This is a genomic window from Nocardia vinacea NBRC 16497, from assembly GCF_000308835.1.
Classification (GTDB): domain Bacteria; phylum Actinomycetota; class Actinomycetes; order Mycobacteriales; family Mycobacteriaceae; genus Nocardia; species Nocardia vinacea.
The window spans coordinates 1-56,262 of the sequence record NZ_BAGN01000416.1 but is presented as its reverse complement, the minus strand read 5'-3'; the positions used below and the strand labels follow the sequence as shown (position 1 = coordinate 56,262).

General features: G+C 66.4%; 60 protein-coding genes (1 of these 60 only partly in view). 32 read left to right on the top strand and 28 right to left on the bottom strand.

Going from position 1 to position 56,262, the window contains the following annotated elements; genetic code table 11:
* Positions 1-1,461: the 3' portion of an ArnT family glycosyltransferase gene (locus ON44_RS41320; RefSeq protein WP_040700346.1), read on the top strand. Its footprint begins 582 nt before the window's first position; 1,461 of the gene's 2,043 nt are visible here — the last part of the coding sequence; the start codon falls outside the window, past its left edge; its stop codon occupies positions 1,459-1,461.
* Between the two features lie 159 nt (positions 1,462-1,620).
* A complete protein-coding gene (locus ON44_RS41315; protein ID WP_040700345.1) occupies positions 1,621-2,079 on the top strand; it encodes a MarR family winged helix-turn-helix transcriptional regulator in 459 nt (152 codons plus the stop codon).
* Here the strand turns inward: ON44_RS41315 and ON44_RS41310 are convergent, their stop codons facing one another.
* Positions 2,080-3,612, bottom strand: a complete 1,533-nt coding sequence (locus tag ON44_RS41310) for an AMP-binding protein (RefSeq protein ID WP_040700344.1) — start codon at positions 3,610-3,612, stop codon at positions 2,080-2,082.
* A gap of 148 nt (positions 3,613-3,760) precedes the next feature.
* On the opposite strand from ON44_RS41310, the gene ON44_RS41305 reads away from it, so the two are divergent.
* Positions 3,761-4,477 (top strand): enoyl-CoA hydratase/isomerase family protein, encoded by a 717-nt coding sequence (locus ON44_RS41305; RefSeq protein WP_040700342.1) that lies wholly within the window; start codon positions 3,761-3,763, stop codon positions 4,475-4,477.
* 13 nt (positions 4,478-4,490) lie between these two features.
* On the opposite strand, the gene ON44_RS41300 is transcribed toward ON44_RS41305, so the two are convergent.
* Entirely contained in the window at positions 4,491-5,405 is a 915-nt protein-coding gene (locus tag ON44_RS41300; RefSeq protein WP_040700340.1) for an LLM class F420-dependent oxidoreductase, read from the bottom strand.
* Positions 5,406-5,477: 72 nt separating this feature from the next.
* On the opposite strand from ON44_RS41300, the gene ON44_RS41295 reads away from it, so the two are divergent.
* Complete coding sequence (locus ON44_RS41295) at positions 5,478-7,412, top strand: sensor histidine kinase (protein WP_085998723.1); 1,935 nt, start codon at positions 5,478-5,480, stop codon at positions 7,410-7,412.
* Between the two features lie 16 nt (positions 7,413-7,428).
* Here ON44_RS41295 and ON44_RS41290 read toward each other — a convergent pair whose 3' ends face one another.
* Genes ON44_RS41290 through ON44_RS41275 form a run of 4 tightly spaced genes read right to left on the bottom strand, consistent with a single transcriptional unit; the run spans position 7,429 to position 9,782 of the window.
* Positions 7,429-7,638: a hypothetical protein gene (locus ON44_RS41290; protein ID WP_040700338.1), complete on the bottom strand. Its 210-nt coding sequence runs from the start codon at positions 7,636-7,638 to the stop codon at positions 7,429-7,431.
* 10 nt (positions 7,639-7,648) lie between these two features.
* Positions 7,649-8,539 carry an NAD(P)-dependent oxidoreductase gene (locus ON44_RS41285; protein WP_040700336.1) on the bottom strand — a complete coding sequence of 297 codons (891 nt, stop codon included), beginning with the start codon at positions 8,537-8,539 and terminating at the stop codon, positions 7,649-7,651.
* Positions 8,532-8,927 (bottom strand): 4-carboxymuconolactone decarboxylase, encoded by a 396-nt coding sequence (gene pcaC, locus ON44_RS41280; RefSeq protein WP_040700335.1) that lies wholly within the window; start codon positions 8,925-8,927, stop codon positions 8,532-8,534. Before pcaC ends, ON44_RS41285 begins: the two co-directional genes overlap by 8 nt.
* 21 nt (positions 8,928-8,948) lie before the next feature.
* Positions 8,949-9,782, bottom strand: a complete 834-nt coding sequence (locus ON44_RS41275) for an SDR family oxidoreductase (RefSeq protein WP_040700334.1) — start codon at positions 9,780-9,782, stop codon at positions 8,949-8,951.
* Positions 9,783-9,868: 86 nt separating this feature from the next.
* Between ON44_RS41275 and ON44_RS41270 the strand changes: the two genes are divergently transcribed.
* From ON44_RS41270 to ON44_RS41245, 6 genes are all read left to right on the top strand, one after another.
* Positions 9,869-11,446, top strand: coding sequence for a methylmalonyl-CoA mutase family protein (locus tag ON44_RS41270; RefSeq protein ID WP_040700332.1), 1,578 nt, complete (start codon positions 9,869-9,871; stop codon positions 11,444-11,446).
* A complete protein-coding gene (locus tag ON44_RS41265) occupies positions 11,446-11,889 on the top strand; it encodes a cobalamin B12-binding domain-containing protein (RefSeq protein WP_051183180.1) in 444 nt (147 codons plus the stop codon). The genes ON44_RS41270 and ON44_RS41265 overlap by 1 nt, the downstream gene beginning before the upstream one ends.
* 49 nt (positions 11,890-11,938) lie before the next feature.
* Complete coding sequence (locus ON44_RS41260) at positions 11,939-12,895, top strand: LLM class F420-dependent oxidoreductase (RefSeq protein ID WP_040700330.1); 957 nt, start codon at positions 11,939-11,941, stop codon at positions 12,893-12,895.
* A 4-nt stretch (positions 12,896-12,899) separates the two neighbouring features.
* A complete protein-coding gene (locus ON44_RS41255; RefSeq protein ID WP_040700328.1) occupies positions 12,900-13,940 on the top strand; it encodes a CaiB/BaiF CoA transferase family protein in 1,041 nt (346 codons plus the stop codon).
* Between the two features lie 193 nt (positions 13,941-14,133).
* Positions 14,134-14,556, top strand: a complete 423-nt coding sequence (locus ON44_RS41250; RefSeq protein ID WP_040700327.1) for a group I truncated hemoglobin — start codon at positions 14,134-14,136, stop codon at positions 14,554-14,556.
* Positions 14,557-14,942: 386 nt separating this feature from the next.
* Positions 14,943-15,755, top strand: a complete 813-nt coding sequence (locus ON44_RS41245) for an alpha/beta fold hydrolase (protein ID WP_040700325.1) — start codon at positions 14,943-14,945, stop codon at positions 15,753-15,755.
* Between the two features lie 54 nt (positions 15,756-15,809).
* Here the strand turns inward: ON44_RS41245 and ON44_RS41240 are convergent, their stop codons facing one another.
* Together ON44_RS41240 and ON44_RS41235 are read right to left on the bottom strand one after the other, a co-directional pair.
* Positions 15,810-16,712: an aminoglycoside phosphotransferase family protein gene (locus tag ON44_RS41240; RefSeq protein WP_040700323.1), complete on the bottom strand. Its 903-nt coding sequence runs from the start codon at positions 16,710-16,712 to the stop codon at positions 15,810-15,812.
* Between the two features lie 107 nt (positions 16,713-16,819).
* Positions 16,820-17,515 carry a TioE family transcriptional regulator gene (locus tag ON44_RS41235; protein WP_040700322.1) on the bottom strand — a complete coding sequence of 232 codons (696 nt, stop codon included), beginning with the start codon at positions 17,513-17,515 and terminating at the stop codon, positions 16,820-16,822.
* Between the two features lie 112 nt (positions 17,516-17,627).
* Here ON44_RS41235 and ON44_RS41230 point away from each other — a divergent pair, with 112 nt between their 5' ends.
* From ON44_RS41230 to ON44_RS41220, 3 genes are all read left to right on the top strand, one after another.
* Complete coding sequence (locus ON44_RS41230) at positions 17,628-18,836, top strand: erythromycin esterase family protein (RefSeq protein WP_040700320.1); 1,209 nt, start codon at positions 17,628-17,630, stop codon at positions 18,834-18,836.
* Positions 18,837-19,227: 391 nt separating this feature from the next.
* On the top strand, positions 19,228-19,623 hold the full coding sequence (locus ON44_RS41225) for an ectoine synthase (protein WP_040700319.1): 396 nt from the start codon (positions 19,228-19,230) through the stop codon (positions 19,621-19,623).
* A complete protein-coding gene (locus ON44_RS41220; protein WP_051183178.1) occupies positions 19,620-20,687 on the top strand; it encodes a threonine aldolase family protein in 1,068 nt (355 codons plus the stop codon). The genes ON44_RS41225 and ON44_RS41220 overlap by 4 nt, the downstream gene beginning before the upstream one ends.
* Positions 20,688-20,708: 21 nt before the next feature.
* Here the strand turns inward: ON44_RS41220 and ON44_RS41215 are convergent, their stop codons facing one another.
* From ON44_RS41215 to ON44_RS41200, 4 genes are all read right to left on the bottom strand, one after another.
* Positions 20,709-21,473, bottom strand: coding sequence for an enoyl-CoA hydratase/isomerase family protein (locus tag ON44_RS41215; RefSeq protein ID WP_040700317.1), 765 nt, complete (start codon positions 21,471-21,473; stop codon positions 20,709-20,711).
* A 1-nt stretch (position 21,474) separates the two neighbouring features.
* Positions 21,475-22,563, bottom strand: a complete 1,089-nt coding sequence (locus ON44_RS41210) for an acyl-CoA dehydrogenase family protein (protein ID WP_040700316.1) — start codon at positions 22,561-22,563, stop codon at positions 21,475-21,477.
* On the bottom strand, positions 22,550-23,452 hold the full coding sequence (locus ON44_RS41205; protein WP_040700314.1) for an acyl-CoA dehydrogenase family protein: 903 nt from the start codon (positions 23,450-23,452) through the stop codon (positions 22,550-22,552). The genes ON44_RS41210 and ON44_RS41205 overlap by 14 nt, the downstream gene beginning before the upstream one ends.
* 128 nt (positions 23,453-23,580) lie before the next feature.
* Positions 23,581-24,762: an RNA-guided endonuclease InsQ/TnpB family protein gene (locus tag ON44_RS41200; protein ID WP_051183176.1), complete on the bottom strand. Its 1,182-nt coding sequence runs from the start codon at positions 24,760-24,762 to the stop codon at positions 23,581-23,583.
* 188 nt (positions 24,763-24,950) lie between these two features.
* Here ON44_RS41200 and ON44_RS41195 point away from each other — a divergent pair, with 188 nt between their 5' ends.
* The gene (locus tag ON44_RS41195) at positions 24,951-26,003 is read left to right on the top strand and encodes a ferredoxin--NADP reductase (protein ID WP_040700313.1); all 1,053 of its coding nucleotides are present in this window, start codon (positions 24,951-24,953) and stop codon (positions 26,001-26,003) included.
* Positions 26,004-26,513: 510 nt separating this feature from the next.
* On the opposite strand, the gene ON44_RS41190 is transcribed toward ON44_RS41195, so the two are convergent.
* The gene (locus tag ON44_RS41190; protein WP_174415257.1) at positions 26,514-27,242 is read right to left on the bottom strand and encodes a DNA alkylation repair protein; all 729 of its coding nucleotides are present in this window, start codon (positions 27,240-27,242) and stop codon (positions 26,514-26,516) included.
* A 112-nt stretch (positions 27,243-27,354) separates the two neighbouring features.
* Here ON44_RS41190 and ON44_RS41185 point away from each other — a divergent pair, with 112 nt between their 5' ends.
* From ON44_RS41185 to ON44_RS41175, 3 genes are all read left to right on the top strand, one after another.
* Positions 27,355-27,576, top strand: a complete 222-nt coding sequence (locus ON44_RS41185) for a hypothetical protein (protein WP_040700310.1) — start codon at positions 27,355-27,357, stop codon at positions 27,574-27,576.
* Between the two features lie 54 nt (positions 27,577-27,630).
* Positions 27,631-28,077: a hypothetical protein gene (locus ON44_RS41180; protein WP_051183173.1), complete on the top strand. Its 447-nt coding sequence runs from the start codon at positions 27,631-27,633 to the stop codon at positions 28,075-28,077.
* A 360-nt stretch (positions 28,078-28,437) separates the two neighbouring features.
* Positions 28,438-29,220, top strand: coding sequence for an AraC family transcriptional regulator (locus ON44_RS41175; RefSeq protein ID WP_051183191.1), 783 nt, complete (start codon positions 28,438-28,440; stop codon positions 29,218-29,220).
* Here the strand turns inward: ON44_RS41175 and ON44_RS41170 are convergent.
* The 3 genes from ON44_RS41170 to ON44_RS41160 form a co-directional block, all read right to left on the bottom strand.
* Positions 29,210-30,775, bottom strand: coding sequence for an MFS transporter (locus ON44_RS41170; protein WP_157187577.1), 1,566 nt, complete (start codon positions 30,773-30,775; stop codon positions 29,210-29,212). The genes ON44_RS41175 and ON44_RS41170 overlap by 11 nt on opposite strands.
* A gap of 234 nt (positions 30,776-31,009) precedes the next feature.
* Positions 31,010-31,759, bottom strand: a complete 750-nt coding sequence (locus tag ON44_RS41165) for an SDR family NAD(P)-dependent oxidoreductase (RefSeq protein WP_245567534.1) — start codon at positions 31,757-31,759, stop codon at positions 31,010-31,012.
* Positions 31,760-31,779: 20 nt separating this feature from the next.
* Positions 31,780-32,544 (bottom strand): SDR family NAD(P)-dependent oxidoreductase, encoded by a 765-nt coding sequence (locus ON44_RS41160; RefSeq protein WP_040700308.1) that lies wholly within the window; start codon positions 32,542-32,544, stop codon positions 31,780-31,782.
* 53 nt (positions 32,545-32,597) lie between these two features.
* On the opposite strand from ON44_RS41160, the gene ON44_RS41155 reads away from it, so the two are divergent.
* Genes ON44_RS41155 through ON44_RS41130 form a run of 6 tightly spaced genes read left to right on the top strand, consistent with a single transcriptional unit; the run spans position 32,598 to position 38,538 of the window.
* Positions 32,598-34,025: a class I adenylate-forming enzyme family protein gene (locus ON44_RS41155; RefSeq protein ID WP_040700306.1), complete on the top strand. Its 1,428-nt coding sequence runs from the start codon at positions 32,598-32,600 to the stop codon at positions 34,023-34,025.
* A complete protein-coding gene (locus ON44_RS41150) occupies positions 34,018-35,163 on the top strand; it encodes a thiolase family protein (RefSeq protein ID WP_040700305.1) in 1,146 nt (381 codons plus the stop codon). The genes ON44_RS41155 and ON44_RS41150 overlap by 8 nt, the downstream gene beginning before the upstream one ends.
* 3 nt (positions 35,164-35,166) lie before the next feature.
* Complete coding sequence (locus ON44_RS41145; RefSeq protein WP_051183169.1) at positions 35,167-36,081, top strand: ArgK/MeaB family GTPase; 915 nt, start codon at positions 35,167-35,169, stop codon at positions 36,079-36,081.
* 11 nt (positions 36,082-36,092) lie between these two features.
* The gene (locus tag ON44_RS41140; protein ID WP_040700360.1) at positions 36,093-36,509 is read left to right on the top strand and encodes a Zn-ribbon domain-containing OB-fold protein; all 417 of its coding nucleotides are present in this window, start codon (positions 36,093-36,095) and stop codon (positions 36,507-36,509) included.
* Between the two features lie 30 nt (positions 36,510-36,539).
* Positions 36,540-37,682: a thiolase family protein gene (locus ON44_RS41135; protein WP_040700303.1), complete on the top strand. Its 1,143-nt coding sequence runs from the start codon at positions 36,540-36,542 to the stop codon at positions 37,680-37,682.
* A 43-nt stretch (positions 37,683-37,725) separates the two neighbouring features.
* On the top strand, positions 37,726-38,538 hold the full coding sequence (locus ON44_RS41130; protein WP_040700302.1) for an SDR family NAD(P)-dependent oxidoreductase: 813 nt from the start codon (positions 37,726-37,728) through the stop codon (positions 38,536-38,538).
* Between the two features lie 257 nt (positions 38,539-38,795).
* Here the strand turns inward: ON44_RS41130 and ON44_RS41125 are convergent, their stop codons facing one another.
* Genes ON44_RS41125 through ON44_RS41115 form a run of 3 tightly spaced genes read right to left on the bottom strand, consistent with a single transcriptional unit; the run spans position 38,796 to position 41,397 of the window.
* On the bottom strand, positions 38,796-39,875 hold the full coding sequence (locus tag ON44_RS41125) for an NAD(P)H-dependent amine dehydrogenase family protein (protein WP_245567533.1): 1,080 nt from the start codon (positions 39,873-39,875) through the stop codon (positions 38,796-38,798).
* Positions 39,876-39,879: 4 nt separating this feature from the next.
* The gene (locus tag ON44_RS41120) at positions 39,880-40,698 is read right to left on the bottom strand and encodes an acyl-CoA thioesterase (protein WP_040700301.1); all 819 of its coding nucleotides are present in this window, start codon (positions 40,696-40,698) and stop codon (positions 39,880-39,882) included.
* Positions 40,699-40,743: 45 nt separating this feature from the next.
* The gene (locus ON44_RS41115; protein ID WP_040700300.1) at positions 40,744-41,397 is read right to left on the bottom strand and encodes a TetR/AcrR family transcriptional regulator; all 654 of its coding nucleotides are present in this window, start codon (positions 41,395-41,397) and stop codon (positions 40,744-40,746) included.
* 177 nt (positions 41,398-41,574) lie between these two features.
* Here ON44_RS41115 and ON44_RS41110 point away from each other — a divergent pair, with 177 nt between their 5' ends.
* Genes ON44_RS41110 through ON44_RS41100 form a run of 3 tightly spaced genes read left to right on the top strand, consistent with a single transcriptional unit; the run spans position 41,575 to position 44,526 of the window.
* Positions 41,575-42,573: an acyl-CoA dehydrogenase family protein gene (locus ON44_RS41110; protein WP_040700299.1), complete on the top strand. Its 999-nt coding sequence runs from the start codon at positions 41,575-41,577 to the stop codon at positions 42,571-42,573.
* Positions 42,557-43,732, top strand: a complete 1,176-nt coding sequence (locus ON44_RS41105) for an acyl-CoA dehydrogenase family protein (protein ID WP_040700297.1) — start codon at positions 42,557-42,559, stop codon at positions 43,730-43,732. Before ON44_RS41110 ends, ON44_RS41105 begins: the two co-directional genes overlap by 17 nt.
* An 11-nt stretch (positions 43,733-43,743) precedes the next feature.
* A complete protein-coding gene (locus ON44_RS41100) occupies positions 43,744-44,526 on the top strand; it encodes an enoyl-CoA hydratase (RefSeq protein WP_040700295.1) in 783 nt (260 codons plus the stop codon).
* Positions 44,527-44,542: 16 nt separating this feature from the next.
* On the opposite strand, the gene ON44_RS41095 is transcribed toward ON44_RS41100, so the two are convergent.
* The 9 genes from ON44_RS41095 to ON44_RS41055 form a co-directional block, all read right to left on the bottom strand.
* Complete coding sequence (locus ON44_RS41095) at positions 44,543-44,836, bottom strand: hypothetical protein (RefSeq protein WP_051183168.1); 294 nt, start codon at positions 44,834-44,836, stop codon at positions 44,543-44,545.
* A gap of 30 nt (positions 44,837-44,866) precedes the next feature.
* Positions 44,867-45,601: an acyl-CoA dehydrogenase family protein gene (locus ON44_RS41090; protein WP_083898489.1), complete on the bottom strand. Its 735-nt coding sequence runs from the start codon at positions 45,599-45,601 to the stop codon at positions 44,867-44,869.
* Between the two features lie 66 nt (positions 45,602-45,667).
* On the bottom strand, positions 45,668-46,756 hold the full coding sequence (locus ON44_RS41085; protein ID WP_040700293.1) for an acyl-CoA dehydrogenase family protein: 1,089 nt from the start codon (positions 46,754-46,756) through the stop codon (positions 45,668-45,670).
* Between the two features lie 2 nt (positions 46,757-46,758).
* The gene (locus ON44_RS41080; RefSeq protein ID WP_040700292.1) at positions 46,759-47,175 is read right to left on the bottom strand and encodes a nuclear transport factor 2 family protein; all 417 of its coding nucleotides are present in this window, start codon (positions 47,173-47,175) and stop codon (positions 46,759-46,761) included.
* Positions 47,162-48,379, bottom strand: a complete 1,218-nt coding sequence (locus ON44_RS41075; RefSeq protein ID WP_040700291.1) for a metal-dependent hydrolase family protein — start codon at positions 48,377-48,379, stop codon at positions 47,162-47,164. Before ON44_RS41075 ends, ON44_RS41080 begins: the two co-directional genes overlap by 14 nt.
* Before the next feature lie 3 nt (positions 48,380-48,382).
* The gene (locus ON44_RS41070; protein WP_040700290.1) at positions 48,383-48,724 is read right to left on the bottom strand and encodes a hypothetical protein; all 342 of its coding nucleotides are present in this window, start codon (positions 48,722-48,724) and stop codon (positions 48,383-48,385) included.
* Positions 48,708-49,976: an aromatic ring-hydroxylating oxygenase subunit alpha gene (locus ON44_RS41065; protein WP_040700289.1), complete on the bottom strand. Its 1,269-nt coding sequence runs from the start codon at positions 49,974-49,976 to the stop codon at positions 48,708-48,710. The genes ON44_RS41070 and ON44_RS41065 overlap by 17 nt, the downstream gene beginning before the upstream one ends.
* Positions 49,977-49,980: 4 nt before the next feature.
* Complete coding sequence (locus tag ON44_RS41060; RefSeq protein ID WP_040700288.1) at positions 49,981-50,511, bottom strand: carboxymuconolactone decarboxylase family protein; 531 nt, start codon at positions 50,509-50,511, stop codon at positions 49,981-49,983.
* 71 nt (positions 50,512-50,582) lie between these two features.
* A complete protein-coding gene (locus ON44_RS41055) occupies positions 50,583-51,053 on the bottom strand; it encodes a pyridoxamine 5'-phosphate oxidase family protein (RefSeq protein ID WP_040700357.1) in 471 nt (156 codons plus the stop codon).
* A 107-nt stretch (positions 51,054-51,160) separates the two neighbouring features.
* Between ON44_RS41055 and ON44_RS41050 the strand changes: the two genes are divergently transcribed.
* The 6 genes from ON44_RS41050 to ON44_RS41025 all read left to right on the top strand — a co-directional run.
* Positions 51,161-51,469, top strand: coding sequence for a hypothetical protein (locus ON44_RS41050; RefSeq protein WP_040700287.1), 309 nt, complete (start codon positions 51,161-51,163; stop codon positions 51,467-51,469).
* A 38-nt stretch (positions 51,470-51,507) separates the two neighbouring features.
* Positions 51,508-52,674: an acyl-CoA dehydrogenase family protein gene (locus ON44_RS41045; RefSeq protein WP_040700356.1), complete on the top strand. Its 1,167-nt coding sequence runs from the start codon at positions 51,508-51,510 to the stop codon at positions 52,672-52,674.
* A gap of 20 nt (positions 52,675-52,694) precedes the next feature.
* A complete protein-coding gene (locus tag ON44_RS41040) occupies positions 52,695-53,462 on the top strand; it encodes an SDR family NAD(P)-dependent oxidoreductase (protein WP_040700286.1) in 768 nt (255 codons plus the stop codon).
* Positions 53,462-54,700, top strand: a complete 1,239-nt coding sequence (locus ON44_RS41035) for a CaiB/BaiF CoA transferase family protein (RefSeq protein WP_040700284.1) — start codon at positions 53,462-53,464, stop codon at positions 54,698-54,700. Before ON44_RS41040 ends, ON44_RS41035 begins: the two co-directional genes overlap by 1 nt.
* Positions 54,694-55,527, top strand: coding sequence for an enoyl-CoA hydratase/isomerase family protein (locus ON44_RS41030; protein ID WP_040700283.1), 834 nt, complete (start codon positions 54,694-54,696; stop codon positions 55,525-55,527). The genes ON44_RS41035 and ON44_RS41030 overlap by 7 nt, the downstream gene beginning before the upstream one ends.
* The coding region (locus tag ON44_RS41025) for a thiolase family protein (protein WP_040700281.1) at positions 55,520-56,262 on the top strand (743 nt) is incomplete at its 3' end. The genes ON44_RS41030 and ON44_RS41025, both read left to right, overlap by 8 nt.

The window sequence follows — 56,262 nt, the reverse complement described above, 5'->3', positions numbered from 1 at the left end:
GGCCGCTGGCTCGCATTGGCCGGTGTGGCAGTGGGATTCGGTTTCCTCACCAAGATGATGCAGGCCTTCCTGGTTCTTCCCGCGCTCGGACTGGTGTTCCTGGTCGCCGCACCGATCGGTTTCTGGCGTCGTATCGCCAAGTTGCTCGGCGCTTTTGTCGCAATGGTGATTTCGGGTGGCTGGTTCGTCGCCCTGGTCAGCCTGTGGCCCGCTGATTCGCGCCCGTACATCGGTGGCTCGACCGACAACAGCCTGCTCGACCTCGCGCTCGGCTACAACGGTCTCGGCCGCGTGCTCGGCGGCGAAGGCAACGGCGGTGGTGGCGGCGGTGGCAACACCGGCTTCGGCGGCAGCACCGGGATCACCCGATTGTTCGGCGATTCGATGGGCACCGAAATCTCCTGGCTGCTGCCCGCCGCCTTGATCGGTCTGGTGGCTGGTCTGTGGTTCACCCGGCGCACGCCGCGGACCGGACGCACTCGCGCGGGCCTGATGCTGTGGGGCGGTTGGCTGCTCGTCACCGGTGTCGTATTCAGCTACATGCAGGGCACCATGCACCCGTACTACACCGTCGCGCTCGCCCCGGCGATCGCGGCGCTGGTCGGTATCGCGGTGGTCGAATTGTGGCGCGGCCGCCAATTCGTCACGGCGCGTATCGCACTCGCGGCCATGTCCGCCTCGACCGGTATCTGGAACTTCATCCTGCTCGATCGCACACCCGACTGGTACCCGGCACTGCGCTGGATCGTGCTGATCGGTTCGATCGTGGTCGCGGCCATCGTCGTGGTCGGCGCACACCAGCTCGGCAGGTTCACCGCCGTCGTCGCCATCGCCGGACTGCTGTTCGGCCTCGCGGGGACCACCGCGTACGCGATCGAAACCGCGGCGACCGCGCATTCCGGTTCCATTCCGACCTCCGGCCCGGCTGTCGCGGGTAAGGGGATGGGCATGGGCGGACCGGGCGGCGGGGGAGCGGCCCCCGCTGGTTCCGGCGAATCAGGAACCGGTGCACCGTCGTTCGACGGCGCGGCACCCGGACAAGCGAACGCCGAACAGACCGGGACCGACGCGACCGCCAACCGTGACGGCGGCGGCGGACCGGGCGGCTCGAATTCGTCCAACACCGAACTGCAGCAGTTGGTGCGCAATACCGATAGCCGTTGGGCCGCAGCGACGGTGGGCTCGGGATCGGCGAGCGACCTCGAATTGTCCACCGGCGCTTCGATCATGGCGATCGGTGGTTTCACCGGCAGCGACAATTCGCCGACGCTGGCGCAATTCCAGCAGTACGTCGCCAATGGCGATATCGCCTACTTCATCGCGGGCGGCGGCATGGGCGGTGGCCCCGGCGGCGGATCCAACAGCAGCGCAAGCGAAATCACCGCATGGGTCGAGGCGCACTACACCGCCATCACGGTCGGCGGCACGACGGTCTACGACTTGAGCCAGCCCACCTCCTGACCCCACCCGAGGCGCGCCTGCCCGAGCAGGCGCGCCTTTCGGTCCCAAACGACGTGTATGATACACGTCACGTGTAAGATGCACATTCGAGGCGGTAGCGCACATCCGGTGTGATACACATGCGTCATTGGCGACGCGCGCATCGGCAGAAGGGTCGGGATGGACAAGCCCACGCATTTGATCGAATTCGAGACCATGCTGCTCGGGCGGTACAGCCTCGCGTCTCGGCGTGGTGCCAGTCGCATGGACCGCAGCGCGTACACCCTGCTCAACCGACTGCACGGGGAAGGGCCGATGTCCATCGGTCAACTCAGCGACGCACTGGCGTTGGAGGCGTCCACGCTGCGTCGGCAAACCGCCGCGATGATGCGCGCGGGGCTGATCGAGCGGATCCCGGATCCCGAGGGCGGCATGGCTCGACTGTTCCGCATCACCCCCGAGGGAAGTAGCCGACTCGAATCCGACCGCATGCAGAGCGTTCGCGATCTGGACACCATCATGGCCGACTGGACGCCCGACGATGTCGCCGCCTTCGCCGCCTATCTCGAACGCTTCAACACCGATATCGAGCGCTACCACGGCCGTCCGTGGCCGCGGCATTCCACCATCAGCCACTGATCAGGCCTCGCGCAGGCTCTGCCGGATCCGGTACTTCTGCACCTTGCCGCTCGGGGTGCGCGGAAAGTCCTCGACCACCACGAGCTGTTCCGGCCATTTCTGCTTGGTCAGGCCCGCCTCCGCGAAATGCGCTTGCAGATCCGCGAGCGTCGGAGCGTCCGAACCCGGGTGCAGTCGCACCACCGCGGCCACATGCTCGCCGAGTCGAGCATCGGGCGCGGCGACGGCAACGGCCTCGGCGACCGCCGACATGGTCAGCAGGACCTCCTCTACCTCGAGCGCGCTGATGTTCTCGCCGCCGCGGATGATCAGGTCGGAGGTGCGGTCGGTAATGGTGAGGAACCCATCCTCGTCGAGTACGCCGATATCGCCGGTGTGATACCAGCCTTCGTCGTCGAAAACCTTCGCGGTGAGCGCCTCGTCGGTGTAGCCGAGACACAGATCCGGTCCGCGGCTGAGGATTTCGCCGTCCTCGGTGAGCCGGATTTCGATGCCGGGCTGCGGATCGCCGTCGGTATAGAGCCGTTTGCCCTCCGGGGCGGTGCAGTCGGAGGCGGTGATCGAGGGGTGTTCGGTGCTGCCGTAGGAGCGGTAGACGATGAGACCGAGTTCGTTCAGCCGCTCGGTGACCGAACTCGGCACCGAGGCGCCGCCCATGCCCGCGTACTTCATGTGCAGCAGATGTTCGGCGCTGAAGTCGGGATGGTCGACCAGGCTGGTCAGGTAGTAGGGCACGCCGCCCGCGACGGTGATGCCGTAGTCGGTCATCAGGGTCAGGATCTGGGCCGGATTCCAGGTGTCGACGAGGTTGACCGCGATGCCGTCGCGGATCGGGATGAGGAAGGCATTGAGCATGCCGATGAAATGGCCGACCGGCGCGGCGGTGATCTGCGGACCGAGGTCGGCCGGGTAGTGCTCGGCCAGCTGGCGGGTCTCGCAGCCGAGAGTTTGATGGCTGTGGATCACGCCCTTGGGTGCGCGGGTGGTGCCCGAGGTGAAGGCGATCAGCGCCGGACCGGCCGGGTCGACCTCGACGACCCCGGTGAACGGCTCGTCATCGAGCAGATCGTCGAAGGTGCGTCCGACGACGCCGACGATCGGCACATCCGCGTAGACGGCCGGGTCGTAGTCGATCGAACCGAATCGGTCGGTGGTGACGAAGACGCGCGGACGCACCGCGCCCAGAATGTAGCCGACCTCCCGTGGTCCGTAGATGTGCACGATCGGAACCACGGTCGCACCGAGAAAGGTTGCGGCCCAGAAGGTCGCGGCGGCCTCCATCCAATTGGGCAGTTGGAAGGCCACCACGTCACCGGGACCGACACCCCTCTTGTGCAAGCTCTTGGCCAATCGGCGGGCGACCAGTTCGACATCACGGAAGGTTCCGGTGTAAGGCCGGACCGCCGAATGCACGCGGAACCGAGCCTCGGGTGCGGAGGCCAGACCGCGGGCCAGCAGATCGCCGAGCGAATCGCGGGTCCACCACCCTTCGTCTTCGTACCGTTTGACCAGGTCGGCGGGGATTGTGCGCATATGGACTCCAAGTACCCGGCGTGCGGGCACGAGTCGGCCACACCCGCGGCGCGGTCGGGTGGTTACGGGATGAGTGTCGGGGGCTGCCGCTCCGAATATACTATTCTCCTGAAAGTAGAATGCCAATATCTTGATTGGAGAACTGACAATGGTGGAACTCGAGCTGAGCGACGGGCTTGCGGTCGTCACCATCGATCGCCCGCAGGCGCGCAATGCCATCGCGCCGGAGACGATGGACCAGCTCGAGAAGGCGCTCGACGCGGCCGAGGGGGCCCGGGCGCTGGTCATCCGGGGCGCCGGGGACAAGGCATTCGTCTCGGGGGGAGATCTCAAGCAGCTCAGCGCGATTCGTACGCTCGAGGCCGCCGAGGCGATGGCCTGGCGGATGCGGGGCATCTGCGATCGCCTCGCGGACTTTCCCGCTCCGGTGATCGCCGCAATGAACGGCCACGCCTTCGGTGGTGGCGCCGAAGTCGCGGTCGCCGCGGACATCCGGGTCGCCGCCGACGACATCAAGATCGCTTTCAACCAGGTCGCGCTGGCGATCATGCCGGCCTGGGGCGGTGCCGAGCGGCTCGGCGCGCTGGTCGGTCGGAGCCGAGCGCTGCTGCTCGCGGGGTCGGGGACCGTGCTCGACGCCGCCGAGGCCGAACGCGTCGGCCTGGTGGACCGGGTGCTGCCCCGCGCGTCGTTCGAGGAAGGTTGGCTGGCACTGGCTCGCTCACTGGCCAACGCGCCCGCGGGTGAGATCAAGCGGGTGCTGTCCGGGGTTTCCCCGGCGGGGGCAGTGAATGCCTTTGCGCGGCTTTGGGTTTCGGATGAGCACTGGGCGGCGGCGGATAACGTGCTCAGCCGGCCGCGATGATCGGCGGCGAAGCCTAGGATTCGGGCGCGGTCAGGTAGGTCGCGCCGAATTCCGCGATGAAGTCGAATATCGCGCCGGGCTCGCGGGTGCGACAAGAGACGACGATCCAGTCGACACCGGCCTTGGCCAACGCCGCGAAGGCTTCGCGGTGGCGGTCGGCATCCACCGCCGGGGTGGCGATGCTCGCGTCCGGGTAGGAGTACACCAGATCGATATGCTCGGATCGGTCCGCGTCCTGGGCCGCCGATCGCACCTCGGCCATCTTCGCGGCGAGCTGGTCGAGCGTGCCGAGTTCGGGTGTGCGGGCGGAGGTGCTCAGCTCCGCGCCGCCGGTCATCGGGATCCAGCCCTGGGCGCGCGCGGCGACTCGGCGGCGGCTCAGCTTCGAATTGCCGCCGATCCAGATCGGGATCGGATTCTGTACCGGCAGCGGCCGGGCCACTACATCGCGGGCGCTGAAATGGCGGCCCTGATAGCTGAACGGCTCGCCGCTCCAATGCAGCGGCAGCACGTCCAGCGCCTCGTCGAACAGCGCGTTGCGCTCACCGAAATCGACTCCGAGGGCATGGAATTCGCTCTTCTGATAACCCGTGCCCAGACCGATGATCGCGCGCCCGCCCGACAGTTTGTCCAGCGTCGCAGCCGCTTTCGCCAGCAGGAACGGATTGCGGTAGGGCAGCACCGCGAGATAAGTGATCAGCCGTAGACGTTCGGTCACGCCGGCGACATAGCCGAGTGCGACGAACGGATCAAGCGTCTGATGTCCACCGGAAGCCAGCCATCGGGCGCCCGGAACGGGGTGCTCGCTCAGTGAAAGTCCGTCGAATCCGGATCGTTCGGCCGCGATCGCCACGTCGTGCAGTGCGCCGACATCGAGCATGTCACCGTCGTAGCCGGTGGTCTCGGGGTAATGCAGGATAAATCGCATCGGGTCCTCCGTGTGCCTTGGGTCGGCATGCACAAGAATGCCATTCTCGAATATGTAAGTTATATTATCGCGATGCTGAAGGCTCGGTTCCGTGGGATCCGGACACGGATTCTTGTCATTGCGCTGGTACCCAGCCTGCTGCTGATCTGCGTCGGTGTGGGTACGTCGATCTACCTGTTCAATGACGGGCGACACGCCGAGGACTTCGCGCGCACGCTGGACACTCACCTCACTCCCACGCGCGAATTGGTCCTGGCCGTGGAACAGGAGCGACTGCTGTCGGTGTCGCAGCTGGCAGGCGGGGTCATCGATCCCGGTGCGCTGGTCGCCGCCCGCCTGCGGTTCGACTCCGCGCTGAAGTCGCTGGCAGTCACCGAAGTCGCGTTGCAACGTGTGGGCGGCAGCGCGATGGGAAATACGGTGGCGGCCTTCGACGAGTTGAAGGCTCGGTTACCGGAGCTGCGCAGTGCCATCGATGCCGGACGGCTACCGATCGCCGACGCCTACGAGTTCTACAGCCGACTATTGGACGGCATGGACCAGGGTTCGGCAACGATCGGACAGTTTGCTCCGGACGCGGCCTCCGGCGCCGACCTCGCCCGCAATATGGGTCTGCTGCACGTGGTCGAATCCATGTCGCGCGCCAGCGCGTTGGCCACGGCGGTCGTACACCCGCAGAATGTGGCGCCGACCCTTTTCGCCGAATACCGCAACCTGGTGAGCTACTACCACGTCGAGATCGCGCGACTGGCAACCGTACTCGACGCCGCCAACGCGCAGCGCATAAAGGATCTCACCGCTTCTCCGGCATGGCAGCAGGTCAGCGCTATGGAGAAGGCCATCGTCGAGGCGCGACCCGCAGGTGCGCCGCAGTTGCCGATCAGCATCGCGGAGTGGCGCACGGCCGCGGACGAGGTGAGCCAGCAGTTGGTGACATTGTGGGTGGGGCACGCCAAGCAGGCCCAACAGCACGCCGCCGATGCGGGTGCCCGGCACGCGCGCAACTCGTTGCTGGCCGCGGGCGTTTTAGGTGCGGCCGCCGTGCTGGCGTTCCTGTTGTCGCTGTGGCTGGCCAATCAATTGATCGGACGACTGAAACGGTTGCGCTCGGAAACGCTTGCGGTGGCCGAGGTTCGGTTGCCGGAGACGATGCGGCGCCTGAACGAAGGGGTGCGGATCGACCCGGAAACCGAAGCCGCACAGTTGGATTTCGGTACCGACGAGATAGGTCAGGTCGCCCAGGCTTTCAATCGGGCGCACGGCGCGGCGGTCGCGGCCGCGGTCACCGAGGCGAATACCCGCGAGGGTGTGCGCGCGGTATTCAGCAATATCGCCCACCGCAGCCAGATCGTCGTGCACCGACAGTTGGAGATTCTCGACGCGGCCGAACGGCGACAGGAGGATCCGGCACTGCTGGAAACGCTGTTCCAGCTCGACCATCTCGCCACCCGCGGGCGCCGCAATGCCGAGAATCTGATCATTCTCGGCGGCGGCCGCCCGGGTCGACAGTGGCGACGTCCGGTTCCACTCGGGAAGCTCGTCCGGGGTGCGATCGCGGAAACCGTTCAATACGCGCGGGTGTTCCCCGGCGCCGGACTGCCATCGGTATTCGTCAACGGTGCGGTGGTGGCCGATCTCATCCATCTACTTGCCGAACTGGTCGACAATGCGACCGCGTTCTCGCCGCCGCAGTCACGCGTGGACGTCACCGGCAATCCGACCGGCACGGGCGTTGTCGTGGTGATCAGCGATCAGGGCATGGGTATGTCGGATTCGGAACTGGAGCGGGCCAACGAAGTGCTCGCCGACCCACCGGATTTCAGCGTCGCGACACTATCGTCGGATTCGCGGCTCGGGCTGTTCGTGGTGGCCCGGTTGGGGATTCGGCACGGCATCTCGGTGCGCCTGACCGAATCCGACTACGGCGGAGTTCGCGCCATCGTCGTGATCCCGACGGCGGTGCTGGCCGCGGAGAACGCGGGCATTGCCGCGCCGACCGCCGGGTAACGGTGGTGAATCCGAGTCAACTGGACCGGGCGTCGGTCATCGTGGTCAGCGCCACCGGGCCGCTCCACCCGCACGGCTGCCCGCAGGTGGCGACGAGTTGCGATTCGGTGGCGCCGTCGGCGAAGGTCTGGATCATCGCCGCGGCGGTGGCGGAATAGCCGCAGCGTGGGCATTTGCCGAAGTAGTGGAGCACGTCGACGACCGAGAATCGTATGGGCGTATTCATGGTGTGGGCCTTAATGTTCTGCGGACTGTGCGTCCGCCCAGCGCGCGATATCGGTTTGGTCGGCGCTCGGACCGAGGTCGGCCGCGGCGCGCGCCCACAGCTCGACGGCGCGTTCGCCGAGTGCGGCCGGTATGCCGAGCGAGGCCGCCAAGTCGGTGGCGATCCGCATGTCCTTGAGCATGAGTGCGAGCGCGAATCCGGAGTCGAAGGTTTCCGGCAGAATCGCCTGCGGGAACTTGAGTTCGGTTGCGGCACTGCGGCCGCTGGCGGCATTGATGGTCTCGACGATCACGGCTGGGTCCAGGCCGAAACGGCGTCCGGCCGCGACCCCCTCGGCGGCGGCGAGCAGGTTGACCGCGGCGAGCAGATTATTGATCGCCTTGACGGCATGACCGGCGCCCGATGCACCTATGCGCCGTACCTTGCCCAGCGGCGCCAGCACCGAATCAATTTGGGCGACAGTGTCTTCCGGGCCCCCGACCATGATCGTCATGGTACCGTCCGCCGCCCCGCGCACGCCGCCGGACACCGGTGCGTCGACCAGCGTGATTCGACGCTCGGCCAATGCGGCGGCCAGCCGCCGCGTCGACTCTGGTTCAGATGAGCTCATATCGACCACGATCGCGTCCGAGCCCAAGGCGGCCAGGACCTGCTCGTCACCGAGTACCGATTCGACGACGGCGGAACTGGGCAGCATGAGAATCAGGTGGGTGGCTCCGGCGGCGGCTGCGGCGGCGCTGGTCGCGACTCGTCCGCCGACCGCGGCCAAGCCTGCGCGGGCGTTCTCGGACGGGTCGAATCCGACGACCTCGAAACCCGCCGCCACCAACCGCCGGGACATGTGCGCGCCCATGGTGCCGAGGCCGAGGAAGGCGATGTGCCCGGTAGCGCGTTCAGGCATCAGCGTGCTCCTGCAGGATCGGTCCGGCGATTCGGAAGGCTTCGACTCCGGCCGGGACACCGGCATAGACCGTCGCGTGCAGCAGCACCTCCCGGATCTCGTCCGGGGTGACGCCGTTGGTCAATGCGGCGCGCACGTGCGTGGCGAATTCCGTGGAACGGTTGAGCGAAGTCAGCATTGCCAGGGTGATCATCGACCGGGCCCGGCGGTCCAGGCCGGGGCGGGTCCACACCGCACCCCAACAGTATTCGGTCACCAGATCCTGCAGCGGCTCGGAGAAGTCGGTGGCGGCGGCCAGCGCCCGGTCGACGTAGTCGGCGCCGACGACCTCGCGGCGGACCTGTAATCCGGCCTCGTAGCGCGGCCGTTGGTCGGGATCGATTGTCATATCCGGCAATCCTTTCGGCGATCAGTCGAGGAACAGGTCCGGTGTCGGGTGCGCGCCACCGCCGTAGCGGGACAGGTCCTCGACGCCGCCGAATCGCGCCAATGCCTCGGCGTCGATGAAGCAGTTGCCGGTGATCTCCCGTGCGGGCTGGGACACGATCTCGACCGCGGCATCGGCCATGATCTCCGGACTGCGCGCGGCCGCGAGTTGATTCGTACCGTTGTCGAGGTTGGCCACCGCGGAGGTGGCGATGAAGGTCTCGGGCCACAGACAGTTGAATGCGATTGCGGCCTTGGCGTATTCGACGGCCCAGCCCTGCGACAGCAGCGTCATTCCGTACTTCGACAGCGTGTACACCGGGTGCGCGCCGAGCCAGCGCGGGTTCATATTCACCGGTGGCGCGATGGTCAGCACATGCGGGTTGGCCGAATTGCGTAGGTGCGGCACGCAGGACTGGGTCAGCAGGAAGGCGCCGCGGATATTGATGTCCATCATCAGATCGAACTTCTTGGGCGACAACCGCTCGGTCGGCTCGGTCGCGATGGCGCTGGCATTGTTGACGCAGATATCGATGCCGCCGAAGCGTTCCAGTGCGGTGCCCACCACCCGCTGCACATCCTCCTCGCGGCGCACATCACCCACCACGGCGGCCGCCTTGCCGCCCGCGGCCTCGATTTCGGCGGCCGCCGTGTAGACGGTGCCGGGCAGCCGTGGGTGCGGTTCGGCCGTCTTGGCCAGCAGCACCACGTTGGCGCCCCGGCGGGCGGCGGCGACCGCGATGGCCAGTCCGATACCGCGGCTGGCGCCGGAGATCACCATCGTGCGGTCGGTCAACGGTCGGTGCTGCTCGGGCATCGTGCTCCTAGGGAAACGGATTGTGAGAACTCACTCGCTTCAGATGGTATTGGCATTCTCTTTTTTGGCAAGTAGCGTATTCACTGATGAACGACCAAGTGCAGACCTCGTCCGGTATCCCGCTCGAGCCGGTCTACGGACCGGAAGACCGGCGTGCCGATCCGCCCCAGCCGGGCGCATATCCCTTCACGCGTGGCAACTTCGCCTCCGGCTATCGGGGTCGGTTGTGGACGTTCCGGCAGTACTCGGGCTTCGGCACCGCGGAGGAATCCAACCGGCGCTACCGGTATCTGCTCGACCAAGGCGGCACCGGACTTTCGGTGGCGTTGGATCTGCCGACGCAGTGCGGCTACGACTCCGACGATCCCGAGGTGAGCGAGGAAGTCGGCCGGGTCGGTGTCGCCGTCGACACGCTCGCCGACGCCGAGGTCCTCTTCGACGGCATCCCGCTGGACAAGATCAGCACCAGCTTCACCATCAACGGCACCGCGGCGATCCTGTTGGCGTTCTATGTGGCAGCCGCGGAGAAAAAGGGCGTGCCGCGGGAAAAGCTCACGGGCACCATCCAGAACGACATCCTCAAGGAATACGCCTCGCGTGGCACCTGGATCTGGCCGCCGGAACCGTCGCTGCGGTTGATCGCCGACACCATCGAGTTCTGCGCGGCCGAGGTGCCGCGGTTCAACGCGATCTCGGTGGCGGGCGCGCATTTCCGCGACGCCGGGGCGACCGCGGTGCAGGAGATGGCCTTCACCCTCGCCGACGGCGTGACCTACTGCGACACCGTTGTGGAACGCGGCCGGATGACGATCGATCAATTCGCGCCACAGATCTCGTTCTTCTTCTACACCCACGGCGACTTTTTCGAGGAGATCGCGAAGTACCGTGCGGGTCGGCGTCGTTGGGCCACCCTGGTGCGCGAGCGCTACGGCGCGAGCACGGATAAGGCGTCGATGTTCCGGTTCGGCTGTGTCGCCGGCGGCGCGTCGTTGTACGCGCCACAGGCCCAGAACAATCTGGTGCGGGTCGCATACGAGTCGATGGCTTCGGTGCTCGGCGGAGTGCAGTCGATGTTCACCGCCGCGTGGGATGAACCGTTCGCGCTGCCGAGCGAGGAGTCGGCGACGCTGGCGCTGCGAACCCAGCAGATCCTCGCCTATGAGACCGGTGTGACACGGGTGGCCGATCCGCTCGGCGGCTCCTACTTCGTCGAGGCGCTCACCGACGCCACCGAGGCCCGCATCGTCGAGATCATGACCGATCTGGAGCAGCACGGCGGCATGGTGCGCTGCATCGAAGACGGATATCTGCAGGGGCTGATCGCCGACGAGGCCTATCGGCTGCATCAGGAGGTGGAGTCGGGTTCGCGTCCGGTGGTCGGGGTGAACCGATTCGTCTCCGACGAGCCCGCACCCGATATCGACACCTACGAACTCGACGCCAAGGGACGGGAATTGCAGCTCGAGCGCCTGGCACGGGTGAAGGCCGAACGAGATCCCGCTGCGGTGCGTGCCTGTCTCACCGCTTTGTCGCATGTCGCCGAAAGAGACGGAAACCTGATGCACAATCTGATCGACTGCGCCAACGCGTACTGCACGGTCGGCGAGATGACCGCCGCACTGAAGTCGGTATGGGGCGAATTCCAGCAGCCGGTGGTGTTCTGATGCCCGCGCGCGTACTCGTCGCCAAGCCGGGATTGGACGGTCACGACCGCGGCGCCAAGATCGTCGCCCGCACCCTGCGCGATGCGGGGTTCGAGGTCATCTACACCGGCATCCGTCAGCGTGTGGAGGACATCGTGTCGATCGCGTTGCAGGAAGACGTCGCCGTGGTCGGTTTGAGCATCCTGTCCGGCGCGCATGTGTCGATGACGACGCGCGTCGTGGACGCGCTGCGGGCCGCCGGCGCAGGCGATATCGCGGTGGTGGTCGGCGGCACCATCCCGCAGGCGGATGTGCCGCGACTGCTGGAAGCCGGTGCGGCCGCGGTCTTTCCGACCGGTACCGCGCTGGAGACGCTGGTCACCGAGATCCGCGCGCTGTGTTCACCCACCCCGTCGGCTCCGCCGACTGCCGTCCCCGAGACCGAAACCGCGACGCCGTCGTGATCCTGAGCGGCCGCAGTCATCTGAAAGAGCCTGGAAACTGGAGGAATTCGTGCGAATCGGAGTGATGATAGGGCCGGAGAAGGGGGACTCCGCGCGCAAGCTCAGCAGAATGCTCGACGATATCGAATGGGCCGAAGCCGCGGGACTGGACACCGCGTGGATTCCGCAGATACCAACCGATTTCGATGCGCTGATCACCATCGCCTTGATGGGTATGAAGACCACCCGCATCGAGTTGGGCACCGCGGTCGTGCCATTGCAGGCACAGCATCCGATCGCCCTTGCCCGCCAAGCGCTTTCGGCGCAGGCCGCGGCCGGTGGTCGGCTCGCGCTCGGTGTCGGACCCTCGCATCACTGGATCGTGCAGGACATGCTCGGGCTGCCCTATACGAAACCGGCGGCCTACACCCGCGACTACCTGGACGTATTGAATGCCGGTCTACGCGGGCCCGGCCAGGTCGACATCGAAAACGACACCTTCACCGTGCACAATCCGCTCGACCTCGGCCCCGTAGCGCCGGTGCCGGTACTGATCGCCGCACTCGGACCGGTCATGTTGCGCATCGCCGGGGAACAGGCAGACGGCACCATCCTGTGGATGGCCGACGAGCGTGCGGTGGCCGACCATGTCGTCCCGAAAATCACCAAGGCCGCCGCCGACGCCGGGCGGCCCGCACCCCGCATCATCGCCGGGCTGCCGGTGTGCCTGTGCTCGCCGTCGGAGGTCGACGAGGCCAAGGCGCGGGCCAACCGGATCCTCGGCGAGGCCGAGGTCTCGCCCAACTACCAGCGGCTGCTGGAACAGGGGTCGGCCAGCGATATCGGTGATATCTGCGTCGCGGGCGACGAGCGGGCGATCGCGGCGGGACTGCGGCGCTTCGCCGACGCCGGCGCCACGGATCTGTCGGTGCGGCTGCTGCCCATCGGCGACACCCGCGACGAACTCATCGCCTCCAAGCGCCGCACCCGGGAGATGATCGCCGAACTGGCGAAGGAATTGCGGTGAGCGAGTGAACCATCGGGGGCCACTGGCGGATATCCGGATACTCGAGGTCGGCACCATGCTCGCCGGTCCCTACGCCACGATGATGCTCGCCGATCTCGGTGCCGAGGTGACCAAGATCGAACCGCCGGACGGGGAGATCTCGCGGCAGGTCGGTGACTCCTATTTCGCCAGCCTCAATCGCGGCAAGCGCAGTATCCGACTCGAATTGACCAGCCCCGCCGGGCAGCGCAGGCTGGCCGGACTCGTCGCGGAATCGCATGCGCTGCTGGTGAATTTGAAGCCGTCGGCGATCCGGCGGCTCGGCCTGACCTACGAGTCGCTGCGGCGATTCAACGAGCGGATCGTGTGTGTGGCGATCACGGGCTTCGGCTTGGACGGCGGTGACGACCCCGCCTTCGATTACGTGATCCAGGCGGCGACGGGCATCGCCGCGATGACGGGCGATCCGCAGGGACCGCCCACGTTGCCCGGGTATTCGTCGGCCGACAACTCGACCGGCCTCACCGCCGCGCTCGGCCTGCTCGCCCAGATCGTCTCCGGCCGGGGCGGACAGGTGGACGTCTCGCTGTACCAGGTGATGCTCTCGCAGCTGAACTACCATGCGTCTGCCTATCTCAACGACGGCAAACAGCCACAACGCCGAAAGTTCGGTGCCCATTCGTATTACGTTCCAGCACAGCTCTTCCCGACCGCCGACGGCTACCTGGCGCTGTTCATCACCCACGACGGCTTCTGGAAGGTCTTCGCCGCGGAGGCGGGTGTCGACGGATTCGAGACGATGGCCGAGCGGGCCGCGCACCGCGACGAGGTACTCGCCGCGGTAACCGCGGCTCTGGCCACCGATACCGCCTCCGGCTGGGAATCGCGCCTGCGCCCGCTCGGCATCCCGGCCGCCGCGGTGCGCAGCCTGCCCGAGGCCTTGTCCGCCACCCCCGAAACCGTTGTCACCGTTGGCGATTACCGGCTGATCGGCAGTCCGATCCGGATAGCCGGATACCAGCCGCGATACGGTCCACCGCCGGTGCTGGGTGAGCATGACGTGTAGTCGTGGGGGCTCGTGGTGCCCTGAGTGGGCACGAAAAGTCTGGACGGTTTCCGCGGGATGAGTGAGGTTCGAAACATTGCTCACAGGTGCGGCAGCCTGCTGTGAGTTCCGTGAAATATATTGGCTACGAATGGAAAACGGGCTGCGACAGCCGACTAACCGGGCGGAAACCGACCGGTGCTGTCCTGAATGCATGGAAATCACGTCATGGTTCAAGTCCAAGTCCGGGGCAGCCACGGTCGCCGAGCCCGGCCCAATCTACGAGCAGATCGGAGGTCACGAGGCCCTCGCGGCGGTAGTCGAGGACTTCTATGTCCGCGTCCTCGCCGACGACCAGCTGGCGGCGTTCTTCACCGGTACGAACATGTCTCGGTTGAAGGGGCGTCAGGTCGAGTTCTTCTCCGCTGCGCTCGGCGGCCCAGGCCCCTACACCGGTGCCCCGATGAAGCAGGTCCATCAGGGCCGTGGCATCACGATGCACCATTTCACCCTCGTGGCCGGACATCTGACCGATGCGCTGACCGTCGCCGGGGTGCCGACGGCGCTGGTGGAACAGATCATCGGGGCTATTGCCCCGCTGGCCGGCGACATCGCGTCCGGCTCGGCCTCCGAGTAACCGCGCTGACCCTGCCGCCGTTGACCGCCGCATCGTTTGTCGAGTGCTCTCCCGATCAACTTCTGTGCAGCCTCACCGGTAACAGACTGTCCGGCAAGGGTTTTGAATGCGCGGCCGGAGGTCGCTAGCTCGCGCGGCTGTGTGATGGTCGGCTCAGCGGCTGTCCCTTCCACCTACTCTGGGAATCCGGCTGCCGTGCCCGCCGCTCGGCCCCGTGTAGCGCCCCCGTTCCATGTTCGTCCGATGTAATTCATTGCCGCGCTTGATCACTCGTGCTTCGCTGCGTCTTTCGCGGTTCTGGTATCGACGCACCTCACCGAACCGCGCGGATCGTTGCGATGCGCAACCGCGCTCTGCTGCCGCCTCCAGCCGACTAGGGTGTCGATATGGAGTGCAACGTCAACGGCGTTTCCGTGCATTACGTCGAACACGGCAACGGGACTCCGATCTTGATGATGCACGGTTCGGGGGTGGATCATCGCGAGATGGTCGGGACGATGGAGCCGATCTTCGGTGGCATACCTGATTATCGGCGGATCTATCTGGATCTCCCGGGTATGGGGCGCACTCCGGCGCCGGAAACGATCAACAGCTCCGACGATGTGGTCGAGCTCGTCCTCGGGTTGGTCGATGTTGTGATCGGTGATCGGGATTTGCTGGTTATCGGTCATTCCGCCGGCGGCTATTTCGCCAGGGCGGTCGCGAACAGGCGCCGTGACCAGGTGATCGGTCTGGCCGTCAGCTGTCCCCTCATCGAGGACCCGCGCGACATACCTGCACACCAGGTGGTGCACGCCGCAGGCGACCTGGGCGACGTTCTGAGCCCGGACGACCGGACCGAATTCGAGGGCTACTTTGTGGTGCACACACCCGCCATGCAAGAGCGGTTCCAGCATGATGTGGCTCCCGCCATCCCCCTGGCCGACCAGGGCGCGATGGCGCGGATCGGCGAACGCTGGCGGCTGAGCCCCGGCCCCGAGGACGGACCACCGTATCCCAACCCGACCCTCATCATCGCAGGCCGCCAAGACTCCGCAATGGGATTCGCAGGCCATTGGGATCTGGTCGAGCACTATCCCCGCGGCACATTCGCGGTGCTGGACCGCGCCGGGCACGCGCTGCCGCACGAGCAGGGCGACCTCGTCAAGGCGCTCATCACCGAATGGCTTCGCCGCGTCCAGGAGCATCGTTCGGCATAAGTCGAGACGGCCGAAGCCGAGTCCGCACACCGTGTATCGGCGGAGATCGGGCATTCACGTGAGCGCTTGGGCGAGTTGGTCGGTGGCGTTGATGAGCCATTCGGGGTCGCCGTGCCGCCGCCCCCACATCGCTTCCCGGACTGCTCCGACCTGAGTCCAGCGAAGTACCCGGTCGGTGTCGATTTGGGCTGCGTCGCAATAGATATCGAGGAGACGGAGCACCGTTGGCTGCATATTCGAGGAGCGGAGCAGGTCGTCGAAGCGGGGGCTGCGGATCACATTGAGGGCGTCGTGCGCCGGGTCTCCGACAAAGGTCTTGGGGTCGATCGCGAGCCAGGGTTCGCGATCGGAGGCCAAGATGTTGGCGTCGTGCAGGTCTCCGTGCACGAGGATGTCGGGTTGGTCGGGACCGAGCTCGCGCAGGGTAGCAACGGCGGCGTCGAGGACCTTACGCGGCAGCGGATGACCGAAGGTCGCTGCGGTGGAAAGGATCTCGTGTTCCCAGCGATCGACCTGGTCGGACAGTTTCGGTAGTCCGGGTGGCGCGGCGATGGCCAGCCGGTGGGACAGTCCGCCCTGGATGGTGAGGGCTTGCTCGTGGTCGGTGACGGTGGCAAGTGTGCAGTGCGACGCCCTTTCCAGCAGCATCGCGAAGTTGTCGTCGTCACGCGCGAAAAGATGTGCTGCGCCTTTACCGTTCCAGGTCGCGTACGCATCCGGTTCGTGGACATTGCCGGGGTGCGGGAACGACACCTTGATGACCGCGGGCGGCAGTTCACGGCACCGCACTGGTACAACGATCCCGACTTGTCCATGCATCACCGATCCCGTCGGTGTGCACGACCAGCGTTGCAGCAGCTCGTCCACGAGGCCAGGCAAGGCGACGATCCAAGCGCGCCCGCGTTCCCCTTCACCGGCGGACATGATCTGAGCGAAGGCCACCGGGATCTCGATCATGAGACGACTCTAATGACGCCGAGACGGCCGGGATGCACTGTCAGCCTGGATATCGCGTAACGCCGCGATCCAGGCGTTCGAGCGAGCAAAGCCGTTGACCGCCCTCGCTACGTCTGATCGAGCAGGGCGAAGTAGGCGTCGAGTTGGGCCGCGCCGGCGAGAAGGTTGCGGCTGCGCGTGGTGAGCCGGTCCTGCCAGGAGTCGAGGAAGGTGCTCAACGCGTCCGCCCCGCCCGCCTCGCGCAGCGACTCGATGAACTGCGCGACCTGGTGCAGCGGGTACCCGCCTCGACGCAGTTGTCGTGCGATCTCGGCGTCGCGCACGCAGTCCGGTCCGTATTGGCGGTAGCCCGTTGCCCGGTCGCGTTCGGGGCGCAGGATGCCCTCGGTCTCCCAGGTGCGCAGCGTCGCCGGGTGCACGCCGAGCCGGCGCGCGAGTTCGCCCACGGTCAGCGGTCGGCCGTTGACAGGGGGCGGTGTCGTGGTGGACAGGCTGTCGAGGGCCGCCGCGACCTCGGTGCGGGTGTTGCGTTCGGCGAGCAGTGCGATGTGCGTGGCGTCGATGAGCCGGTAGGCGGACTCGGTGTCGCCCCGGTTGGTCGCGCGCATGATCTCCATTGCCTGCTGGTGTCCGTGGCCGCCGCGCAATGCGAGGAAGGCGCGCAGGGCCTGCGCGTGCAGGGACGTGTATCGCCGGTAACCGGTCTCGCTGCGCTCGGTCGGCGGGAGGATGCCTGCGGCGTCGTAGTTGCGGATCGCCTGGGCCGACAACCCGTGTTCCCGGGCGAGATCGATGGGGCGCAGCCTGTACCTCCGATTGAGGCTTTCATCTATGGACTAAAGGTAGAAATTTCGGAAGTTTCACACGAATCTTCAACGATACCGTCGAGGGTAGTTACGTCCGAAAGGGGTGTTCATGTCTACTGCCGCATCACTGCGTGGGATCGGCCGCCAACTCGACGACCCGGTCGGCCTGGGCCGTGCCCTCGACGAGCTGATCGCCGCGCGGACCGAGCCGCCGACCCTGCTCGCCCTAGGCGAGCCGACCCACGGGATCGAGGCATTCCCGTTGCTGCGCAACGAAATCCTCGGCCACCTCGTCGAACGGGGGTACCGGTCGATCGTGCTGGAGACCGATGTCTTTGCCGCGTCCGTGGTCGATGACTACGTCGCCGGGGCAACGGCGGAGATCGACACGGTGCTCGCGACCGGGTTCAGCCACGGGTTCGGCGCCGTTCCGGGCAACCGCGAACTCGTCGAATGGCTCCGCGCGCACAATGCCGGCTGTGCGCCGCAGGATCGGGTTCGCTTCCACGGCTTCGACGCGCCGACGGAGTACTCCGGTGCGCCGAGCCCGCGACACGCGCTGTCCTCGATCAACGACTATCTGCCCGCGGCGCTACGGCCCGAATCAGTCCACGACCTCGACACGCTGCTCGGCGAGGACACGGACTGGACGAACCCGGCGGCCATGTTCGATCCGGCAGCCTCCATCGGCGACTCCGACCGTGCCCGCGCCCTACGCATCGTCGCCGACGACCTCGCCAGCACGCTGCGCCGCGCGGCACCCGACCTGCACCGCGCCGACCCCATCGGCTATGCACTCGCCGCCGCGCACGCGCGCACCGCCCAGGGCCTGCTGCGCTATCACGCGGCCATGGCCTGCCCCGCTCCTGATCGCATCGCGACTCTGCTCAGCTTGCGCACCGAGATGATGGCCGAGAACCTGCTCGCGATCGTGGCCCAGGAACAGCGACGCGGGCCGAGCCTGGTGTTCGCGCACAACGCCCACCTGCAACGCACACAGTCGGTCGGCGAGGACGCGCCGAGTTGGGCAAGCGCTGGAGCGCTTGTCGCGCTCACCCTCGGCGAGCGTTATGCGTTTCTGGCAACCGATGCCAACCCCCACAGCGATCTCGGCACCCTTCAGGGCATGTTGGCCGAGGCGACCACCCGCCGCGCCTTGTTCCCGGCACAGGCCCTGCGTGCCGTGCTTCCGCCGTCGATCGGTCCGGGCGAACCGATCGTGCCCGGCCACATCCCGCTCACCCCAACAGAATTGGACGGCGCCGACGCGGTCATCTTCATCGCCGATACCGACGGAAAACGGCATCAGTACTGGTAGCAGTACTCGGCCCGCGGGCCTGGTCATCGCCCCGTTGGCGCCGCTGGACCAGTCGGCGGGCGTCGCCCCGCAAGCGGACCAGGCCGCGGAAATCCACGCCGCCGGACCCCTTCGCGACCACCACCTTGCCTGCCGCTTATGGCGCGGTCGACCCGACGAGATCCGCTGTGGCACAGGACGTTCGCTTCTGCCACATGTCCGCGCTTCGTAACCGGCCACGTCGTTCCCGCCGACCAGCTCCCGCTCCGAAGAGCAGACCCTTGGTCATACCAAGGGAGGTATGGCGCGATCTTAGCTATAGGGGGCGTTCCTGCCACTGTCGGGGAAGCCGCACCAGCAGCCATGATCTTAGTGTTCGCAGGAAACGCACGAGACGAAGGAAACGTACTCCATGATCGTCCGTTCACTGAAAGAGATCATCGGCACCGAGCGAGAAGTGAAGGGCCCCACGTGGAATAGCCGTCGCCTGGTGCTCGCCGAGGAGAAGGTCGGCTTCTCCTTGAACGACACCGTGGTGGACGCGGGTACCGAGATCAAGATGTGGTACGCCAACCACGTCGAGGCCGTCTACGTCATCGAGGGGCGGGGCGAACTGGTCGACGACGAGACCGGTGAAAAGCACCGTCTCGAGCCCGGCGTGATGTACCTGGTCGACGCGCACCAGCACCACACTCTGCGCGCCCACACCCAGTTCCGCGCGGTCTGCGTGTTCAATCCGCCCCTCACCGGGCGGGAGGTCCACGACGAGAACGGCGCCTTCCCGCTGCTTACGGAAGAGGATCAGTGAGCGACACCTTTACCGAGCCTGCCGACGAGGGCGAGCCGCTGCGCGGTTTCGCCAGTGACAACAACGCCTCGGTGCACCCGGACATCATGGCGGCGCTGGCCGCCGCCAACTCCGGCCACCAGCCTGCCTACGGTGCGGACATCCACACCACTCGGCTGCGCGAGCTGATCAAGGGCCATTTCGGCGAGCGCGCCGATGTCTATCCGGTCTTCAACGGCAGCGGCGCCAACGTGGTTGGGCTGCAGGCGATGTGCGACCGGTGGAGCGCGGTGGTCTGCCCGGAATCCGCGCACATCAACCTGGACGAGTGCGGCGCACCCGAGAAGGTAGCCGGGCTCAAGCTGATCCCGGTGCCCACCCCGGACGGCAAGCTGACGCCGGAACTGCTCGACCGTTACGCGCGGGGCTTCGGCGAGGAGCACCACGCCCAGCCCAAGGTCGTCTCCATCACCCAAAGCACCGAGTTCGGCACCCTCTACACGCCCGGCGAAATCGCGGCCATCGGCGCGCTGGCGCGCGAGCGCGGCATGCTGCTGCATGTGGACGGCGCCCGGCTGGCCAACGCGGCCGCCGCGCTCGACCTGCCGCTGCGCGCGTTCACCACCGACGCCGGGGTGGACGTGATGTCCTTCGGCGGCACCAAGAATGGCTTGATGCTCGGGGAGGCGATCGTGGTGCTCAACCCGGACGCGGTGCGCGGCGTGCGGTACCTGCGCAAGACGGCGCTGCAGCTGGCATCCAAAATGCGGTACGTGTCGGCGCAGCTCGTCGCGCTGCTCGAGGGCGACCTGTGGCTGAGCAACGCCCGGCACGCCAACGCGATGGCGGCCCGGCTTGCCACGGCCGTCGCCCCAGTGCCCGGCGTCGAGATCGTCCGGCCGGTCCAGGCCAACGCCGTTTTCGCCATACTGCCCCGGGAGGTCACCGAACGGCTGCAGAAGCGGTTCCGCTTCCACACCTGGGACGAACGCACCGGCGAGGTCCGTTGGATGTGCTCGTTCGACACCACCGAGGCCGATGTGGACGCCTTCGCGGCCGCCATCGCCCAGGAGACGGCCGCTTGAACAGAGCCTTTGCCGTAACCCTCAGCGCTTTGCCGTGAGCTTGGCGATGTTGGCCCGGAAGTCCGCACTCTGGAACGTCAGATCCTCGGCCGCCAGGGCGTAGTCGAGTGTGGCCAGTACGGCATGCTCGAGTTGCAGGTTGAGCACGCGCTTGGTGCTCTCCACCGCCTGCTGCGGAAGTTCGAGCATCCGTTGGGCACACGCCAGCGCCTCGGCGACCGGATCTTCGACGACATGGTTGGCCAGGCCCATCTCGCGTGCCCTCGCGGCGGGGATCCGCGCGCCGGTGATCGCGTATTCCTTGGCCAGCAGCATGCTGGTGTGCAGGGGCCAGGTGAGGGGGCCGCCGTCGGCGGCGACCAACCCGACCTGCACGTGCGGGTCGGCCAGATACGCGGTTTCGGCGATGTAGACCATGTCGCTCAACGCGACAAGGCTGCAGCCGAGACCGACTGCCGGACCGTTGACCGCGGCGATCACCGGGATCCGGCAGCGGGCCATTCCGAGCACGATGTCGCGGCCGTCGGCAATTGTCTTGGCGCGCAGATCGCTATCGCGGCTGAGTTCCTCGAGGTAGGTGAAATCGCCGCCCGCGGAGAAGGCACGGCCCGCGCCGGTCAGCACTGCTACCCGCGCCCCGCTGTCCGCGCTGAGCCGGGGCCACAGCCGGGCGAGCCCGGCATGCAGCGGATCGTTGACGGCGTTGAGGGCATCGGGTCGGTTCAGCGTGATGATCCGGACCGGTCCCTCGGCACGAACATCGATTTCGGCTGGCATGTCGTACATTTCAAACTCCCAATCCAAGGATGCGCGCGGCGATGATGTTCTTCTGTATCTGCGAGGTACCACCCATGACGCTCTGTGCGCGGCTGTAGAAGTAGGACCCGAGCAGCTCCGGATCGCGGGTACCGCCGACAGCCAGCGCCGCGTGGCCGACCGCCTGGTCGACCCAGGTCATGAGCAGTTTGTCCAGCGACCCATCGGGCCCGTGGGTGACACCGTCGAGCTGCTCGGAGAGCCGGCGCCGCACATGCAGGCGCAGCATTTCGGTCTGCACCGCCGCCCAGGCGAGTTCCTCGGGCGCCTTGCCCTCGACGCGAGCAGCCAACTGGCGCACCAGTTTTCCGTATCGAGCCGCGAATCCCAGGGTGGATGGCTCGCGTTCGTGTCCGACGACGGTCATTGCCAGCTTCCAGCCCTCCCCGGGCGCCCCGACCAGCTGATCCGCGGGCACGATCGCCCCGTCGAATTCCACCTGACCGAATTCCCGGGTCACTCCGCTGATCATCCGCAATGGCCGCTGCTGCACACCCGGCTGCTTCATCGAGATGATGAATGCCGAAATGCCTTTGTGCCGTGGGACATCCGGATCGGTACGCGCCAAGAGCAGGCACCAGTCGGCGACATCGGAATAGCTGGTCCAGATCTTGTGGCCGTTGATGACGTAGTGGTCGCCCTCGCGCGTCGCGGTGGTCGTCAGCGCGGCCAGATCCGAGCCCGCTCCCGGCTCGCTGAAGCCCTGGCACCAGCGCTCGGTGCCGTTGATCATGCCGGGCAGGAACCGTTGCCGCAGTTCCTTGCTCGCGTGCCGTCCGAGGCCTGCGACCAGGTAGCCGAGGCTGGGCCGCGGCGGCGCACCAGCGATCGCCAACTCCTCGTCCAGGATGACGTCGTAGACCGGCGAAAGGTCGTGGCCACCGAATTCTCGCGGCCACGACAGTCCGAAGAATCCGGCCGCGTAGAGCGCCTGATGCCATTCGCCCTGCCGCGCCCAGTATTCGTCGCCCGAGGTCGGAAAGGTACCGGCCACCTCGGTCAGCCAGGCGCGCAGCCGGTCCCGGAATTCGGCCTCCTGCGGTGCATCACGAAAGTCCAAGGTCGATCTCCTCCAGGCTGACGGGGAACAATTCGGTCGAGGTCAGGGCCCGGCGCAGGTATACGTGCGCGAGGCACTCCCAGGTGTTGCCGATGCCGCCGTGCACTTGAATCGCGGTCTCGCATACCGTCCGCGCAGCACGCGCGCAGTACAGCTTCGCGATCCGCGCCGCCCGCATCGACTCGGCGTGCGGCAATTCGTCGACCGACCAGGCCGCGTGGCGCGCGACGCTGATCGACCCCTCGATCAGGGCCTGGCTCTCGGCGAGCAGGTGCGCGACCGCTTGATACGAGCCGATCGTATTGCCGTACTGCGCACGGACTTTCGCGTAATCGACGGCGAGAGACTGCGCGCCGCGGGCGACACCGACCAGATCGGCGGTGGTGGCCACCAGCGCCAAGGCCCGCCACTGGGCCACCTGATCGGCGGACAGTTCGCCGAGGAAGTCGGGTCGACCGATGAACTCCGCGTCGACCCTGGTGAGATCCGCACCGGGGAGTTCGGTACCGACCCCGCCGACGAGCAACTGGCCGTCGTCGATCACCAGCGCCCGCTCGGCGCCGTGCGCGTCGATCGCCCTGGCCGCCACAGCGACGGTCCAGCGCTGATCGTCATCGGCCGGACCACGCAGATCGTCGGCCAGTACCGGCCCCAGAAACGGCACGTCTACCAGTCCGCGCCCGAACTCCTCGGCCACGATCGCCACCTCGACTCCGGAGGCGCCATCCGAACGCAGTGCCCGCCAGCCGGTCTGGTCGACCGCCTTCTCCAGTCGGGTCACCCGCGCCGCGTCGTCGAGGTCGAGTACCGAGCCGGGGCCGAGGTCATCGGCCAATTTCGCGGCGGCGTCCCGCAATTGCCGCTGTTCACTCGTCAATCGGACATCCATAGCACTCCTCGAGAACATGACACAGGGCGAACACTGTGCAACGACAGCCGAAAAAAGTCGCGCCCCACATGATTTGACGTCCTCTCCGGTTCAGAGACCGGAGATTCCTGCCAGCGCCTTGCAGCGCTCTAGGTGAGTTCCTGCTTCCGCGCGCCGTGCCGGAACGAGTCCGGTCCTACCAGCGCTCCACAGGCGTTTAGTCTCTCGGCGCGTCCCGCCGCGAGAATATTCTTGGCCGCGTTCAGGTCCCGATCGTGAACGGCACCGCAAGGGCACGTCCATTCTCGGATGCACAGCGGTTTCGGGCCGTCGACCCGACCGCACGTAGAGCACAGCTGCGACGACGGAAAGTATCTGTCGATCTCGGCGAAGTACCGCCCACGCCGGCGAGCCTTCTCCTCTAGCATCCGGGTGAATGTGCCCCACCCGGCGTCGTGAACGGACTTCGCCAACCGGGAGCGGCTCAACCCCTTCACACACAAGTCTTCGACGAACACCGCTTGGTTGTCGCGGATGATCGCCGTAGAGCGTTTGTGCGCCCAATCCCGCCGGGTATTGGCCACTTTGGCGTGTGCCCTGGCAACCTTTGTCCGCGCCTTTGCGCGGTTTGTAGAGCCTTTCTGCTTGCGGGAGAGAGCTTTCTGTAACTGTCGCAGCCTGCGTTCGGCTCGCTGCAGAAATCTTGGCGAGGCGATCGTTGCACCATTGGATAACACTGCGAACGTCGCCAAGCCCAAGTCGATTCCTACCTCGGACTCGACCGGCGGCAACGGTTCCTCGGTCGCCTCCACCACAAACGATGCAAAATACCGGCCCGCCGCGTCCTTGATCACTGTCACGCTCGACGGGGGCGACGGCAGCTCCCGCGACCACACCACCCTCACGTCGCCGATCTTCGGCAACCGCAACTTCCCGCCAGACGTGATCGCAAAGCGCGCCGCACGAGTGAACCGAATCGACTGCCGACTGTCCTTGCGTGACCGGAACCGTGGCGGCGCAACTCTTCCGCCCTTCCGCTTTCCCATGATCGATTCGAAGAAATTGCGGTACGCGGTGTTCAGGTCCGCCAAGGCTTGCTGTAGTACGACTGCTGACACCTCGGCCAACCATGCTCGCTCCGGAGTCTTCTTCGCCTCGGTCAGGTGCTTCGATAACTCGCGATCTGGCAGGTACGGCAATCCGTTGTCGAATGCATGCCTGCGAGCTACCAACGCGTCGTTGAACACCACCCGCGCGCAGCCAAACGCCTTGGCCAGCGCCGCCTGCTGCCCAGCCGTGGGGTAGAGCCGGAACTGGTACCTGAGCTGCACGCGGCGATCGTAGCGTTCGGCTATGACCGAATATCAAGGAATGCGTGCGGATGGACATCACAACCGTGCGGCTAGTCCGGGGCCCGAGAGGGAAACTTCCGGGAAGGCAACATCGAGAATACTCCATCTCATGATGGAGAATATACTTCTCCAATAGCTAGAATCTCAATACCAGGAGGAGGCAGTTCATGGCGAGACCCCCGTTATTCCAGCGCGCGACCGTAACGCGGATCGTTAAAGAGAGCGCCGACGCGCGCACCTATGTGCTCGCCCCGCACGAGGGGCCGATCGCTTATCAATCCGGGCAGTTCTGCACGTTCCGAGTCCACGTGGACGGCAAGGACCTGTTCCGCTCCTACTCGATGTCGAGTGCGCCGGAAACCGACCGCGAACTGATGACCACCATCAAGCGGGTGCCCGGCGGACAGGTCTCGAACTGGCTGCACGACAACGTGATCGAGGGCGACGAACTGGAGCTGACCAGGGCGGCAGGCCGATTCTGTCTGCGCCCCACCGAAGCACCGCTGCTCGGTTTCAGCGGCGGCAGCGGCATCACACCGATCCTGTCGCTGGCCAAGAGCGCCCTGGCGAGCACCGCCAGGGGGGTGCGACTGCTGTGCGCGGACCGCGATCGGGAGTCGGTGATCTTCGAGGCGGTACTCGCGGAACTGGTCGACCGCTACCCGGGGCGGCTGGAGGTGATCCGCCACCTCGACGCCGACGGCGGCTTCCTGACACCCGACGCGATCCGCGACTTCGTCGGCGCGGACGGCGGCGGCGACAGTTATATCTGCGGACCCGAGGCCTTCATGGAGATGGTCGAGAACGCCCTGCCCGGACCGGGCCTGGTGTTCAGCGAACGATTCGGTGCGCCTGCCCCGGTGCTGCCCGCTACCCCCGCGGCCGTCGAAACCCCTACGGCCACAACCACCGTCGAAACCCCCACTGCCACAACCCCCGTGGCGACCGACAGCACCGTCACGATCATCCTCAAGGGCAAGAAGAAGTCGGTTCCGCGCAAGGACGGCGAAACCCTGCTCGACAGCGCCCGCCGCGCCGGTCTCACACCGCCGTTCTCCTGCGAGGCCGGTAACTGCGCCACCTGCATGGCCAAGGTGACGAAAGGTCATGCCACGCTGCGCCGCAACGACGCGCTGACCGACGACGAACTCGCCGAGGGGTATGTCCTCACGTGTCAGGCCGTGCCCGATACGGACTCCATCACCGTTGACTACGAGTGAGCGATACCGCGCACCGTGCCGCCGACATTCGCCCCGCCAAAGCAGCAGCACGGCGTTGCGATTCGCATCGACTACATCTCGTGGGCGCAAGCGGATAGGGAATTCGAGGACTCACCTGATGCCGGGTACGGTCGCCCGAGCATTCGAGTGGGAGAAGGGCACTCGCGGCCGCGTTCGGGGCCCCCTTCCTGCCCGATGCTGCCATTCCGTACCTCGGTCTGCTTCCACTGGTCCTTGGTCTCAAAGCCGCGTGGCAAGCATGGAAAAACCACCGCGACGATGCCCCGTCGCACTCACCGCAACGGCGCCGCATCCGGGCCGACAACACCCGAGATGCACTACTGGACAAGTGATCACGGGGAACTGGCGGCGCACTCCTCTCGGGCGACGCCGCCATAGTTTCCACGTGATCAGCTGACCAATCTGTGGGGTGGTGGATCCCGGAGGTGATCTCGGCCGTTGATCGTGTGCCGCGTTTTGGCGGAGGGAGCGGCATGAGCGCGAGCCTTCCTACTTGTCGTGCTGTCGGCGCACCATTTCTGTGATCCAGGTGGGTGCGAAGGGAGATGTGCAGTTCGGTGGGGTCGGGTAGTCCTCGAGTACCTTCAAGCGCTCACCGATGTCGATGGCACGGGCGCGCTGGTCGGCGTGCTCGATGCCGATCTGAGCCAGGCAGTGGTTCATCGCCCACTGCAGGCGATCGGGGGCGTCTTTCATCTGTGCCTCGATGATGTCGAGTAGTCCTGCGAGGTCGAGGCTCTCGGGCTGCTTCGCCACGCGTTCGGTGGTCAACGCCCAGCCTGCACTCGCGACCACTGGATCCGGATCGGCGAACCAGGACAGGCGCAGCTCTTCGGCGTACGGGTTCTTCTTCACCACATAGTTCACCAGCCAGTCGTGCACCTTGGGTGTGCGCGCCTCGCGCACCATGACGTCCAACTCGTCACGCTCGAACGCCTTCGGGCGGCAGATCAGGGTCGCCAGTAGTTTTGCCGCGGTGTCATCGGTCGCCCAGAGCTGGCGCGCGAGTTCCTGCTGCGTTTTCAGCCGCTTCGCGAGCGCGCGCAGCTTGCTGAGGTTCACACCGTGATCGTCACCGTGTTTCTCGTTCACCACGCGCGTCCTCGGGTCCTCGAGTGCGGCCAGCTCGGCCATCACCTCGGCCACCGTCGTTTCGGCCACCCCGGCCTCCTGTCCATCACGTGGGGGATTCAGATATGCGGGACATGGTGAGGCCATGACGATACCGACTCGGCCCCGGGATACGGCGAACTCCCACAGGCAGGCAGCCGGGAGGGCTTTCACCTGGGGATTGATACTCGGCTAGATCGGGGGAGCGCTCGTTACGACCGTGGCAGCGGTCGGCCTGTTCATGCATCGCACCGACACGGTCCGTACGTACCCAGCACCGAACAACACCTATGCCGCCGTCGTGAAACGAGTCCACCGCGCGATCGATACCGACAGCTACGAAATCTGGCTCGGACCGTTCACCAACGGCGAGGTGCCGCGCGGGCACATCGTGACGATCCCGACCGGTAGCCGGGAATGGTCATTCTTCCGTCACCGATGAAATCGATCGTCCCGCGGCGTCGAAATCAGTGAGCCACCGGAGAGGAGACACGCGATGAACCAGTCCACCAACGAATCGGCACGCGAGCGCCTGGAGGTCTTCGTCGGGGAATGGACGATGCAGGCCGGACCTCCCGGCGGGCCGCCGTGGCCGGGTGCGGGCCGCGTCACCTTCGAATGGCTCACGGGCACACCGCTGTTGGTCCAGCGCTGGCATATCGACCTGCCCGAGGCTCCCGACGGTGTCGCCGTCATCGGTTGCGATGGTATGAGCGACACCTACTACCAGCTCTACACCGACGACCGAGACGTTCAGCGAATATACGAAATGACCTTGACCGACGGCATCTGGACGCTGCATCGCGACGGCGAACCTTTCGCCCAGCGATTCACCGGCAGATTTTCCGACGACGGGACGATGATCCAGGGTAGCTGGGAGCTGGCCGAGGACCGAAGCACCTGGAAGACCGACTTCGACCTGACCTACACGAAGGTCACGTAGAACCTCGCACCGTGCGGTCGCACATATGTACCGCAGTGTCGGGATCACTGGAATCGGCACCGGTTCGACGTGAACTCGTACGGCATAGCAAGACGTTCCGCGTGTCGGTGCGTGGGATGGGAACGTCCTCCTGATGCGCTTGTCGGGCTTGGTGTCCCATCGCAGTAGTCCGCGCAAAGGCCCCGAAAACCATCCCGGCAGCCGCGCGGACCATCGCCGCGACACTGGCCTCCCAGGACTGAGCGAAGCCCCAATCCCAAAGCACTACCACTGCTGATCCGGATAGCGCGATCACCCCTCGGGATCGGGCACATCGATCGAGCTCGCCGCGTCGGACTGGTCGGGGTTAGGGTCTCGGTGGTGGGAGCCAATCAGCACATAAGCCTCGATGCGGCCGACCATCCCAGCATCGTCATCGCCCTGGATCCGAGCGCGAGCGTGACGACGCATACGCATCCGCAGCACCAATTGTCATGGGCGCCTGACGGTGTGCTCACCGTGGAGACGGACCACAGCCGTTGGATCGTGCAGCGTACACGTGGGTTGTGGGTGCCCGCTGGGGTGTCGCACGCGGTGATGCCGAGCCCGGCCGGGCGGCTGCTGTCGCTGTTTTTCGAGCCGGAGCTGTGCCCGATCGGCTGGACCACACCGACGGTGGTCGACGCCACCGGACTGACCGGGCCACTGTTGAGTTATCTGATGGAACTGGGTGAGCAGGACAGGGATCGGCGTGCGCACGCGCTGACGGTGTTGTGGGATGTGCTCCGGCCGATGTCGGTCACCGAGATTCCGACGACGTTACCGGTGGATCCGTATGCCCTGCGGGTGGCGTTGGAGATTCGCCGGAATCCCATGCAGGACAAGGGATTGGATGCGTGGGGACGTCTGGTAGGTGTGTCGGCACGGACCCTGTCGCGGCGGTTCCGCGCCGAGACCGGCGTGAGTTTCGAGAGCTGGCGCACCTTCGAACGGCTCAATGCCGCGTTACCGCTGCTGGCGGCCGGCGCGACGGTGGCGGGCGCGGCGCGGGCGGTGGGCTACGGGACTGCCAGCGCCTTCATCGCCGCGTTCAGACGGGAGATCGGCACCACTCCCGCCGCGTATTTCGGCCGGAGTGATGCCGATCCGGAGATCACAATCTGAATCGCAGTGCGTCCCGGCCGAAGGCGGCCACCGCCAGCAGGGTGGCCACGACGCCGATCACAGTGCCCAGAGTGATCGCGGCATTGAGCCCGTCGACGGCGGCACGATTAGCGATATCGGCGAGAGTTGGTGCGAGCGTGGCGAATTCGTGTGGTCCGGCGCCACCGGCCTGTCCTCCCGCACCGGCTGCGGCGGCATCGATGAACTGCCCTGAGCTGATGGACTGCCCACCGGGCAACGCTGCCAAGCCACTCCTGGCGGTGTCGCGCGCGGTGCTGCTGAACAGCGCGCCCAGTCCGGCCACGCCCATGGCCATCCCGACCTGGCGCAGTGTGGCGAAGGTGGCGCTGGTCATTCCGGCGTCCTCGGCCTGCGCGAAGGTCAGCGACGCGGCCTGGGCGAGCGCGGTGATCGCACCCAACCCGAGCCCGCCGAGGACCATGCCGGGAATGAAATGGGTCCAGTCACTGGCAATCCCGACGCCGCCGAGCAACCACATTCCGAGCGTCACCAGGCCCATGGTGACCGGCAGTGAAACACCGATGGGCACACGCTTGGCCAGGACGGCGGTCGTCGGAGCGGCGACGAGTGCCGCGAGGCTGATCGGCAGCAGCCGCAGGCCCATCTGCAGTGGACTGAGCCCGAAGGCGCCGATCATGAAGACCGCCAGATAGTTCGAGGCGGCCATCAGCGTGCCCATGTAGGCGACGGACACAATCGCGGTGCCGGTGAACCCGGGCTTACGGACCATGGATGGATCCAGCAGCGGGTGCGCGGTCCTGGTCTGCCACCAAGCGAAGGCGATCAGCAGGACGAACGAGGCGCCGACGAGGGTCAGCGTGGTGGCCGAGGTCCAGCCCAGCGCATTCCCTCGCGTCAGTGCGAAGACACCAGAGGTCAGTCCACCGATCAGCAGTAGCGAACCGAGCCAGTCGGTACGACGCCCGGACGTCCGCGCGGATTCGGGTATGCGCGCCAACGCTATTCCCGCGACGACCAGCCCGACGGGCACATTGACGGTGAAAATGGATCGCCACCCGAACTGCGTGACCAGCGCCCCGCCGAGAACCGGCCCGGCGACACTGGCCGCCGCCATCACCGCCCCGTACACGCCGATGGCCTCGGCGCGCTTTCGGGAATCGGGAAACGCGACCGCCAGCAGCGGCAGCGCGGTGGCGAACAGCATGGCCGCGCCGACACCCTGCACCGCACGCAGCACGTTCAACTGAATGAGACTGCCGGACAAGGACAGTGCCAGCGAGCTCGCGGTGAAGACCGTCATGCCGGTGACGAACAATCGTTTCCGGCCGAACCGGTCACCGACGGTGGCGAACGTGAGCAGCACCCCGGCCAGTGGAATCGCGTAGGCGTCGATGACCCACTGCAGTCCGTCGATGGAGCAGTCGAAGTCGGCACGAATATCGGCCAGGGCCGCGGTGACGACGGTGGTGTCGAGCATCAGCATGAACACCGCGATGCTCACCAGGGATAGCACCAGCGCGGGCCGTCGCCCGCGCACACGTTCCGCTGCTGGAACTTCGATGGTCGTAGACATGGCGTCCTTTCCTATCGGCACGGAAATGCATTGCGCTGTAACAGTTTTCGTTATTCGAAAGCCGTCGCGCGACTGCACTACCAACGCTAGAGATCGGACGATTCGACGGAAATGACGTATCAGGACAGGTAGTTGCGCGTATGCGACAGGAGGATTGGCCTGAGCGCCCATTCCGGCACTGATGCCGCGGAATGGATCGAGGAATGGGCGCTCAGGCTGATCCGTTCCGTGCGATCAGCCCCTCGGAATCAGCACTTCCGAACGCTGCACCGTGCCGGTGATACCGGTGGCATCCTGGCCCGCCAGCAGCACCGCGGCACGGGCGATCGTTTCCGGCGGCTCGACCATGTTCGCTGGAATTTCCTGGCCACCGCCTCCGGCCTGCCAGCCTTCGGTCAATACCACTCGGGACGGGCTCAGGCAGTTGACCGCGATGTTGTCTTCCTTCAGTTCCGCGGCCAGGCCGAGGTAGAGACGTTCGACAGCGGCCTTGGATACCCAGTACGCGTTGGCGCCGCGGATCATATCCACGCCGGTGGTGGTGATCGCGATGAGCGAGCCGCCGCCGCGGGCTTTCAGATGCGGGATGACGGCCTTGGTCACGAGGAAGACGCCGGTCAGGTTGACGTTCATGCACAGCTGCCAGCGCTTGAGTGGTGTGGTCTCGATCGGACCCAACCACATCACGCCCGCATTGGCGACCAGGATATCGATACCGCCGAACTCCGAAACCGTTGCGGCCACGGCATTCTCGACCGACTCCTCGCTGGTGACATCGCACGCCACCGGCAGTGCCGTTCCGCCCGCGGCGGTGATCCGGTCGGCGACCGAACCGATGGTGCCCGGCAGTTTGCCCTCGGTTTCCGAGCGCGCGGCGACGGCCACCGCGGCACCCGCTCCGGCCAACCCGGCGGCTATCGCCGCACCGATGCCGCGACTGGCGCCGGCGACGAATGCGACCTTGCCGCTGAGTGTTTCGCCCAACCCGGGGTACGGTTGCCCGTTCATTTCGGTGGGAAGCGCAGTGCGCCGTCGAGCCGGATGATCTCACCGTTGAGGTAGTCGTTCTCGATGATCGACTGGGCCAACTGCGCGTACTCGACCGAGCGGCCCATCCGCTTGGGGAAGGGCACCTGCGGTCCCCAGTAGCCCTCCAACTGGTCGGCGGCCTTGCCGTAAGCGGGCGTGTTGACCGTGCCGGGCGCGATGGTGACTACCCGGATGCCGAGCGGGGACAGGTCGCGCGCGGCCACCAGGGTCATGCCGATGACGCCGCCCTTGGCTGCCGAATAGGGGAGTTGGCCGATCTGGCCCTCGTATCCTGCGATGGACGCGGTGTTGACGATGACGCCGCGGGCGCCCTCATCCAATGCCTCGGTCTTGGCGATGGCCGCGGCCGACAGGCGCAGCACATTGAATACCGCCGTCAGATAGAACTCGATGGTGGTGCGGAAACCGTCGAGTGCCAGTGGCGAGCCGTCCTTGCCGACGAGGCGGCCGCCGGTGGCCGGGCCGCCATGGGTGTCGACCGAAATGCGCAGCGGTCCAAGTGATTCCGCTTCGGCAATGGCCGCGAGCACCGACTCCTCACTGGTCGCGTCGGTGTGCACGTAGCGGATGCCGAGTTCTTTCTCGAGGTCCCTGCCCTTGTCGTCGGCGACATCGGCGACCACCACCTTCGCTCCGGCGGCGTGCAGGCGACGCACGGTGGCCTCGCCGAGTCCGCCGGTGCCGCCGACGACGATGGCGGCGCTCCCACTGATCTGCATATCGCAATCCTCTCTTGCAACTAACACTCTCCTATGGAGAGAATAATGTTCTCATGAACATCAGCATGATCCTAGACATGGCCGCATCGGCGGGCGATCGGACCGTGATCACGGTCGGCGATCGCTCGCTGACCGCCGCCGCCCTGCTCGGCAATGCGCGTCGCGCGGCCGTCCGCTTCCAGCGGCACCCCGCCGTGCTGTATCTGGGCGCGAATCACCTGGCCTATCCGGTCGCGCTCTTCGGCGCGGCGCTGGCCGGGGTGCCATTCGTGCCGCTGAACTATCGGCTCGGCGAACAGCAGTTGGCCATGCTCCTGGACCGTCATCCGGGAGCGCTGGTGCTGCGGCCCGAGGACCTCGACGCCCTGGTGGAGGAGGGCGCCGATGCGCCCGAACTCGAGGTGCCCTGGGATGGCAATGCGGTCGCCGCGATCATCTACACCAGCGGCACCACCTCCGAACCCAAGGCGGCGCTGCTGCGGCATCGGCATCTGATGGCCTACTTGCTGAACACCGTGGAGTTCGGCGGTGCGGCCGAGACCGATGCGGCGCTGGTGTCGGTGCCGCCCTATCACATCGCGGGTCTGACGAATCTGCTGTCGAATCTCTACTCCGGCCGCCGGGTGGTTTACCTGGCCGCGTTCGACGCGTCCGGCTGGCTGGAAACCGTTCGGCGCGAACGGATCACCCACGCCATGCTGGTGCCGACCATGTTGGCTCGCATCGTCGCGGCCGTCGACGGCGCCGACGCAGGTGTGCCGACGCTCGCCAGTCTCGCCTATGGCGGCTCCCGCACGCCGCGCCCGGTGCTCGAGCACGCGCTGCGGGTGTTCCCGGACACCGGCTTCGTCAATGCGTACGGACTCACCGAGACCGCGTCCTCGATCGCGGTACTCGGACCCGACGATCACCGTGCGGCCTTCGCCTCGGGCGATCCGGCCGTCCGCGATCGACTCGGCTCCGTGGGACAGCCACTACCCGGGATCGAGATCCAGGTCCGCGCCGAGTCCGGTGAGCCCGCAGGGGTGGGGGAGATCGGGCTGGTATTCGTGCGCGGCGAGCAGATCTCCGGTGAATACGGCGGCCGCAGCGCCCTGGATGCCGAAGGCTGGTTCCCCACCCGGGATCTGGGGCGGCTGGACTCCGACGGCTATCTGTTCATCGAGGGGCGCGCCGACGACACCATCATTCGCGGCGGCGAGAACATCGCGCCCGCCGAGATCGAGGACATGCTGCTGGAATATCCGGGCATCACCGAGGCCGCGGTGATCGGGGTACCGGATCCGGAGTGGGGGCAGCGGCTGGTCGCGGTGCTCGTCGGCGCAGGCGAGCCGAACGAGATCAAACAGTGGGTCCGCACGCGGCTGCGGTCGTCGAAGACGCCCGACACCATCGTGTTCCGCCGCGAACTGCCCAAGACCGAAACCGGAAAACTGCTGCGCCGCAACCTCGTCACCGAAATGGAGAACACCAATGCCTGAAGCTGTCATCGTGTCCGCCCTGCGCGCTCCGATCGGAACCGCTCGCAAGGGCACGCTACGCGATACCAATGCCTTCGACCTGGCCAAGCATGTGGTGGCCGCGGCCGCCGAGGGCCTCGACCCGGCCCGTATCGACGATGTCGTCCTCGGCGAGGGCCGCTACGGCGGCGGCGTGCTGGCACGGCACGCGGCGATCACCGCCGGGCTGACCAATGTCGCCGGTGTGGCGCACAACCGGCACTGCGCCGCGGGCATGGCCGCCGTGCAGACCGCGGCCGCCGGAATCCGGGCGGGAATGGACGAACTCGTCATCGCCGGTGGCGTGAATTCCGAATCCACCGCGCCGCGTGTGCGTTTCCGGGTCGGCGCGGACGAATGGATCGACCCGTGGGTCGCGCCGAGCCATCCGGACCGGCCGGACGCGCCCTGCCTGGACATGTCGATCACGGTCGGCTGGAACACCGCGGTGGCGTCCGGCATCTCGCGCGCGGAAATGGATGCGTGGGCGTTGCGCTCGCACCGCAATGCGATCGCCGCCATCGACGAAGGCCGGTTCAAGGAGGAGATCGTGCCGATCGACACTCCACACGGACTGTTCGCGGTCGATGAGCACCCGCGCCGGGACACCAGTCTGGAAAAGCTGGCCGGATTGAAGGTGCTGCACCCGGAGATCGAGGGCTTCAGCATCACCGCGGGCAATGCGTCGGGCTCCAATGACGGCGCCGCGGCCTTGGCCATCGCAAGCGACCGGCTCGGATTGCCCGCTCTCGGCATCATCCGTGGATGGGCCTCGGTCGGCGTCGACCCGCACGACACCGGGCTGGCGCCGATCGAGGCGATCACCAAGGCTGTTGCCAGGGCCGGTATTTCGCTGTCGGAGGTGAGTCTCTACGAGATCAACGAGGCATTCGCCTCGGTGCCGATCGCGGCGACCAAGGCACTCGATATCGATCCCGATCGGGTCAACTTCAGCGGCAGCGGTTGCTCGCTCGGCCATCCGGTCGCCGCCACCGGAGCCAGGATGATCGTCACGCTGGTGCACGAATTGCGGCGTCGCGGTGGCGGTTTCGGAATCGCGGCACTGTGCGCGGGTGGCGGGATGGGTTCGGCCACCGTCATCGAGGTTCCGGCTCCGTAGCGCGTGGGGACCATTGCGGAGCTCATCGCCGCCGCGCGGGCCGGATCGGTGCGGGCCGCGGGGCGGTTGCTGAGCGCGGTCGAGGGACCACAGCGCGACGAGGTGCTCGCGCTGCTCGACGCGGTCCCGGTTCGGGTCATCGGGGTCACCGGCCCGCCGGGCGCGGGCAAATCGACCACGATCGCGGCATTGGTCGCCGCCTACCGCGAGCAGGGCCTGCGGGTGGCGGTGCTGGCGGTCGATCCGTCCTCGCCGTACAGCGGTGGCGCGCTGCTGGGTGATCGAATTCGGATGGCGCAGCACATCAATGATCCCGATGTGCTGATCCGGTCGGTGGCCACGCGCGGTCATCTGGGTGGTCTCGCGGCGGCGGTGCCCGCCGCTATCCGATTGCTCGGCGCGCTCGGCCACGAGCTGATCCTGCTCGAAACCGTCGGCGTCGGACAGTCCGAGATCGAGATCGCCGCGATCGCCGACCCCACCCTGGTGATTCTGAATCCCGGTGCGGGAGACGCAATTCAGGCCGCGAAAGCGGGTCTGCTCGAGGTCGCCGACATCCTGGTCGTCAACAAGGCCGATCGGGAGGGCGCCGACCAGACCGTGCGGGATCTGCATCAGGAGTCCGCCGCCCCGATCCTCACCCTGGTCGCGGCCAGGGGTGTCGGCATCGCCGAGTTGGTGGCCGCGATCGACGCGCACCACCGCACCGACACGCTCGACCGGCGTACCGCGCGGGCGCGCGCACAGATCCTGTCCCTGGCGCAGACCCGCTTGCGGACCGATCCGGCATTGACGGCATTGGCGGACTCGGTCGCGGCGGGACAGCTGGACGCGTACACCGCCGCGGAACAACTACTCACTGTTCGCATTTCTTCGGAAATAGCGTATACAGTTTATGAGAATGACATTTCCACCTGATGGAGGACGGCATGGCAAAGGCCCTCGCGCCCGATGTCTCGACGTGGCCGGCGGAGAATCCGCAGTTGATCGGCAGTCGCTGCGCCGCGTGCAGCGCGGTCACCTGGCCCAAACAACCACGCTGCCCGCGGTGCAGCGGCCCGGATATGTCCGAACGGCTGCTGCCCCGACGCGGCACGCTCGTGGCGTGGACCACCCAGGGCTTCGTCCCCAAACTGCCGTACGCGGGCAACGAGACGGCCGAAAGCTTCGAGCCGTTCGGGATCGGGCTGATCCAGCTGGGCGATGACGTGCGGGTGGAGGCCCGGCTGACCGTGGCCGAACCGGCCGAGCTGCGCTTCGGGATGGATGTCGAGCTGGCCTTCGTCCCCCTTTATGTCGACGACGACGGGAACGAAGTCGTCACGGTCGCTTTCGCACCGGCCTGAACAGCGACTACGGCTACCGAGGAGATTTGAATGAACGACGTTGCCATCATCGGCGTCGGCCTGCACCCGTTCGGCCGCTTCGCCAAGTCGGCCATGGAAATGGGCGCCGACGCAATCCAATTGGCGCTGACCGACGCCGGTGTCGAGTGGAAGGACATCCAGTTCGGCTTCGGCGGCAGTTATGAGGTCAGCAATCCCGATGCCGTGACCCGGCTGGTCGGGCTGACCGGAATCCCGTTCACCAATGTGTTCAATGCCTGCGCCACCGCGGCGAGTTCGATCGAACAGACCGCGGAGGCGATCCGGTCCGGACGATACGACATCGGCATCGCGGTCGGCATGGACAAACACCCCCGCGGTGCGTTCACCGACGATCCGGCCAAGCTCGGGCTGCCCGCGTGGTACGCGGAGAACGGACAGTTCGTCACCACCCAGTTCTTCGGGATCAAGGCGAACCGCTACATCCACGAGCACGGCATCTCCCAGCGCACCCTGGCCAAGGTCGCCGCCAAGAACTTCCGCAATGGCGCACTCAATCCGAATGCCCTGCGGCGCAAGCCGATTCCGGAAGACGAGATTCTGAACTCGACGATGCTGAACTATCCGTTGACGCAGTACATGTTCTGCTCGCCGGACGAGGGTGCCGCGGCCGTGATCATGTGCCGCGGGGATATCGCGCACCGCTACACCGGCAATCCGGTGTACCTGCGCTCGACCGCGATCCGCACCCGTCGCTACGGCGCGTACGAAGTGCACAGCACCTGGGCGGCCATCGACGAGGACGTCTCGCCGACGGTGTACGCATCTCAGGCCGCCTACGAGGCCGCCGGGATCGGGCCCGAGGATGTCGACGTGATCCAGCTCCAGGACACCGACGCGGGCGCGGAGGTTATCCACATGGCCGAGAACGGTTTCTGCGCCGACGGCGACCAGGAGAAGCTGCTCGCCGAGGGCGCGACGGAGATCGGCGGTCGCCTGCCGGTGAACACCGATGGGGGGCTCATCGCCAACGGCGAACCCATCGGCGCCTCCGGCATCCGGCAGGTGTACGAACTGGTGCTGCAATTGCGCGGCCAGGCCGGCGAGCGTCAGGTGCCCGGGAATCCCCGTGTCGGCTACGCCCAGGTCTATGGGGCGCCCGGTACCGCGGCGGCATCGATTCTCAGCCTCTGACGGGTTTTCGACCCACCATCCATCCGGCGAGGAGGAGTAGCCGATGCTGATACGCGAGGGACAGGTCGCCGTGATCACCGGCGGTGCGAGCGGCATCGGCTACGGCCTGGCCGAGGCGCTCGCCGCGCGCGGCATACGGCTCGTCATCTCCGATATCCGCGAGGACGGCCTGATCGCGGCGGCGGCAGCATTGCGCGGCGCCGAGGTCACGGCCGTGGTGGCCGATGTGAGCGACGAGGCGTCGGTGCGCGCGCTGGCCGAGCGCACCATGGCGGCCTACGGCCGGGTGGATCTGGTCTGTAACAACGCCGGGGTGGTGTGCCCGGCCGCGCCGCTGTGGGACCAGGACGCGCGCACCTGGCAGCGGATGATCGGGGTCAAGATTCTCGGTGTCGTCCACGGCGTCAAGGCATTTGCGCCGCTGCTCATCGAGCAGGGTAGCGGCCATTTCCTCAACACCGCTTCCTCCGGCGGCCTCGCCCCGCTGCCCGGCCGCACCCCTTACACCGGCACCATGCACGCGGTGGTCGGTCTGACCGAGACGCTCGACCTCGAGCTGAAGCAGGTTGCGCCCACGCTGGGCGCAACCGTGCTCTGCCCGGGACTGGTCGACACCCCGCTCGGGCAGAACTCGGCCGCGCTGGGTGCGATCGAACTACCGGCTGGTGCCGGCGCGACACCCTCGATGCGCAGCCAAGCCGGCGCCCACGGCGGAATCCTGTCCCCGCGCGAGGTCGCCGAGTCCGCACTCACCGCGATCGAAGCGGGCCGCGTCCACGTGGCTCCCGGCGCTGGAGTAGCCACGCGAGCGCGGGCACGGGTAGACACCCTGCTGGCCGATATCACTGTCGCCTGACCACGAATTACCCACTGTGGCAACAGATCCGCTCAGCCGAGCCCGGCCATGATGTGCTTTGCCGAGTGTGGGCGTGTTGCGTTCAGCTGAGTGTGGCCGTGATGCGTTCAGCCGAGCGTGGCCGTGATGTGTTCAGCTGAGTGTGGCCGTGATGCGTTCAGCCGAGCGCGGCCGTGATGCGTTCAGCTGAGTGTGGCCGTGATCCGCTGAGCCGAGCGTGGCCGTGATCCGCTGAGCCGAGCGTGGCCGTGATGTGCTCAGCTCAGCGTGGCCACGATGCGCGGTAAGTCGAGGGTCGACCGAATCCCGGGAGTGGCGGCACATACCGCCGGAATCGCATTGACCGCACGGTTGGCGGTATAGGCCGGGGATACGGCGGCCATGCGTTCGAGCGGGATCGGGAAGCGCAGGTCGACCTCCAGTGGCGCGTCACCGACCACCGATATGTGCCATCCGGTGTGGCGCAGGTCCCAATCGGCCTCGATATCGGTGGTGCAATACCAATTGGCGCGAAAGCTCAGCACCGGTTCGCCTGCCACCAGACCGGAAACCGTAGTGCGTTGGGCCGCAACGGTTCCCTGCTCGATCGTGCCCGCCGCGATCCGGGTGGTCGCACGCGCCGTCGCCACCGAACCGTGTGCCTCGATCGAATCCAGCGGGCAGCCGAGCGCGTCGCCGACCAACCGCAGTGATGGTCCGAAACTCGCGGCCAGATGCTCCGCGCGGGCCGCGTTGGAATCACCCGGTGGCCGACCGAAACCCATGACGTCGAACAGCATGGCGGGCGAATCGCGTTGCGACAGATCCGCGTACTCGTCGATCATCAGCCGGTCCAGCCGGCGCTGGATCGAGGACAGCACCAGCGGCACCGCCTCGGTGATGAAACCCGGACTGCTGCCGGTGCTGTGGATCGAGGTGCCCCCGAGCGCGCAGGCCTGCTGAATGCGTTGGCGCAGTGAGGGATCCATACTCGGCGGGTGGTGGAAAAGGCCGCACGTCGTCACCACGTTGCTGCCCGATGACAACAGGCGGATCACCACCTCCGCGTCGAACACGAGCGGCATATAGAGCACGCAGTCGGCGTCGAGTTCGACGATCCGCTCGATGTCATCAGTGGCCGGCACGCCGGTGGCCGGGCTATCGCAGAACTCGCCCGCGTCGCGCCCCACCTTGTCCGCGCTGTGCACGAACAGGCCGACCAACTCCATCTTCGGATGCTCGACGACCCCGCGCAGTGCACGCGCGCCGATGGTCCCGGTGGCCCATTGCACCACCCGGAGCGGCCGGTCCTCGGGTGCGTCGGAGGATCGCTTGATCACCATTCGATTCACGACCACGGGTTCACCCGACCTCGGATGGGAAGCGCACCATGGCTTCTTGCGCGTAGGAGGCGACCAGCCGGCCGTTCTCGGTCAGCACATCGCCGCGGCCGAAACAGCGGCTGCCCGCTATGAGCGGGCTGTGCTGGCGCAGCAGCAGCCAATCATCGGTGCGCAACGGACGGTGGAACCACACGCTGTGCGAGGTCACGGCCGAATGGAATGCGGTGCCGTTGCCACGCTGACACACACCCGCGATCGGTCGCAGTGCGGTGCCGATGAGATTGAGATCGGTGGCGTAGGCGATGATCGCCGGGGCCAGCTGCGGATCGACGTCCGGTGTGCGCATCCAGAACTCGAATTCCGGTGGGGCGGAGGCGGTGTCGTCGAGATCGACGGCGGATCGGGTTTCCCAGGGCAGCAGGTCCCACGTCACCTTGTGCTCGGCGCTCAGCAGCGGGGGAGCGGCGGGCACGCTCTGGTGCTCCGGTCCCTGCGCCGCCGCGTGCAGCGACACCGATGCGGTTGCCACGACCCCGTAGCTCTGCTCGGCGACGATGGTCACGGTGGCGAAGGAGCGGCCTTCGTGATGTCGGCGCACCCGATAGCGGATCGGCTCATCGGTCCTGCCCTCGCGGGCGAACAGTGCGTGCAGCGACTTGACCGATTTCTCCGGGCAGGTCAGATCGGCCGCGCGGATGAACTGTCCCAGCAATTGCCCGCCGAAGACGCGGTAGTACTCGAGCTGCTGGTTGCGTCCCTCGAAGACGGATTCGTCGTCGAGGGACGGCCGAGCGGTCAGGTCGAGACAGCCGAGAAGATCATTCCAGAGGTCGGGCATGCCCCCGAGTGTAAGTGAAACTCTCTTTGAGTGAGAATAATATTCTCAATCCTTGGTGAAGCCGTGTGCGCAGAAGTTCCAGACCTCGGTCGCGGTCAGCGGGTGCACGGTCTCCTCGTCGGTGCCGCCGGTGGACTGGGCGATGAACATGACCGTCTGCATGACCATCGCCGCGGTCCGCCGCGGGTTCGCGTCCGAGCGCAGCTGATCGGCGTCTTTGGCCTGCTCCATCAGCTCGGTGAACAGCGCGAGCAGCGGTGCGTGCGCGACCTTGACCTGCGCCGGATGCGAGACGAGCAGCTGTGGCGCGAAGTCGGTGAACAGCGGACGCTGCGCGGCCGGATCAGGCCGGGACAACTCGAACAGCAGTTCGACGGTGACCTGCAGCCGCTCCAGTGGATCGGCCTTGGCATCGGCGGCGGCGTGCAACTGGTCGGCGGTTCGCACGAGTGCGTCTTCGAAGAGGGCGAGCAGCAGCTCGTGCTTGCCGTCGAACTGCAGATAGAAACTCCGCAGCGACTGGCGTGAACGATCGACGACTTCCTGCACGGTGAAGTCGGTGCTGCCCTTCTCGGTGATGATGGCCTGCGCTGCGTCGAGGAAGCGCTGAACGCGCTGTTCGGCGCGCAATTTCGCGGTCCGTAACGAGCGCTCGACGGCGCGCTGCTTCCAGGCTGGCTCTTCGCTCGGGCTGGTCACCGGCGCTCCGGTCCTCGGTCATGTAGAGAGAACATGGATGCACTGTACCGGAGAATCGGATGTCTCCGTGTTGGCTGGACGCTGTGTCAGCGAACAAATGCGAGACTCTTACTTTCCGAACTGGAGAATGATATTCTCGGCTCTGGAGTGTGCCGGAGTGGCAAGGAGGCAGGCAGGATGCTTTTGGAGTTCGACTCCGATCAACTTCTGTGGCAGCAAACCGTCCGCGAGGTGGTCGCCAAGCAGTGTCCACCGACCCTGATCCGCGAGGTTGCCGATAAGGGCGCGGATCCGGAGGGGCTGTGGCGTACCTATGCGGAGCTGGGCTGGATGGAGCTGACCGACCCGGCCGACGCGGTGGAACTGGCGATCGTGCTGGAGGAGTTGGGGCGGGCCACCGACCCGACCCCGTATCTGGCCACCATGACCCAATTCGCGCCGCTCGCACCGGATTTCGTGCGCCAGGGTGAGCCGGGCGCCGCGGTGTACGACGGGGTGTCGGCAGTGCGCGACCGGGATGGCTGGCTGCTGAGCGGTACCGCGCGTCATGTGCTCGACGGCGATCGGGCGCGGCAGTTGGCTGTCACGACCGAGGCCGGTGTGTTCGTGGTGCCCGCCGATGACGTCACCGTGCGGCGTGCAGCCGTATTCGACCCGGTGCTGCATATCGCCGAAGTGAGCTTTGTCGAGGTGCGGGTTCCGGACGATCGCTACCTGCGCGTCGATCCGCAGCCCGCGCGCCACCTGGCCACGACCGGGATGGCGCTGACCATGGTCGGCGCGTGTCGACGGGTACTGGACATGGCGCTCGAGCATGTACGCAGTCGACAGCAGTTCGGCGTGCCGATCGGCTCGTTCCAGGCGGTCAAACACAAGGCCGCCGATATGCACATCGCGATCGAAAGAGCCCGCGCCCTGGCGTATTTCGCGGCGATGACGATCCGGGAGAACGATCCGCGGCGTCGGCTGGCCGCGTCGATGGCCAAGGCCGCGGCAGGCGAATGCCAGTCGCAGGTGTTCGGCCGCGGTATGCAGTTGTTCGGCGCCATGAGCTTTACCTGGGAAAACGACCTGCAGTTCGCGCTCAAGCGGGCCAAAGCCGGTGAGCTGTTGCTCGGCGGCGCGGCCGAGCACCGGGCGCTGATCGCCGAGGAGTACCGTGCGACTGACTTTTGACACCGAGGTCGAGGAGTTCCGGGCCGAATTCATCGCCTTCCTCACCGAATTCATGCCCGACGAGGCGGTGGCCGCCCGGGATCGGCCGGTCTCCAGTGCGGAGGTCCCGCCGTGGGCGCGGGAATGGCAGCGGCTGCAGTTCGACCACGGCTGGTTGCTGCCAGGCAACCCACCGGAATTCGGTGGCCGCAATGCCGGAATCCTGCAGCAGTATGTGCATTTGGAGGAGCTGTCCAAGCGGCGCATCTATCACAGCTTCAATCCGCAGGGGCTCGGCATCATCGCCGCCTCGCTGCTGTCGTTCGGCAGTGCGGAGCAGAAGAAGCATTGGGCGGCAAGGATTTTGCGTGCCGAGATCACCGCGGCGCTCGGCATGAGCGAACCGGGTGCCGGTTCGGATCTGGCCGGGCTGCGCACCCGCGCCGTGCGCGACGGCGATCATTTCGTGGTCAACGGGCAGAAGGTATGGACCTCCGGTGCACACGACGCCGACGTACTGCTCACCTTCGTGCGCACCGATCCGGATGCGCCCAAGCACAAGGGCATCAGCGTGCTGCTGATCCCCACCGATACGCCCGGCGTGACCCGGCGACCGTTCGCCTCCATCTGTGGACCGCACGATCTGGACTTCAACGAGGTGTTCTTCGAGGACGTCCGGGTGCCCGCGGAAAATCTGGTCGGCCCGCTGCACGGCGGCTGGGGCGTGGCCAACGGTTCGCTCGGACATGAGCGCACGCTGCTGTGGCTCAGTTTCGCCGACCGGCTGCAGGAGCTGATCGAGGACTTCCACCCGCGTACCGTCCTCGATCGCGACCGTTACGCGACGCTGGTCATGGATGCTCAGGCACTGCGGTTGCTCGGGTCGGCGGCGCTGGCGCGCGAGGCGCGGGGACAACAGGACGTGGCCGCGCTGTCGGTGCTGAAACTGCTCGGATCAGAGGCGGTGCAGAACGGTTCGGAACAGGCGCTGTCCGCGCAGGGCCCCGACGGCCTGATCCATCCGGCGATGACCGCGCCGTTCAACCCGCTGAACAATGACAATTTCATCAGCAGTTGGTTCGAGCGGTACGTCCGCAGCTTCGCCGGAACCATCGCCGGCGGCACCTCCGAAATTCAGCGCAATATCGTCGCCGAGCGGGTGCTCGGACTGCCCAGGTAGCGGAGTTCGCAATGCATATTCTCTACGCCGTCGCCGATAAGATCGCGACCATCACCCTGAATCGTCCCGAGGTCGCGAACGCCCAGAACGGTGAGCTGCTGGACGAACTCGATGCGGCATGGGCTCGGGCGGCGGCCGACGACGACGTATCGGTGATCGTCCTGCGGGCCGAAGGCAAGCATTTCTCCTCCGGTCATGATCTGCGTTCGGGCGGGCCGCTACCGGACAAGATCACCCTGGACATGATCTACAACGTCGAATCGCGCCGGTATCTGGAGTATTCGCTGCGCTGGCGGAATGTGCCGAAACCGTCCATCGCCGCGGTGCAGGGGCGCTGTATTTCCGGTGGCCTGCTGCTGTGTTGGCCGTGCGATCTCATTGTCGCCGCCGAGGACGCGCTCTTCTCCGATCCGGTCGTGCTGATGGGTATCGGCGGCGTCGAATATCACGGGCACACCTGGGAATTGGGGCCGCGCAAGGCCAAGGAGATCCTGTTCACCGGGCGTCCGGTCACCGCGCGCGAGGCCGAGCAGGTCGGCATGGTGAACAAGGTGGTGCCGCGTGCGGAGTTGGATGCGCAGACCACCGCGCTGGCCCGCCAGATCGCCGAAATGCCTCCGTTCGGGCTGCGTCAGGCCAAGCGTGCGGTGAATCAAACGCTGGACATACAGGGCTTCTACGCCGCCATCCAATCGGTGTTCGATGTGCACCAGACCGGCCACGGCAATGCCCTCAGTCACGCTGGTCTGCCGATTCTGGCGCATCTGGACGAGATGAAGCAAAAGATGCAGTAGCCGGTGCGCCGGAACCTCAGGCAATGTCCGATACCACGGTGATCACGGCCGTGACCTGGTCCAGTTCGGGCGGTATCACACCGCCGAAGTGGATCAGGCCGGGCGCGATCACCGCGTCCGCGTTCATCTTCCGGGCCAGGGCGACCAGTTGTGCCACCGGATTGTCGGTCTTGGCGCTGAAGGCAACGGTTTTGGTGAGGTTGTAGCCGAGACGCCCGGCTAGGCTACGGATCTGGGTTTCGTCCCACCCCTGCCGTATTCCGGACACATCGCTGCGGAGATAGCCGATCGCGGTTGGAGCGAATTTCATGGCGGGCGCCTCGGAGTTTGCGGTTCGGATCTACAGGTGAACCAGGCGCGGTGCCGCGCCCGCGGTGCGGATACGGGTGCCGGCCTCGCGGGTGAGTTCCCGTGTGCTGCCGAATAATCCGTCCAGGATCAAGACGCGGCGGATATGCCGCTGTAGGTCGTGTTCGGCGGTGAAGCCGATACCGCCGAGTGTCTGCTGACAGTGTCGAGCCGCGATCAGTGCCGCGCGCCCGGCGGCGGCCTTGGCCAGCAGCGCGCCGAACTCGTCGTCGGCGGCCGTGAGGGTGGCTTCGGCGCCTTCGATGGCGACCAGCGTCTCGGCGAGGCGGTGTCGGATCGCTTGGAACGACGCGACGGGACGGCCGAATTGCTTGCGGTCCAAGGCATGTCGGCGGGCCAGCGACAGCATGGCGCGGCTGCTGCCGAGCAGCCACCAGGCCAGGGCATGACGACCGGCCGCCACCCCGACAGCGGTTCCGGTCCGCACCGGGTGCAGGGGGAGTTCCTCGTCCACCGTGGTGCCGGGCCGATCGGCACGCTCCCAGACGACCCACGACCCGCCCGCGAACGGCAGCGGGTACGTGGCCCCGAGGGACGTACCGGCGGTGTGGGCGATGACATCGTTGAGCAGTGGCGCGTGCGCGCCGGTCTCGCCGAGCAGGCGGAACACCAGAGGTATTGCCACATCGGGCATTTCGGTGAGCAGGTCGGGCCAGCCGAGGTCGGTCAGCGCCTGATCGAGTTGCTGACCCGATGTCGCCGTCATCGTCTTGCGCAGCGTATCGGTGAGCAGTTCGAGCTCGGCGGTATCGGTATCGATGCTGGTCACGACTTACTCCTTGCCCAGGTCGAGCAGACGGCGCGCGATGATATTGCGCTGGATCTCGGCCGTGCCGCCGTAGATGGTGGCCGCACGCGAATAGAGGAATTCGGTACGCAATTCCGGATCGGTCAGCTCTACCGCACCGGGCAGCACATCGCGCATGGTGTCGAACAGTTGCTGTTCGGCACCGGCCAGCAGCACCTTGTCGATCGAAGTTTCCGGTCCGAGATGTTCGCCGGCGGCCAACCGCTGCTGGGTCAGCCGCGAGCGGCAGCGCAACGTGTGCAATGCCAGATAGGCGGCACCGAGGTCGGCATCGTCGGCCACCGTGGCCGCGGCCGTCAAGCGGTCGAGCCGGGTGAACAGATAGGCGCCGCGGTGCCAGAAGCAGGTGGAGCGCTCGTGCGGGAGCAGATCCATCGCGACCCGCCAGCCATCGCCGGGCCGCCCGAGCATGCGGTCGCCTGGCACCACGACATCGTCGAAATACACCTCCGCGAATTCGTCGACGCCGTGCATGGTGCGCAGCGGACGCACCGTGATGCCGGGGGAGTCCATATCGAGGAAGAACGCGGTGATCCCGTCGTGTCCGGGGGCCGTGCGGGTCAGCAGGACGCAGCGCGCCGAGAACTGGGCCAGACTTGTCCACACCTTCTGGCCGTTGACCACCCAATCATCGCCGCGGGCAACGGCTTTCGTCGTCAGCGAAGCGAGGTCGCTGCCCGAACCCGGCTCCGAGAAACCTTGGCACCACTGCTCGCGACCCGACAGCAGCAACGGCACCATTTCCGCCGCCAGCTCCGGGCGCGCATACGAAATCATCGTGGGCGCAAGCACTTCGACCATCGAATAGAGTCCGGGTTCGGCCAGGTCACGGGTGGCGACCTCCTCGCCGAGCATCGCGCGGAGCATGGCGGGCCCACCGAGACCGCCGATCTCGGCGGGCCAGCCGTAGCGCATCCAGTCTGCGTCATAGAGAGCCCGCCGCACGCGGGCCAACTGGGCGACCTGACCGTCCAGCGAATGATCCGGCCCGGGCGACAGATCGTGCTCGTCCAGCCAGGTCCGCACACCGGACCGGAATTCGGACACGTCCATGGTCATCCGCGGGTGTTCTCGAAGGCGTGTGGGATGCCCGAATCGTGCACGCCGCTGCGGCGGATGAAGGTCATCCGGCGCGTCTTCAGCCGCCATCCCGCTTCGGTTCGCACGATGCTGTCGGTGTAGTAGCCGATGCGCATATCGTGGGTGCTGTGGTCGATGAAGCACAGCGGCTGGGTGCCCGCGGCGGTGTCACCGTCGATATCGAGAACCGGTGTGCCCGTGAGGAACAGCCCCTTCGGCGCGGCCGCGACAAGCTCCGGGAACAGGTCGAGGGTATAGGTGTCGCCGAATGCGCTGTAGGTGCCGTCGGGGGTGAATACCGCGAGCAGGCCATCGATATCGCCCTTGGTGATCGTCACCGCGTAGCGGGCCAGCAGCTGCTGGATCTCCAGCAGATCATCATTTCTGGACATGGACCTTGCCGCCTTTCATGACGAACCGCACGTTCTGGGTGACGGTGATGTCGCGCAACGGATCTCCCGGCACGCCGATGATGTCGGCCAGCTGTCCCTCGGCCAGCCGTCCGCGGTCGGTGACATCGATCAGTTCGGCCGCGCGCACGGTGGCCGCGCGCAGGACATCGATCGGGCTCATGCCGCGGTCGACCAGCGCCACCAACTCGTCGGCGTTGCGGCCGTGCGGGATCGCCGGCGCATCGGTGCCGACGGCGATCTTCACTCCGGCCTGGTAGGCCGCCCGGACCGAGGTGCGGGCCTTCGGGAACATCTCGGCGGCCTTGGCCTGCAATGCCGGATCCGCCTTGGAGACATCCATCGCATCGGCGAGCCGGGTGGTCGGCACCAACCAGGTACCCGCCGCCACCATCATCTTGATCGCCTCGTCGTCGATGAGGAAGCCGTGCTCGATGCAGTCGATTCCGGCCTCGACGGCATGTTTGACCGCCTCCGCCCCATGCGTGTGGGCGGCGACCTTGAGCCCGCGCCGGTGCGCCTCGTCGACGATCGCGCGCAGTTCCTCGTCCGAATAGTGCTGCGCCCCAGGTGCTCCGGTGAGCGACATGACGCCACCGGAGACGCAGATCTTGATCAGCTGCGCGCCGTGCTTGATCTGGTACCGCACCGCCTTGCGCACCTCGTCGACGCCGTTGGCGATGCCCTCCTCGAGGGTCAGCTTCAGCACGTCGGGCGCGAAGGCGGAGAACATGGTCGGATCCAGGTGGCCACCGGTCGGCGTGATCGCGTGTCCCGCCGGGACGATCCGCGGGCCCTCGATCCAGCCCGCGTCGATCGCCTTGCCGAGCGCCACATCCAGCAGGTAGCCGCCGGTCTTCACGAACAGTCCGAGGTTGCGCACGGTGGTGAAACCGGCCCGCAGCGTGCGGCGGGCATTGCCCACCGCACGCAGCATGCGCAGTGCCGGATCGTCTTTCACACTGGAGGCCAGGCCGGTCTCGCCGCGACCGCCCATGAGGAGGTTGACCTCCATATCCATCAGGCCGGGCAGCAGCACCACATCACCGAGATCGATGACCTCGTCGGCGTCGTCCGCGGTCGTGCCGACGCCGACGATCCGATCGCCGTCGATGCGAACGATGCCGGGTCGGATTATCTCGCCGGTGTCGATATCGAGTAGACCGGCCGCCTTCAGTGTCAGCATGGGTTAGACCACCGGCTCCTTGATCACGTCGAGGTAGGCGGCGCCGGAGTCGGGCACCCGCGGCTGCTTCCACACCTCGATCGGGAACGACACCATCACCAACGACTGCAGCAGGTGGAACAGGTGCCGGGCGTCATCGGGCAGCTCGGACCACTCGAACTTGTCGCAGTAGTCCAGCGCCGCCTGCAGGCGCGGGAAAACGGTGTCGTAGAGGTCCTGCATCTCCTCCATCGGGGAGGCCAGCCGCTTGGCGTAGCGCTCGGGCTCGGTGGCCAGGATCCAGTCCGAAAACCGGTCCAGGTCGGCGAATTCGGCGGGCAGCGCCTTCTCAGTTGTTTCGGGCATCGCGGTACTCCTTGACGATCTTCTGAACGGTGAGGTGCAGGTGGCGCAGCAGCACTTCCTGGTCGTTGAGCGGGAATTCGGTGATCACACCGGTCTCGAGCATGGTCTGCGTCGCTTCGAGGGTGTTGGCGTCCTGCAGCGCGTATTCCTTGAAAGTGACCGCCGCCAGTTCCTTGCCGAGACGTTCCCGCGCGCTCTTCGACGGCACGAAGTACAGATTCGCCTCGAAGATGTGCTTGTTCACCGCGGTGGGCCAGTAGTGGTAGGTCAGGTACCAACCCGGTGCCCAGATGAGGATGCCGAAATTGGGGAAGACCTCGAATTCGTCGATGCCCCAGGCCTTGTGGCCGGCGGGGTTGACACCGGACGGCAGTGGATCCAGGCCATCGATATCGGGTCGGTCCCACGGACCGAACAGGCCGCTGCGCAGCTCCCGCTCGATCGGCTTGACCATATTGATGTCCTTGGGCGGGGCCATACCGCCCCACGAGGACACCATCGAATGCGGGGTCCAGCACTCGTAGTGCAGTGCCTCGAAGCCGACATTGAGCAGCTTGTCGGCCTCGTCCTTGACCGCCTGCTTCATATGCAGCACCGGCGCGTGGTAGAACTCGGCGAAGGCATCGATGAACAACTTCCAGTTGCTGCCGATCTCGGCCTTGTAGCTGTAGACCTCGGTCATCTCATGGAAGGGGTAGCCCTCCAGGCCTTTCGCCCATGCGCCGAGGTACCCCTCCAGCGGCTGGGCGTCGTCGTCGAGGTTGATGAAGATGAAGCCTTCCCACACCTCGCAGCGCACGGCCTTGAGCCCGAACTTGCTCTTGTCGAGGTCGAAGAATTCCTTCTCCTGCTGGACGAAGGTGGCCTCGCCCTCGAGGCTGTAGCGCCAGGCGTGATATTTGCAGGTGAACTGTCGGCAGCTACCCGCGGTCTCCTCGCCGGGAAAGTCGTCCCAGACCAGTTTGTTGCCGCGGTGCCTGCAGATGTTGTAGTAGGCCCGCACCTGCTGATCGTGGTCCTTGACGATGATCATCGAGGCGTTGACGCAGGCCAGCTCCCTGGTGAAATAGCTGCCGACGCGGGGCAACCGCTCCACCCGGCCGACATTGAGCCAGCTCTTCTTGAAGATGGCTTCCTGTTCGTCCTTGTAGAACTGCGGATCGGTCGAGTCGGTGAAGTCGACCATCTCGGTGCCGAGCTCGGGATAGTTCTCCGTCCAGCTGCCCGCCGTCGGTTTGGTGAAGTGTGGCAAGGGATTACCTTTCAGGGTCGGGCTGTACGCCGAAGGTGTTGAGCGCGATGGCCAGCAGGATGTAGCCGCCGACCGTGAAAACCAGGTCCATGCGCTGCTTTTCATCGAGTCGTTCGGCAAGTGCCGCCCAGGTCTGGTCGGACAGTTCGGATTTGTCGTCGAGTTCGTCGACGGCGGTGAGGACGAGGCGGTCGAAATCGTCGGCGGCCTCACCGCGGGTGACGGCCTCGATCTCGTCGAGGGTGAGTCCGGCATCCTGGCCGAACCGCAGATGATGGGCCCACTCGTAGGCACAGCCGCGCCGGTGGGCGACCCGCAGGATCGTCAACTCGCGCACCCGGGGCGGCAGCGTGGACCGGAACAGCAGGTAGACGCTGAATCCGAGATAGGCCTCGGTCAGGTCCGGGTGCCGGGCCAGCGGTCCCATGGCGGGGCCTGCCCCTTCCGCATTGCGGATCGCGCGCGGCAGCAGCGCCTTGAAGGCGTCGCGGGTCCGGTCGTCCCATTGCTCCGCGGGCAACGGCGGCAGACGCATTCCTGTCCTCCTCTCATGAGAATTAGATTCTCCAAAACTGAAGACTAGATTTCCATGGACGGATGCGATAGTCAACGTCGGGGTTGTAACCGGGCGAAATCCCAGCTGACGACGTGTTCCGGCGTCAGCCGCAGCCAGCCGTGGCGGCCGTCGTACCGAAACGGCTGCCCGCCCATGTACTTCTCGGCGAACAGCCGCTCCGGTTCGGTGAGCTCCTCGACCGGTGTGCCGGTACGCGGCGTTTCGCCGACCACTTCGGCGCGTCCGCGCAGTTCGACGCCGCGCAGCTGCAGGAAGTCGGTCCCGCCGTCGTCGACGATCGCGCTGATCCGTGGATCGCGGGTGATGTCGGTCCACCGCTGGCTGCGCACCAGCGAGTTCAGCCACAGGGCCGTGCCGTCCCAGGCGAACCACAGTGGGCTCGTATGTGGGTGTCCGCCGGGGCCGAGGGTGGCGACCCGGCAGATCGGCTGGCTCTGCAGGAAGGCGTCGCGTTCGGTGGCGGTCATCGCGATCGCCCGTGCTCGTCGCTGTTCGGTCATGCTCATCTTCCGATCAGATGTTGATTCTCCTAGAATGAGAATATAGTTTTCTGATTGCGAGAGCGTAATGACTGGAGAGGTCAGCCCGAGTGGAAAGGAGATTCACCATGACGGCGCCGATTCGTCCCGGTGAACAGTTCGCCAGCACCGTATGCGGCACGCGGGTGGTGGTGGTCCGGGCGCCCGCCGACGCTCGGCCGGAAATCGCGTGCGGTGGCGCGCCCATGGTGCCCGCGGCCGCGGCCCCGCCCGGGAAATCGGCTGGGGCGGACGCGGTCACGTTGATCGGGAAACGCTATGTCGACGCCGCGGAGACCGTCGAGCTGTTGTGCACCAGTTCGGGCACCGGCGAGCTGACCTGCAACGGGACCGCGATGACCCTCAAGGCCGCCAAAGCGCTGCCTGCCTCCGACTGAAAGGGTTGCCGGTGCGCGACGACACGAACGTCGGTGGCATGAATTTCGAACTCACCGAGGATCAGCAGCTGATCCGCAGCACGGTCGCCGAACTGTGCCGCAAGTTCGACGACCAGTACTGGATGGAAAAGGACCAGGCGCACGAATTCCCGACCGAGTTCTACAACGCCATCGCCGAGGGCGGCTGGCTGGGCATCACCATCCCGGAGGAATACGGCGGACACGGGCTGGGCATCACCGAGGCCACGCTGCTGGCCGAGGAGGTGTCCCGATCGGGCGGTGGTATGAATGCCGCCAGCTCGATCCACATGTCGATTTTCGGCATGCATCCGGTGGTCGTACACGGGTCCGCGGAATTGAAACAGCGGACCTTGCCGCGAATCGCCACCGGTGATCTGCACGTGTGCTTCGGCGTCACCGAACCCGGTGCAGGCCTGGACACCACCCACATCACCACCTTCGCGCGTCGCGATGGCGACCACTATGTCGTCAACGGCCGCAAGGTATGGATCTCCAAGGCGATGGAGTCGGAGAAGATCCTGCTGCTGACCCGCACCCAGCGCTACGACGAGGTCGCCAAGAAGACCGACGGCATGACGCTGTTCCTCACCGACCTCGATCGCGCGCACGTCGATATCCGGCCGATCGCGAAGATGGGCCGCAATGCCGTCACCTCCAACGAGGTGTTCATCGACGGTCTGCGCATCCCGGTCGAGGACCGAGTAGGGGAGGAGGGCAAGGGATTCCGCTATCTGCTCGACGGCCTGAATCCCGAGCGCATGCTGATCGCCGCCGAGGCACTCGGGCTGGGGCGGGTCGCACTGGATCGGGCCACGAAATACGCCAAGGAGCGGGTGGTATTCGGCAGGCCGATCGGCATGAACCAGGGCATCCAATTCCCACTGGCCGATTCGCTGGCCCACCTGGATGCCGCGGAATTGGTGCTGCGCAAGGCGACCTGGCTCTACGACAACGGAAAATCGTGCGGGCGTGAGGCGAACACCGCCAAATATCTGTGCGCCGACGCGGGATTCACCGCCGCCGACCGGGCGCTGCAGACCCATGGCGGCATGGGTTACGCCGAGGAATACAACGTATCCCGCTATTTCCGGGAGGCCCGCGTCATGCGGATCGCCCCGATCAGCCAGGAAATGATTCTGAACTACCTGGGCTCCCACACATTGGGCCTACCCAGAAGCTATTAGCAGAGGCAGGAAATTACCGAATGGCAGCCAAGAACGGACTTTTCGAGCTGACCGGGCGGGCCGCAATGGTCACCGGCGCGGCAGGCGGCATCGGCTCAGCGGTGGCACAGGCCCTCGCCGCGCAGGGCGCGGCGGTGCTGGTCACCGACGTCGATGCGGACGCGGCCGCGGCCGTCGCCGAGAAGATCACCGGAAACGGTGGTAGCGCGGCTAGTTTCGCCCTCGACGTGTCCGATCGGGCGGCCGCCGACGCCGCCGCGGCCAAGGCGGCCGAATTGGCCGGCGGCACACTGCATATCGTGGTGAACAACGCCGGGGTCACCGATCCGCACATGTTCGCCGATACCGGTGTCGACTCGATGCGGCGACTGTTCGAGATCCACACGCTGGGCACCTTCAACTGCTCGCAGGCGGCCTTGCCGTACCTGCCGACCGACGGCACCGGGCGCATCATCAACGTCACCTCGTCGGCCGGGCTCGTCGGCACGCTGGGACAGGTCAACTACTCCGCGGCCAAGGCCGCCATCATCGGGATCACCAAATCCCTTGCTCGCGAATTGGCGCGCAAGAACATCCTGGTGAACGCACTGGCGCCGCTGGCGGCCACGCCGATGACCGAGACCATTCGTACCGGCGACAAGTTCGCGGCGCAGATGCTGAACCGAATTCCGTTGCGGCGCTGGGCCGATCCGGCGGAGGTGGCCGGCGCCTTCGTCTTCCTCGCCTCCGACGCCGCCTCGTTCGTCACCGGGCAGGTGCTGCCGGTGGACGGCGGCATGGTGATGTGATGCCGGATACGGCGCAAGCGGGACCGTTGGCGGGAATTACCGTCGTCGCCTTGGAACAGGCGGTGTCGGCGCCGATGTGCACCCGCACACTCGCCGATTTCGGTGCCCGCGTGATCAAGATCGAAAATCCGGACGGTGGCGACTTCGCCCGGTATTACGACGATGTGGTCGAGGGGCAGGCGGCGCATTTCGTCTGGGTCAACCGGGGCAAGGAATCGGTGACGCTGGATCTGAAAACACCTGCGGGCGTGGCGATTCTGCATCGCTTGCTGGATCGGGCCGAGGTACTGGTATCGAATCTGGCGCCGGGTGCGACCGATCGGCTCGGTCTCGCACCGGCGGATCTGGCCGAGCGGCACCCGGATCTCATCGCGGTATCGATCGACGGATTCGGCTCGGGCGGACCGCTGTCGCACAAGCGCGCCTACGACCTGCTGGTACAGGCCGAATCGGGGGTGTGCGCGGTCACCGGATATCCGGATGCCCCGGCGAAACCGGGCCCGCCGATGGCCGATGTCATCACGGGACAGTATGCGGCGCTGTCGATTCTGGCGTCGCTGTGCGGACGGCAGCGTCGGGGATCCGATGCGGGCGCGACGATCGCGGTCAGCCTGTTCGACACCATGGCCGATGTGATGGGCTATCACCTCACCTACGCCAGGCACTCCGGAATCGATATGCAACCGCTGGGCATGAGCTCGGCGGCCGTCGCGCCCTATGGCGCCTACCGCACCGCGGACGGACAGACCGTGGTGATCGGCACCACCAACGATCGGGAATGGCAGCGGCTGGCCCGCGACATCATCGACCGTCCCGACCTGGCCGACGACGAGGGCCTGCGCACCAATCCGGACCGCTGTAAGCGGCGCGACATCCTCGACGAGGCCATCGGATCCTGGTGCGCCCGACACGATCTCGCGCGGATTCAGGAACTCGCGGACGCCGCCGGAATCGGCAACTCGCGCTACAATCTGCCCAGCGAGGTCATCGCCCACCCGCAGCTGTCGGCCCGCGATCGCTGGCGCAGCATCGACACCCCATCCGGCCCGATCCCGTCGCTGCTGCCACCGGCCATTGTCGACGGATTCGATCCGCCCATGGGCGCAGTCCCGGGACTGGGCGAGCATACCGACGCCGTGTTATCCGAAATCGGCTGCGACGGTGCGGAAATCGCCGAACTCCGCGCGGCGCGCGCAATCGGTCCGGCATACCGGCAACCCGCGGAGCGGGCATGCTGAGTTCGCTGCTGACCGAGGATCGTGACGGCGTACGAATTCTGACCCTGAATCGGCCACATCGCAAGAACGCGATCGATGCCGAACTGTGGCAGGCGCTGGCGGATGCGCTGCGGGCCGCCGCGGCCGATCGCACCGTGCGAGCACTGGTGCTCACCGGAGCCGGTGGCGCGTTCTGTTCCGGCGCCGACATCTCGGTGCCCGATAACGGGCATCCGATCTATCGCATGCGGGCATTGACCGATGTGGCGTTGTTACTGCACGAACTACCGATGCCGACGGTCGCCAAGGTCAGCGGCGTTGCCGTCGGCGCCGGATGGAATCTGGCGCTCGGCTGCGATCTGGTGGTCGCCACGCCCGAATCCCGCTTCTCGCAGATCTTCACCCGCCGCGGCCTTTCGCTGGATCTGGGCGGCTCGTGGCTGCTACCGAAACTGGTCGGGCTGCAACAGGCCAAGCGGTTGGCATTGCTGGGCGAGATGATCGACGCCGAACAGGCGCGGGAACTGAACCTGGTGACCTGGGTGGTTCCCGCAGACGAAATCGACGCCTACGTCACCGATCTCGGCGCGCGGCTGGCGGCAGGTCCGCCGGTGGCGCTGGCGCAGACGAAGGCACTGCTCAACGCGGGCGTTGACCACACCTTGCGCGAAGCACTCGCCGGCGAGGCCGCCGCGCAGGGCCTCAATTTCGCCACCTCGGACGCCCCGGAGGCATTCGCGGCTTTCGCCGAGAAACGAGAACCGCAGTTCGACGGTCGCTGGACCGTGCACAGACCACCGGTCCGCGACGCGGACCGGTCCGAACAGGGGAGTACAGCAGATGCGTGAGGTAGTCATCGCCGGAGCGGTGCGGACCGCGATCGGCAAACGCAATGGGGGACTGTCGGGTACGCATCCCGCCGATCTGTCGGCGATCGTGCTCAATGCGCTGGCGGGCCGCACGGGCATCGACCCGGCGGTCATCGACGACGTCATCTGGGGTTGTGTCTCCCAGGTCGGCGACCAGTCCAGCAATATCGGGCGCTACGCGGTGCTCGCCGCGGGCTGGCCGGAAACCATTCCGGGCACCACGGTGAATCGGGCCTGCGGATCCAGCCAGCAGGCCCTGGACTTCGCCGCGCAGGCGGTGGCATCCGGTGCGCAGGAGGTCGTGGTCGCGGGCGGTGTCGAGGTGATGAGCCGGGTGCCGCTGGGTTCCGCGCGCGCCGACGGCATGCCCTATGGCCCGAAAGCTCTTGCCCGCTACGATAATTTCGCGTTCAACCAGGGCATCTCCGCCGAATTGATCGCGCAGAAATGGGGTTTCGACCGCACCCGGCTCGATGAGTTCTCGGTGCTGTCGCACGAGCGGGCCGCCGCCGCTCAGGACCGCGGCGCGTTCGAGGAGCAGATCGTCACCGTCGCAACCGATTCCGGGACGGTGATCGCCGACGAGGGCATCCGGCCCGGCAGCACGGTCGAGAAACTGGCCGGGCTGAAACCCGCCTTCCAGGCCGATGGCGTCATCCATGCCGGTAACTCGTCGCAGATCTCCGACGGCGCCGCGGCGCTGTTGGTGACGAC

Coding starts and splice junctions, on each gene's coding strand:
- ON44_RS41045 (WP_040700356.1), top strand. CDS start 51,508: ATGAATTTCGAACTCACCGAGGATCAGCAGCTGATCCGCAGCACGGTC.
- ON44_RS41160 (WP_040700308.1), bottom strand. CDS start 32,544: ATGCAGATCAGTGGGAGCGCCGCCATCGTCGTCGGCGGCACCGGCGGA.
- ON44_RS41155 (WP_040700306.1), top strand. CDS start 32,598: ATGAACATCAGCATGATCCTAGACATGGCCGCATCGGCGGGCGATCGG.
- ON44_RS41100 (WP_040700295.1), top strand. CDS start 43,744: ATGCATATTCTCTACGCCGTCGCCGATAAGATCGCGACCATCACCCTG.
- ON44_RS41275 (WP_040700334.1), bottom strand. CDS start 9,782: ATGCCCGAGCAGCACCGACCGTTGACCGACCGCACGATGGTGATCTCC.
- ON44_RS41285 (WP_040700336.1), bottom strand. CDS start 8,539: ATGCCTGAACGCGCTACCGGGCACATCGCCTTCCTCGGCCTCGGCACC.
- ON44_RS41055 (WP_040700357.1), bottom strand. CDS start 51,053: ATGACCGAACAGCGACGAGCACGGGCGATCGCGATGACCGCCACCGAA.
- ON44_RS41060 (WP_040700288.1), bottom strand. CDS start 50,511: ATGCGTCTGCCGCCGTTGCCCGCGGAGCAATGGGACGACCGGACCCGC.
- ON44_RS41190 (WP_174415257.1), bottom strand. CDS start 27,242: ATGGCCTCACCATGTCCCGCATATCTGAATCCCCCACGTGATGGACAG.
- pcaC (WP_040700335.1), bottom strand. CDS start 8,927: ATGACAATCGATCCCGACCAACGGCCGCGCTACGAGGCCGGATTACAG.
- ON44_RS41170 (WP_157187577.1), bottom strand. CDS start 30,775: ATGTCTACGACCATCGAAGTTCCAGCAGCGGAACGTGTGCGCGGGCGA.
- ON44_RS41080 (WP_040700292.1), bottom strand. CDS start 47,175: ATGTCCAGAAATGATGATCTGCTGGAGATCCAGCAGCTGCTGGCCCGC.
- ON44_RS41295 (WP_085998723.1), top strand. CDS start 5,478: ATGCTGAAGGCTCGGTTCCGTGGGATCCGGACACGGATTCTTGTCATT.
- ON44_RS41140 (WP_040700360.1), top strand. CDS start 36,093: ATGGCAAAGGCCCTCGCGCCCGATGTCTCGACGTGGCCGGCGGAGAAT.
- ON44_RS41085 (WP_040700293.1), bottom strand. CDS start 46,756: ATGGACGTGTCCGAATTCCGGTCCGGTGTGCGGACCTGGCTGGACGAG.
- ON44_RS41040 (WP_040700286.1), top strand. CDS start 52,695: ATGGCAGCCAAGAACGGACTTTTCGAGCTGACCGGGCGGGCCGCAATG.
- ON44_RS41205 (WP_040700314.1), bottom strand. CDS start 23,452: ATGGATGTCCGATTGACGAGTGAACAGCGGCAATTGCGGGACGCCGCC.
- ON44_RS41240 (WP_040700323.1), bottom strand. CDS start 16,712: ATGATCGAGATCCCGGTGGCCTTCGCTCAGATCATGTCCGCCGGTGAA.
- ON44_RS41230 (WP_040700320.1), top strand. CDS start 17,628: ATGTCTACTGCCGCATCACTGCGTGGGATCGGCCGCCAACTCGACGAC.
- ON44_RS41130 (WP_040700302.1), top strand. CDS start 37,726: ATGCTGATACGCGAGGGACAGGTCGCCGTGATCACCGGCGGTGCGAGC.
- ON44_RS41300 (WP_040700340.1), bottom strand. CDS start 5,405: ATGCGATTTATCCTGCATTACCCCGAGACCACCGGCTACGACGGTGAC.
- ON44_RS41265 (WP_051183180.1), top strand. CDS start 11,446: ATGCCCGCGCGCGTACTCGTCGCCAAGCCGGGATTGGACGGTCACGAC.
- ON44_RS41270 (WP_040700332.1), top strand. CDS start 9,869: ATGAACGACCAAGTGCAGACCTCGTCCGGTATCCCGCTCGAGCCGGTC.
- ON44_RS41250 (WP_040700327.1), top strand. CDS start 14,134: ATGGAAATCACGTCATGGTTCAAGTCCAAGTCCGGGGCAGCCACGGTC.
- ON44_RS41075 (WP_040700291.1), bottom strand. CDS start 48,379: ATGCTGACACTGAAGGCGGCCGGTCTACTCGATATCGACACCGGCGAG.
- ON44_RS41030 (WP_040700283.1), top strand. CDS start 54,694: ATGCTGAGTTCGCTGCTGACCGAGGATCGTGACGGCGTACGAATTCTG.
- ON44_RS41245 (WP_040700325.1), top strand. CDS start 14,943: ATGGAGTGCAACGTCAACGGCGTTTCCGTGCATTACGTCGAACACGGC.
- ON44_RS41215 (WP_040700317.1), bottom strand. CDS start 21,473: ATGTACGACATGCCAGCCGAAATCGATGTTCGTGCCGAGGGACCGGTC.
- ON44_RS41035 (WP_040700284.1), top strand. CDS start 53,462: ATGCCGGATACGGCGCAAGCGGGACCGTTGGCGGGAATTACCGTCGTC.
- ON44_RS41120 (WP_040700301.1), bottom strand. CDS start 40,698: ATGCCCGACCTCTGGAATGATCTTCTCGGCTGTCTCGACCTGACCGCT.
- ON44_RS41070 (WP_040700290.1), bottom strand. CDS start 48,724: ATGCCCGAAACAACTGAGAAGGCGCTGCCCGCCGAATTCGCCGACCTG.
- ON44_RS41090 (WP_083898489.1), bottom strand. CDS start 45,601: ATGACGGCGACATCGGGTCAGCAACTCGATCAGGCGCTGACCGACCTC.
- ON44_RS41050 (WP_040700287.1), top strand. CDS start 51,161: ATGACGGCGCCGATTCGTCCCGGTGAACAGTTCGCCAGCACCGTATGC.
- ON44_RS41180 (WP_051183173.1), top strand. CDS start 27,631: ATGAACCAGTCCACCAACGAATCGGCACGCGAGCGCCTGGAGGTCTTC.
- ON44_RS41225 (WP_040700319.1), top strand. CDS start 19,228: ATGATCGTCCGTTCACTGAAAGAGATCATCGGCACCGAGCGAGAAGTG.
- ON44_RS41095 (WP_051183168.1), bottom strand. CDS start 44,836: ATGAAATTCGCTCCAACCGCGATCGGCTATCTCCGCAGCGATGTGTCC.
- ON44_RS41290 (WP_040700338.1), bottom strand. CDS start 7,638: ATGAATACGCCCATACGATTCTCGGTCGTCGACGTGCTCCACTACTTC.
- ON44_RS41195 (WP_040700313.1), top strand. CDS start 24,951: ATGGCGAGACCCCCGTTATTCCAGCGCGCGACCGTAACGCGGATCGTT.
- ON44_RS41305 (WP_040700342.1), top strand. CDS start 3,761: ATGGTGGAACTCGAGCTGAGCGACGGGCTTGCGGTCGTCACCATCGAT.
- ON44_RS41310 (WP_040700344.1), bottom strand. CDS start 3,612: ATGCGCACAATCCCCGCCGACCTGGTCAAACGGTACGAAGACGAAGGG.
- ON44_RS41110 (WP_040700299.1), top strand. CDS start 41,575: ATGCTTTTGGAGTTCGACTCCGATCAACTTCTGTGGCAGCAAACCGTC.
- ON44_RS41150 (WP_040700305.1), top strand. CDS start 34,018: ATGCCTGAAGCTGTCATCGTGTCCGCCCTGCGCGCTCCGATCGGAACC.
- ON44_RS41135 (WP_040700303.1), top strand. CDS start 36,540: ATGAACGACGTTGCCATCATCGGCGTCGGCCTGCACCCGTTCGGCCGC.
- ON44_RS41315 (WP_040700345.1), top strand. CDS start 1,621: ATGGACAAGCCCACGCATTTGATCGAATTCGAGACCATGCTGCTCGGG.